This is a genomic window from Salinivibrio kushneri, from assembly GCF_005280275.1.
Classification (GTDB): domain Bacteria; phylum Pseudomonadota; class Gammaproteobacteria; order Enterobacterales; family Vibrionaceae; genus Salinivibrio; species Salinivibrio kushneri.
Genome location: NZ_CP040022.1, coordinates 1 through 57,671 on the forward strand (window position 1 = coordinate 1; position 57,671 = coordinate 57,671).

Here is a 57,671-nt window from a genome sequence, read left to right on the forward strand (position 1 = left end):
ATGACACCAAAACAGCAACATGCGTTTGATAAAAGTGCGTTTAAAATCAGTATGGTTCAACACTTAACCCAGCTAGGTCACGCACCAGATACTGCTCAACTGCGTGACTGGTACCTCGCGCTTGGCCGTGCATTAGCCGAACACACGACGAGTGACTTGGTGGCCACTGAACACGATCAAGCCATTAAACAAGCGAAAAGTGTTAACTATTTATCCCTCGAGTTTTTGATTGGTCGTTTAACCGGGAACAACCTCATTAGCATGGGCTTGTACGATGCTATCGCCGATGCCGTGAGTGAGCTTGGGCTTGGGTTAACGGATTTACTCGAACAAGAGCGTGATCCGTCTCTGGGTAATGGCGGCTTGGGACGTCTGGCGGCCTGTTTTATGGACTCTTTGGCGGCACAGCAGTATCCAGCAGTGGGTTACGGATTACATTATGAATATGGGCTTTTCCGTCAGTCTTTTCATGAAGGGGCGCAGCAAGAGGCACCTGATGCGTGGCGCGAACCGGAAGGCTACCCATGGGAACTGGTACGTCCTGAATTATCCCAAATTATCGGCTTTTATGGCCATGTTGAGGTCGTTGAAGAAGCAGGGCATACCTATCGTCAATGGGTGCCGAGCTTGAAAATCCAGGCAATGCCTTGGGACTTACCCATTGTCGGTTACCAAAGCAACACCGTTTACCCATTGCGTTTGTGGGAAGGTCGAGCACTGACACCGTTCGCGCTTGATGCTTTTAATGCAGGCGACTACACCCATGCGCAGCAAGCTGATATCGATGCGGGTAATTTGACCAAAGTCTTGTACCCGAACGATAACCACGACGCAGGTAAAACGCTGCGCTTGATGCAGCAGTACTTCCACAGTGCCGCCTCGGTCGCAGATATCCTCCGTCGTCACCTAGAGGCTGGTCATGCTCTAGCGGCGTTGCCAGAGTATGAAACCATTCAATTAAACGACACCCACCCCACCATCGCGATTCCTGAGCTGATGCGCGTATTGCTGGATGATTATCGTCTGGGCTGGGATGAGGCGTGGTCAATCGCCAGTCGTACTTTTGCTTACACCAACCACACCTTACTGCCCGAAGCGCTGGAAACCTGGAGTGAGGCGTTGATTGCGCGCTTGCTGCCGCGTCATATGGAGATCATTTTTGAGATTAACCATCGCTTCATGCAAGAGGTAGAAGCGAAGTGGCCCGACGATGTGGCGAAAAAGCAGGTGTTGTCAGTGATTGATGACAAAGGTGAGCGCATGGTGCGTATGGCGAATCTATGTGTGGTTGGCTCTTATGCGGTAAATGGCGTTGCGGCGTTGCACTCTCAGTTAGTTAAGCGTGATTTATTCCCAGAATTTGATGCGCTATATCCGGGCCGCATTCAAAATGTGACCAATGGCATTACACCGCGTCGCTGGTTGAAGTTCTGTAACCCTGACTTGTCCAACTTGATCAGTGAAAAAATAGGTGAGCAGTGGCCAGCGCAATTAGAGCAACTCGAGCAGATTGCTCAATACGCCGATGATACTGCGTTTCAAAAGATATTCATGGATGTCAAAAAGCGCAACAAGCAGCGTTTGGCAGGATGGGTTAAAGAGCACCTCGATATTACCCTCAATACCGATGCGATTTTTGATGTACAAATTAAGCGTCTGCATGAATATAAGCGTCAGCACTTGAATCTATTGCATGTGATTTCGCTCTATCAGCGCTTGCTTAACGAGCCAGACTTTGACATGGCGCCACGAGTGGTCTTTTTTGCCGCGAAAGCCGCGCCTGGCTATGAATTAGCAAAATCGATCATCTATGCGATTAATAAGGTCGCTGAAACCATTAATAATGATCCACGGGTCGGTGACAAGCTCAAGGTCGTCTTCATTCCTGATTATCGTGTCAGCATGGCAGAAATCATTATTCCGGCTGCCGATGTGTCTGAGCAGATTTCTATGGCCGGTAAAGAGGCGTCTGGCACGGGTAACATGAAAATGGCACTCAACGGCGCGCTTACCATCGGCACCATGGATGGCGCTAACGTGGAAATCCGTGAAGAAGTGGGTGACGATAATATCTATATCTTCGGCTTAGATGTTGATGGTGTCTCCGAATTACGCCAAAAAGGCTATCAGCCTGAAGCGGTCTATCACAGCCAGCCCCTATTGAAGGCTGCTTTGGATAGTTTGCTGGATGAGACGTTCACGCCAGGTCAGCCAGGGGCCCTGCGTCCTGTGTTTGACAGCGTGATGGGTAGCGGCGACCCGTACTTGTGTTTGGCTGACTTTGCCGATTACGTGCGCGCACACAATGACATTGACCGTGATTACCGTGACGCGTCGCAATGGGCACGTAAAGCGATTCTGAACACCGCGCTGGTCGGTAAGTTTAGCTCAGACCGCTCAATTCGCGATTACGTTAATAACATTTGGCAGTTAGAAGCGATTAAGCGCTAATTGCAATATAACGGGTTAACAACCTTATCGGTGGCAAGGAATGAGCCTTGCCACCCAACAATAATGACAACAATATTGCCCAATAAAAGAAGGGGGCAGACCCCTCGGAGAAAGCGATGAAAGAATCTGCATTGAAGACAGTCGCACAAATGGCCAACCTCGCTGATCGCTATATCAGTGCATGGGGCTCAGAAGCGGCTGTGCCGGACAGTACCTTACATGACTTACTAACGTCACTTGGCTATGACACACGAAACGACGAGGCGTTATTGGCGTCGGCGGAGAAAAAACACAAAGCGGATGTGCTCGCCCCTGTGCAGGTGGTGCAGGAGAATGAGCCGGTTGAAATTGCGCTTCATTTAGGTACCAGTGCGCGAGAAAGTGACTTTAGTTGGCGTTTGGAAACCGAACAGGGCGAATGCTTTGAAGGTTACTTACAGTCACAAATCGTTCGCGATGAGCGCAGTAATGGTGGCCCATTGGTGTTTAGCCTGCCTTGCTCCCTACCGTGGGGCTATCACCGCCTTTCCGTGATACGTAAACGGCGCAAAGCCCCGTATCAAATGACACTCATCATGGCGCCCACCCAATGTTATAAGCAGCCAGAATTGGATCAACACAAGAAGATGTGGGGGCCGAGTATTCAGCTCTACACATTACGTACCCCTCATAACTGGGGTATCGGTGATTTTGGCGATCTCAAACAATTGGTTAGTGAGCTTGCCTCGCGCGGCGCTGACTTTGTTGGCCTTAACCCTATTCATGCGTTGTTCCCTGCCAATCCAGAAGCCGCGAGCCCGTATAGTCCGTCATCACGCCGCTGGCTTAATCTTTTGTATATTGATGTGAGCAACGTTCGAGAGTTTTGTTTGAGCGCCCGTGCCCAGCAACTCGTGGGCAGTGCCGAATTCCAGCGTCGCCTGCAAGCAGTACGCGACACGCATTGGGTCGATTATAGTGAAGTCGCCGCCTTAAAGATGGCCGTACTACCGCTTTTATTTCAAGAGTTTAAGCAACGCGAACTACTGCAACAGACACGACGTGGCCGTGCGTTTTTAGACTTTATCGAACAAGGGGGAGAGAGCTTAAAACAGCAAGCGACGTTTGATGCGTTGCACCAGTATTTACGGGCCGATGATCCTCACGCCTGGGGTTGGCCGGTGTTTCCTGAAAAATATCGCCGTTATGAAAACGCGGCGACGCAAGCATTTATCGAGCAGCATAGCGATGACATTCAACTGTACATGTATCTACAGTGGATTGCCGAAGGTCAAATGGAAGAGGTACAAGCCATTGCTGAAGAGCAGGGGATGTCGCTGGGCTTGTACCGTGATCTTGCTGTTGGGGTGTCTGATGCGGGAAGCGAAACCTGGTCGGATAATTCACCGTTAGTGTTGGATGCTAGCATTGGTGCACCGCCGGATGTGTTGGGACCGCGGGGACAAAACTGGGGCTTGCCGCCATTTGATCCGCAAGCGCTGCAACACACCGGTTACCATGCCTACATCGAATTGCTACGTGCCAACATGCGTCATTGTGGGGCGTTGCGTATCGATCACGTACTGGGCTTGCTGCGCTTATGGTGGATCCCTAAAGGGAAAAATGCTACCGAGGGCGCTTACTTGTACTATCCCGTTAAAGACATGCTCGCGATTTTAGCGCTTGAGTCGCATCGTCATCAGTGCAGTGTGATTGGTGAAGACTTGGGGACGGTACCCGATGAAATTGGCGCGTTACTTGCGGATGCGGGCGTGCATTCCTACAAGGTATTCTTCTTTGAAACCTCAGAAGAGGACGGTGGCTTTATTTCTCCGGCGCACTATACCGAGCAGGCGATGGCGACGCTTTCCACCCATGATATGCCAACCATTCGTGGCTTTTGGCATTGCGACGATTTAAAGCTGGGGCAAGAGTTAGGCCTATACCCAGATGAAGCGCAACTCCAACAACTGTTTGATGATCGCTTAAAAGCCAAACAAGGCATATTAGATAGTGTAAGTTGGCACGGCATGCTACCGGATGGCGTGGGGGCTGATGCGCGCTATGTGCCGATGGATGGTCACTTGTGCCGCGCATTGCAATTGCATGTTGCCGCCGGCCAATCGGCGCTGTTAAGTGTCCAGTTGGAAGATTGGTTGGAAATGGAGAAACCGGTCAACATCCCAGGCACGGTGGATGAATATCCTAACTGGCGACGTAAACTCTCGGTCAGTTTAGAGGCGCTTTTTAGTCGAGACGACCTCAACCAACTTGCCAGAGATTTATCTCGGGTACGTATGCAAGCGAGCCGCCAAACGGTGTAACCACCATACCATGCTCTAACGCTCTATCCTCAGTGCCAGCCAACACGTACAGGATGGAGCGTTTTTTTTGTATAAGGAGCCTCCAGTGCCAGATTCTTACCATTCGATACAGCCCCAATCTATTCAGCCTGATCACTTTGCAATGGATATGGCTGTTTTATATAACCCGAGCGTTGCACATCAGTATATGGGCGCGCATCCGGTGACGTTACCCGTCGCGGGTAAAGCGGTTGAGGGGGTTCGGTTTGTGGTTTTTGCCCCGCATGCACAATCAGTGAGCGTGATGGGTGATTGGAACCATTGGCAAGCCGACGCCGCCTACATGACGCCGATTGAAGATGGCTTTTGGGTCGGGTTTATTGCTCACCTTGGCATGCAGCAGCGTTATAAATACGCCCTAACGGGGCCTAATGGACAGTGCTTACCGCACAAAGCCGACCCTTACGGGGCGTATGCCGAGCAATATCCGTCCTTTGCCTCTCTGACCTATGATCAACATGCTTATCAATGGCACGACCAGCACTGGCAAGCGCGTCCCGTCACCGAAAAACACACGCAAGCGTTATCGTTTTATGAGCTTCACCTTGGCTCCTGGCAGCGAGATGCATCGGATCAGTGCCTGGGCTATCGTGAGCTTGCTGACCGTCTCGTTCCTTACTTGGTAGAAATGGGTTATACCCATGTGGAGCTAATGCCAGTCAGTGAGCACCCCTTTTATGGTTCTTGGGGTTATCAGCCGGTTGGCCTGTTTGCGCCGACCAGCCGCTATGGCTCGCCAGATGATTTTAAGTATTTTGTCGACCAGTGCCATCAAGCGGGTATTGGTGTGATCCTTGACTGGGTGCCTGGACATTTCCCTACCGATGATCACGGTTTAGCTTTTTTCGATGGCACTCCGCTATATCATGACCCCGACCCACGACGTGGCTGGCACAACGACTGGCATTGTCATCTTTACGATATGAGTAAAGAGCATGTGCGTCGCTTTTTGGTGAATAATGCCTTGTATTGGCTTGACCAGTTTCACATCGATGGCCTGCGTGTTGATGCCGTCGCGTCGATGCTGTATCTCGATTACTCGCGCGAGCAGGATCAATGGGTCCCCAACGTGGATGGCGGCAACGAGAACTATGATGCCATCGCCACCTTAAAGTGGATGAACGAGTCGGTTTATCATTATTTCCCAAATGCGATGACCATTGCCGAGGAATCGACGACATTTCCGGGGGTATCGGCACCTACGTATGCAGGCGGACTTGGGTTTGGGTTCAAATGGAATATGGGCTGGATGCATGACAGCCTCAGTTATATCCGTGAAGAGTCGATGTATCGATGCTATCACCACGACACGCTAACATTTCCATTGGTTTATGCGTTTGGCGAGAATTACGTATTGCCACTGTCGCATGATGAGGTGGTGTATGGAAAAGGTTCGTTGATCGGTAAAATGCCCGGTGACGAGTGGCAGCAAACCGCCAACTTACGTGCCTTTCTTGGGTATATGTATGGTCAGCCAGGTAAAAAGCTTAACTTTATGGGGGCGGAGATCGGTCAGACCGCAGAGTGGAACCATGACAGTCAGCTTGAATGGCATTGGCTACAATACGGTCGCCATCAAGGTATCCAAGCATGGGTGAAAGCGCTGAACCACCTGTATGTCTCAACGCCGGCGCTGCATCGCCTCGACTGCGATCCGGCAGGGTTTGAGTGGCGATTAAAAGACGCTGCAGATCTCAGTGTCATGGCACACGAGCGGCTTGGCGATGACGGCTCGCGGATGCTGGTGGTGAGTAATTTCACCCCGGTACCCCGGGACGGTTTTCAGCTGGGTGTGCCGATGAGTGGTGATTACCAATTGGTATTAAATTCGGATGATGAGGCGTTTTGGGGCAGTGGGTACCCCGTTTACGTAGCGCTTAGCACTGATAAAAGCGCGGCGCACGACCAGCCCCAATCGCTGACACTGAATCTCCCCCCATTAGCCACTGTGTTTTATCGCTGGCAAGGGTGAAAGCAATGACGCCCTTTGGGCGACAAAGTGAAGATTGCGCCAAGTTAATCCTTGGCGTTTTTTCTGTCTGAATCGATACCATAAAAAAGGCCGCGAATGCGGCCTAGTCGTTGTCTCTTACAAGGTGATATTAGGCGGCATCTTCTTCATCAACGAAGGTGACGCCATTTTCACGATGCAGGCGCTTGCACGCTCGACCGTCACTGTGGAACAGATGGCAGCGGTGAGCGGGAATACCAATGGCGTACTTGTCGCCGGGCTCAATCTCAACGGTATCGAGCTGGCGATAGATCACATCGGCGTCTGCGCTTTCAAGGTTGAGATAAATTTGCGTCTCGTTGCCCAGCTTCTCAACAATGGTCGCTTCCCCTTCAATTTGTGCATCACCGTCTTTGGCGGCCACCAAATGCTCAGGACGAATGCCGAGAGACATGCGATCGCCGCGCGTGACGGTTTTGCCATCGACTGGCATCCAGAAACTGGCCCCTTCACTCAGCTGTACTTTGACACGGTTTGGCTCGACATCTTCAATAAAGACACTCATGAAGTTCATTTTGGGCGAGCCGATAAAAGAGGCGACGAAGCGGTTTTGTGGGTAATGGTATAGCTCGAGCGGCTTCCCGACCTGTGCGACTCGGCCTTCATCCAACACCACAATTTTGTCTGCCATGGTCATGGCTTCAATCTGATCGTGGGTGACATAAATCATAGTACAGCCAAGCTGACGTTGTAACTTGGTGATTTGCGCGCGCATCTGCACCCGTAATCCAGCATCGAGGTTGGAAAGTGGCTCATCGAGCAAGAAGACACGAGGCTGAGACACCAGGGTGCGTCCAATCGCAACACGTTGACGTTGTCCGCCAGACAACGACTTAGGTTGTCTGTCGAGTAAGTGACCGAGTTGTAAGATCTCCGCCGCTTGATGGACGCGCTTATCGACTTCCGCTTTGTTCGTTTTGGCCAGTTTTAGGCCAAAAGACATGTTGTCATAAAGATTTAGGTGGGGATACAACGCGTAAGATTGGAATACCATCCCGACGCCACGCTTAGATGGCTCAATATCATTTACTCGCTGATCATCAATGTAAAGGTCGCCCGACGTAATATCTTCCAACCCGGCAACGCAGCGTAATAGGGTGGATTTGCCGCAGCCAGATGGACCGACAAAGACAACAAATTCGCCATCTTTTATCTCTAGGTCAACGTTTTTTGAAATCATTACATCGTCGTCATACGCTTTACAAACGTTTTTAAACGTGACACTTGCCATGTCGCTCGCCCTCAATCGCTTTTCATTAATTCGGCTCAATACGCATTATAGGTGGCTGTGCTATTCAATATCGGCCATTTTCGAGCGTTATCGTTTTTGTTGAACGCTGTTTGGTCACTGACTAAGCACATTGGATAGATTCCACCCGATGCTTTTTTGATGTCAGGCAGTGTCGCGTATCTTTGCAAATGGCGCATCCTCCCGTGGACAATTATTACGGGGGGAGTAGGCGGGGAGGAGGATAATCTCCTCCCCAAATTGATTTGAGGGTGTACATCACAAAATTATGAGCAAATTAGTTGAAGTTGATCACGTACCGTTTATTTTTGTGAACCGCATCATTAGCGACGAGCGATATGGATCACGAATTCGCTCGCATAGAGGCAGGGCGTAGAGGCCAGGATGATGAGGAATGCGCGGGAATTAACCATGATAGACCGTGAAATACAGCTCATCCTCCATGGAATCGTGCTACACCTCAGTAGAAGAAGGATAGAAAGATGAAAAAATCACTTAGCGCTGTTGCTCTCGGTACCCTGATTGCACTGGGTTCATTTGGCGCCAATGCCAATATCGAAGAAGGCCAACTGACGATTTGGATTAACGGAGACAAAGGTTACAACGGCCTTGCCGAAGTGGGTGATCGCTTTGAACAAGACACGGGCATTCCTGTCACCGTCGTTCACCCTGATGGTCTGCAAGACAAGTTCCCTCAGACTGCTTCAACGGGCGATGGTCCAGACATTGTATTTTGGGCGCACGATCGCTTTGGTGGCTATGCAGAATCAGGCTTGCTGGCAGAGATTCGTCCATCTGAGCGTCTTAAAGACGGCATGGTCGACTTTGCTTGGGATGCGGTGAAATACAAAGGTAAATACGTCGGTTATCCGGTGGCCGTGGAATCGCTTTCTCTCATCTACAACAAGGATTTGGTGCCTAACCCACCAGAAACGTGGCAAGACGTGGTTGAGATGGATGCCAAGCTCAAAGAGCAGGGCAAGTCAGCCATCATGTGGAACCTGAAAGAACCGTACTTCACATGGCCACTGATGGCGGCTGATGGCGGTTATGCATTTAAGCAAACGGCAAACGGCTATGATGTGAAAGACGCGGGTATCAATAACCAAGGTGTACATGACGCACTGCATTTCATGAAGCAGATGGTGAAAGATGGCGTGATTTCATCTGATATGGACTACTCGGTCTCTGAGTCTTCTTTCAACCAAGGTGATACAGCGATGACCATCAACGGCCCTTGGTCGTGGGGCAATATCGAAAAGTCGGGTATCAACTATGGTGTCACCACCTTGCCAACCTTCCAAGGTGAAGCCTCTAAACCCTTTGTTGGCGTGTTAAGTGCCGGTATTAGCACCGCGTCGCCAAACAAAGCGCTGGCGGTCGAGTTTTTGGAAAACTATCTGTTGACTAATGACGGCCTATCAACGGTGAATGCTGATAAACCTCTGGGTGCGGTGGCGTTGAATAGTTATCAGGCGGAACTTGCCAAAGATCCGCGTATTGCGGCAACCATGGAAAACGCCAAACATGGCGAAGTGATGCCAAACATTCCACAAATGAATGGGTTCTGGGCAGCGGCCAAAAACGCCATTATTAATGTGGTCGATGGCCGTCAAAGCGTCGAGGAAGCACTCGACGATGCGGAAACGCAAATGGTCAAATAAGCTCTATCTGCAGGGGGGCTTGCCTCCCTGCATTTTTTAAAAACTATGTGAGTAGCGTTCCTTATGCAGTCAGTCCAAGGTTCCCAAGCTATGACAACGTCAGGCTCTTCTTTGCCCAGTAGCACAAAAGCGTTCATAAAATGGGCGTTACTGGCTACTGTGGCCATTATCAATGGCTATGCCACCGTCTTGATGTATTCGCGTGGTGAAACCGCCTTTGCCCTGTTAACTGTGGTATTAACCGCATTAGCGCTGTACATTTTTGGCAGTAAAAAAACATACGCCCATCGCTATATCTATCCAGGTATCGCGGGGATGATCCTTTTCATTATTTTTCCGTTGGTTTATACCGTTGGGCTGTCATTCACCAACTATAGCGCCAAAAATCAACTCTCTTTCGAGCGTGCCCAGTCCGTATTATTAGAGCGAACCTTTCAAAGTGGCGACAGTTATCCTTTCTCATTATATCAAACGGATCAAGGCGTTCGCATTGTGGTGGAGGGCGAGAATACACGCTATGCCACCAAGCCATTTGAATTTGCAACCTTGGCTAATGACAGCTTGTCACTTAGCCCGATTGACAGTGTTGAGGGACAAAAAGCGTCACTACGCGATGTGATTCAAAACCGCGACGCGCTTGGGGAGTTAGACCTAGCATTGTCTGGTGACAAAACCATTCGTATGAGTGGTTTGCGGAAGTTCGCCGCCATTCAATCGCTTTATAGCTTGCAGGACGATGGCCGCACGCTGATCAACAATAAAACGGGTGAGACGCTCAAACCTAACGATGAGGTAGGTTACTACCAACCGGTTAATGCCTCCGGTGAATTTGTGGGCGATACTGTTTCACCCGGTTATGTGGTGCAAATTGGCACGGATAACTTTGAGCGCGTATGGACGGATGATGGGATTAAAGAGCCGTTTATTGGCATCTTTATCTGGACGATTGTCTTTTCCGTACTCACCGTGGTATTCACCCTGTTTATTGGCTTGATATTGGCGAGTTTAGTGCAATGGGAAGAGCTGAAAGGTAAGTCGATCTACCGTTTGTTATTGATCCTTCCTTACGCGGTACCCGCCTTTATTTCAATTTTGATTTTCCGAGGCTTGTTTAACCAGAGTTTTGGCGAAATCAATATGGTCTTGGAAGCGCTGTTTGGCATTAGCCCGAATTGGTTCTCCGACCCATTTTTGGCGAGAAGCATGGTGCTCACCGTTAATACCTGGCTGGGTTTCCCTTATATGATGATCCTCTGCATGGGCTTGCTTAAAGCGATTCCTGATGATCTCTACGAGGCATCCGCGATTGACGGCGCGAATTTCATTCAGAACTTCACCCGTATTACGCTGCCGATGATGATTAAACCACTGACTCCTCTGCTGATTGCGGCCTTTGCCTTTAACTTCAATAACTTTGTGATGATTATGTTGTTAACAGAGGGTGGACCAAACCGTATAGGCACCACGGAGCCGGCTGGTTATACCGATTTGCTGGTTAGCTATACCTATCGCATCGCCTTTGAAGGCAGTGGTGGTCAAGACTTTGGCTTGGCAAGTGCCATCGCCACACTGATCTTCTTGATAGTCGGCGCACTGGCGTTAATCAACCTTCGTATGACGCAGAAAAACGAGCACTGAGGAACCTAAATATGGCAATGGTACAAGGTAAATCCTTAAAATATCGCGTCTGGGCAACCCATATTGGCTTGTGCTTGTTCTTGGCGTTGATCCTATTCCCGCTGTTAATGATTATTGCGATTTCATTCCGCGAAGGGAACTTCGCCACTGGGAGCTTGATCCCGGACAATCCATCACTGGAACACTGGAAATTAGCACTGGGCTTCCCGGTGACTAACTCGGATGGCACGGTCACGCCACCGCCATTTCCCGTTTTATTATGGCTGTGGAATTCGGTAAAAGTGGCCGGGATCACCTCGCTGTTTATCGTGGTGCTCTCAACCACTTCGGCGTATGCCTTTGCGCGTATGCGATTTAAAGGCAAGCAGACCATCTTGAACGCGATGATGATCTTCCAGATGTTCCCAGCGGTGTTGGCATTGGTCGCTATCTACGCCTTGTTTGATAAGTTGGGACAGTACATTCCATTTTTGGGACTCAACACGCACGGTGGCTTGATCTTTGCGTACTTAGGCGGGATTGCATTACACGTTTGGACCATTAAAGGCTACTTCGAGAGCATTGATGGTTCATTGGAAGAAGCCGCAGCATTGGATGGCGCCACCCCGTGGCAGGCGTTTAGGCTGGTGCTGCTTCCGCTCTCCGTGCCTATCTTGGCTGTGGTCTTTATTCTGTCGTTTATCATGGCGGTAGGTGAGGTGCCAGTTGCTTCGATTCTGTTGTCGGATGTTGATTCGTATACCTTGGCGGTCGGCATGCAGCAGTACTTGTATCCGCAAAACTATCTGTGGGGCGACTTTGCGGCGGCAGCCGTACTGTCAGCGGTACCGATTACCGGGGTTTTCTTACTCGCCCAACGTTGGTTAGTGGGTGGTTTGACCGCAGGGGGCGTGAAAGGGTAAAGCCTTACGTCGTCAGGCGAAGCAAGAGCGCGAACGTAAAGGCAGCTAACATTAGCTGCCTTTTTGATGCAGGTAATATTGGGCTACAGCCAGTCACCGTCGATACAGACCAAAAAGCTCTTTGCTGCCAAGCGTTGGCATGACGCTAGTGGAGCGACGGTTGTCTCACCGGTCGCGGTGTCACAGACAATGCGCCACTGATGATTTGGTGGAAGCCGTAGGTCGTGCGCGGTGTCGCTGCTGTTAATGGCTATAAGTATTGATTGACCCGCGTCAGGGTGATGCGCGCCGAGCGTGATCTGACAGCTGAGCGCTTGCAGCTTTGACCATTGATGATCGTGAATCGGATCGCCATTCGGGTGCCGCCACGTAATCTGATTGCAATGGCGCTGTGTGCCACTTAACGCATCGATAAAGCGTGGTACGATGGCATTGCGGCGTGCAATCATAGTGGCTAGCCAGTTTGACCAATCGTGATCCTGCGTTTGCCAGTTTAACCAACTGATAGGGTTATCTTGGCAATAGGCATTGTTATTCCCTTGTTGCGAGTGGCCTAACACATCGGCCATTAGAATGTGTGGCGTCCCCAGCGAGAAGAGGATGCTTGCCATCATATTCCGTTTTTGCCGCCTCCTTACCTCAATAATGTCAGGATTGTTTGTCGGCCCCTCGACACCATAATTGGCGGAGCGATTGTCACCATGACCATCCCGGTTATTCTCGCCATTGGCATGGTTATGCCGCTTGGCATAACTGACCACATCCTGCAGGGTAAAACCATCATGGTAGGTTACATAGTTAATCGGTAAATGATCGGGCCAATGCGCTGCGCTGAAAACGTCGCGCGAACCCATCAATCGCGTGGCGAAATCTTGCAGTATGCCTGGATCTCCTCGCCATAAACTGCGCGTGGTATCGCGGATTTTATCGTTACATTCAGCCCAGTTAATGGGAAATTGTCCTAGCTGATACCCATCGGGGCCTATATCCCAGGGTTCCGCAATCAACTTGACCTTAGAAAGGATCGGATCCTGGGCAATGGCGAGGAAAAACGCATTTTGGGGGTTAAAGGTATCGCCATTTCGCCCCTGGGTCGCGGCGAGATCGAACCTAAACCCATCCACGTGATAGTCGGTGACCCACATGCATAAGGTGTCGAGCACCTGCTTTAGTGCAGCAGGATGGCGTATATCAAGGGTATTACCACAGCCGGTATAATTGCGCAGTTGTTGGCCATCATGTAAGTACATGGCATGATCAAACGCTTTATAATGAAGAATCGGCCCACCTTCTCCGCCTTCTGCCGTGTGATTAAATACCACATCCAAAATGACTTCGATATCGTGGCGGTGTAGTTCGCGTATTGCCGTCTTTAGCTCGTTAACCGCACTTTTCTCCGCGTAGCGTGGATCCGGTGCCATCCAAACATATGGGTTGTAGCCCCAGTAGTTGGTTTTTTGCTGGCTGAGTAAATGCGGCTCAGGTAAGCAAGACGTAATCGGAAGCAGTTGCAGGCAATTAATCTGATGTTGTTGATAAAACGCCAACATCGTTGGTGAGACTAAACCCAAATAACGTCCTTGCTGCACTGGGGCGACATCTGGATGCTGCTGCGTCAGCCCTTTAACATGGGTTTCGAAAATCACAGTGTCTTGTATGGCGCGCTGAGGCGATGACACGCCTTGCCAATCAAAAGACTCATGATCGACGACTTGGCAGCGCGCCAGCAATGTGCTTTGCGATGGTGAATAAGGAGGCTGATAGCGTAAGGGACCAGTCACCGCTTGCGCATACGGATCGGCCAAGTACCATGTTTGACCATCCTGTAAGACCTCAAAACTGTATTCTTGCCCCGCAACCACATCAGCGACATCTCGTGTCCAGTAGCCACGCTTGTATTCGCGCATGGCGAGCCGCTGAGGCTGGTGCCCTTGATGCCACAACAGTAAATGCACGCAGTCCTGATCGGGTGCATACAGCGTAAACCGACAGCCTGATGGGTGTAGTTGCGCCCCTAATACATAAGGGGATGGGAAGCAAACCGACATAAATAACACCATTAAATGAGATGAATCGCTATTAGAGCGTTTACCTATAAATAATTCAATCTGACGTCACATTTATGATCATTGTCCCTCATGTAATAAAGTTTCACACCTTTAAGAATAAATCTATTAATAGTGATCGTGTCGACATTTTGTAGGCCTGTTTAGCGAAAAATAATTACCAATTACGCCCTCGTTCAGTGACCCAGCTCGACAAGTTTAGATAATCAGCTCTCACTCCTCCTTTCTCCTCCTCCCCCTGAAATCGCACGGTTGGATGACGCGAATATGACCGCTCAGGGATAGGATAATTCCAGGATAACGAAGAAAGCTAAGCCTTGGACACACTGTCTTTTTCCACTACCCACTGCCGGTGTGAAGAGACACGTAAAAAAGGCGCATTATGGAGTAAGGTATGAGAAAAGTAAGTTTAATTGCGGCGGCTGTTGCAGCTGCTGTCACTGCCACCTCAGCATTTGCTGTAGATTTTAATGGTTATGCTCGTGCGGGTGCTGCGATCGGTGGTGATGGTGCAGGTGATAGTGCTTTTGAAAAGAATAAAGTTGGTCGTTTGGGTAACGAAGACGACAACTATTACGAGTTCGGTTTTTCAGAAGAACTTCAAACGGGTGAGCAATCATGGAAGCTGGAATCGATGATTGCTTCCAGCGATAAAGGCCAAAGTGGTTGGGAAAGTAGCGAAATAAACGTCGCGCAATTTAATGTCCAAGCCAAAGGTTTGATTGCATCCGACCCTGAAGCTGTTATTTGGGCGGGTAAGCGCTATTATCAACGTAAAGATATCCATATTACTGACTTCTATTTCTTGAACACCTCAGGTACCGGTGGTGGTATTGAAAATATTTCACTGGGCGATCAAAAACTTTCTCTAGCATTTCTTCAAGATGGTGGGGACGATGAGGGCGATAACAAGCCTGCTTCTACAGGCTACATTTTTGATGCACGTTTAGCTAATATCGGCTTGTGGGAAGACGCGAGTCTAGAGCTCGCTACTGCCTATAACTTTGCAACAGAGAAGGATGGCCGAACCGAAGCCGCTGATGATGGTATTATGCTTACCGGTATTGTGCATCAAAACATGGACAACGGCTTCAACCAAACAATCTTGCAATATGGCTCTGCAGGATACGGTGATCAGATTGCTGGCTTTGGATCTGGTGCATGGTACAGCCGTGGCTCCGACGATAAAAACGATGCGAAAGGCTACCGTATTATTAACTGGGGTGTGATGAATGTTGGGTCGTCGATGGAACTTGGACATCAGCTTTCTTATCACAACGGGTCGGACTTAACAGATGGTGAGGGTGACTCTGATATGTTCACCGCGGTTGTGCGCCCTGTTTATAAGTGGAACGACACGATGCGCACCATCGGTGAGGTCGGCTTCTTTGATGGAGAAAATCAAGGAACAGACCAAGGAGGTCACAAGTTTACTTTAGCTCAAGCATGGGCAATGGGTGATAGCTTCTGGTCGCGTCCTGAGATTCGCTTCTACGGTACGTATATTACGGATGAAGAAGGAGATACGTTTGGTGACAAAGGTGACTCAGAGTTCGTAACGGGTGTGCAATTGGAAGCTTGGTGGTAAGCCTTTTTTAAACTGTCTTTTTTCATAGCCGACAATTGTCGGCTATTTTTTTAGGTGTTTTATATGAACAAAAAAGTGTTATTTATCTCTGGGTTATTACTGCTTAATGGGTGCTCGACGATCGTTGATAACCAATATCAGATTGCACCGAAAGGAAAGGCAGTGACGCAGATTGAGAAAGCGAAACAACTACCGCTAGAGATGGATAAAGAGATCAAAGTAGCGGTCACCACACAAACACAAGTCCTAGATATCCATAGCATTGATAGCCCTGGCGTTATTTTTGAATTACCGATGGTAAAAAATGGATTGGATATCAATATCGAGGCAGAAATAAACGATAGTGTTTTTGTCCCAAGTGCTAAAGTCATTAACCAGTCTGGCGATATTCGCGCTGAGCTTGATGATCGAGGTTTAGTTTATCTAAAGCCCCGTCTAGCTGATGGAAACCGTTTGCAAGGGAATATTAAAGTCCACCCACAAGTAGGTGACAGTGCGCTCTATTTGGTTATTTTTACTGATAAAGATAAACTTGATGAAACGGTGGCGGTCAGCCACCCAGCGAAATTGGACGCAGAGGGAAGAGGGAATTACTTTCCAGAGGTAGGCGATATTCAAGTGCCGCGCGCGTTGACCGGTACGTTTTCCATCGAAGCGGCAGCATTGGGCGCACGTACCAGCGATCAGTCTATCGTACTGCCAGCACTCTCCGCCACTGAACGTCCGCAACAAGAAAGCGTGACTTTTTACCACCAGGCTATTCGGGCCGCGATTGCAGATAACGATGTCGACAAAGCAATGGGATTACTGCGTGATGCGGAGCAATTGGGTATCACTGACGCTGACCAAGTCTTTCGTGACGCGATGAAAGCACAGTTAGACAAGCAGTAATCTCATCATTTAATCTACATTTTACATCGCGTCTTTAACAAGACGTAACCTCAAAAGGGCAACGTTGGTTGCCCTTTTTTAGTATGAGAGAAAAGGCTGGGGACTAAACGGTAAACGTATCGACCAGTTGGCGAATCGTTTTGGCCTCGTGGTTAAGGGTCTCGTTTGCGCCCTGCGCTTGCTCACTGAGTGACAAGGTTTGTTCAATACGTTGTGAGAGGGCTTGGATATTTTCGGCCACCTGCTGAGAGACGGCACTTTGCTCCTCCGCCGCGCCTGCGGTTTGATAATTGATATCGCCTAGCTGCTGCACCAAATCAACAATCTCGGTTAAGGTCTCCTGCACGGAAACACTCGCTTGATAACCTTCTGCCGCACCACGCTCACCTTGTTGGATGACGGCTTCAATATCGGTCAGTAGTTGGTTGAAGGTCTCAAGCGTCGAGACGATTTGGTCGACAGATTTTTGTGAATGCTGGGCCAAGGCGCGCACCTCGTCAGCGACCACCGCAAATCCTCGACCAGCTTCACCGGCGCGAGCCGACTCAATCGCGGCATTGAGCGCTAATAAATTGGTTTGATCTGAGATACCGCGAATGTCGTCGAGCAACGTGGCAATGTCGCTACCGCTGGTTTTGACTTCGCTAACAAAACTGTTGGCTTTTTGCAGATCCGTGTTGGCGGTTTGGTTGCGTGCCACATTATTAGCAACATTCTCCATGCACTGATTCAGCGATGAGACGACTACGGCGTTTTTCTCTTTGGAGGCTTCAGAGTTGGTTGCCACATCTTTTGAGGTCGCGGTCAGTTGCTCCATTGCGGTCGCGGCTTGGTGTAATGTCTCGGTATTATCAGACAGGGCTTGGTGGGCATCGGTGATGGCGTTATTGGCTGTCGTTGATGTGTCGGATAAGCGCCCACCTGCTTGTTGAATTTGTCCCACCATCGATTGCAGCGCATCCAACATGTGATTGACTGAGTGTTTAATACGATCAATCTCGGTTTGACCATTAACCGGCAAGCGCTGAGTTAAATCACCACCACCTTGGGCTATCGCTTGAATAGATTGTTCCACGCTGGTCAATGGTGCCAACTGACGTTTGATAACGATTTGAATGATCACAAAGGCCAGCAAAAGGACGAGGCCACTCACCCAATATATGGTGTTTTGAATATCGCTTTCGGCGTTAGTCATCATCTGATTCAGTTGTGTGACGGGTGCCATCGCGGCTTGCTTGGGGGTCACAATCATCACTGACCACGTCTGAGACATATTGCCAAACTCGATCGGTTGCGACACATAAAAGTGCGAATCGGTTTGTTTGAATTGGTTTGTTGCGCTCTGGCTTAGAAGGTTAGAAAGTGGTTGGTAAGCAGGAGAGGAAAGTCCCGAGACCGCAGCGCCATGTTGAACGTGCTGATCGGTGCTAGCAACGACTCGTCCATCTTGACTGATAACAAATAGTTCCCCGTTATTATCGGCACGTTTGGCTAAGAGTGATTGGATTTGCGAGGTTTTGAGCGTACTTCCCACCATAGCAACCGTTTTATCAAAGCGAAAAACGGGAGTTGTCACGTCGAACACCGTTTGCGTCTTACCATTAATCTGAGTCGTTCTTGGATCAGTAATACAATCTTTTTGGGTGCTCACTGGGCATTGATACCAAGGATTGGTTTCAGAGAAATTTTGTGCAGCGGTAAGGCGCATTTCCCCGTTTTCATCCACTGACACCGACGGCACATAGCGGCCATCCGCTGCACTGGTTGGATCGCCGTAGTAAAAAGCATCGGCGCCTAAGACGTTTTTTTGCCACTCGGTATAGATGTTGTGCCATTCAGGTTGGCGTTTCAAAATCGAATACATGATCCGAGGAATATCATCTCGGTCGAGGATCCGGGCTGACTTATTCTTTTCCGCTTCAGAGGTATAAATCTGGGCGATAGTTCGCACCGTATCGAGCGGAGAAGCAATGTAAGCATGGATCTCCTCGCTAATCGCAGTCGCGCGATTTTGCATCTTGATCACTTGATCACGCTTTACGTTTTCAGTGACCTGGGATGACATGGCCGACTGGCTGCTATTCAGCGTTGATAAAGAAACCGCACTCACTGCCCCAAGACCGATCAGAACGATGGACGAGGCAGCCAAACTTATCCGTTGACTTATAGAAAGGTTACGCAACTTTTTCATAATCACTATCCGCACAAAGAAAACCGCACAAAGAAATATTCTGAGTCGTCGAGTGGCGAGACAATGGCGTCGTGCGAAATGTGATGTCACAACGTGTAGCGCGCCGACGGAGACGATAATTGACACTAGTGTTACTTAAATAAGAAAAGGGCACATCCTCCTTATTTAACGGCATGAGGGAGGAATGCAATCTCTCGCTGACTTGCGAATGTCCTATGATCTGTCTCATATTTTTATGGGAACAGCGGAGAGCAAATAGGGCTGAGATCTCAATTCTTATAACTGAAGCGGGGACTATAAAGCCGTAGTTCACATTTCTTCTATGTGTTGTTTGGGGCGTAGGTAAAAGGCGTAGGTTTAAAAATAGCGATGAGGAAGGCGTGACGTTTTACAGTGTAAACTGTGCGGAGGCGTGATTAACGCGGCGCCGCCAGGACGCCGCGTTGGTGTATCAAGACAGTCCACCCATTTACTTACGGCGGCAGAACTCCGCAATCACAAACAGGGTTTGGCCGTTGACTTTGCCCTGTACATGGGTCGGATCGTCGGTCAAATTGATGCCGCGGATCACGGTGCCTTGTTTGATCACTTGGCTTGAGCCTTTAACGGGCAAATCTTTAATCACGGTCACGTCGTCGCCTTTTTGCAGTGCGACGCCGTTAGCGTCCAATACTTTGACTTCTTCGATATCTTGTCCCGTTTCTGCCCACTTACGGACATCGTCTTCCATGTACATCATGTCGAGATTATCTTGCGCCCAGCTTTCGCTAGAAAGGCGCGAAAGTTGGCGATAGGCAACGACTTGAACCGCAGGCTCTTGGCTCCACATGCTCTCGCTTAGACAACGCCAGTGGTTCACATCGATATTGTCTGGATGTTGAAGCTGATCGTGACACGTGCCACAAACCAATACGCAACTGTTTGCTGTGGTGTCGGGCGAGTAAGGGACGTCATACACAGATAAGTTGTCTTGGCTGGTGCATAGTTCACATTGGCCGCCACTGCGCGCCTGAAGCGTTTGTTCAATACTCATGTTTTATCTCACAACGGGCAGGAATGTCCCTGCATTAACAATGAGGCAGAGTGTAATCGCTGACATAAATTCTTACAAGTTATAAGGGATTGAATCAGCGAATAGAGTGGCTATATATGTCGAGTAACGCAAAAACAAAAATGCCACGCAAACGCGTGGCATTATCTCAACCAAGGTCGTGTAACGTTAGGCGTTAGCCGTGTCTTGCTTTACCACTTCATGGTGATCGAAAACACTTTTATCTTGGCCACCGGTTAAACGCGAGGTAAGGGTACCGGCTGTCATTGAGCCGCTCACGTTTATGGCAGTGCGGCCCATATCAATCAAAGGCTCGATAGAAATGAGCAAGCCGGCAAGCGCAACAGGCATATCCAATGCTGAGAGCACGATCAGTGCCGCAAAGGTGGCGCCGCCACCGACGCCAGCAATACCGAATGAGCTTACGGTGACAATCGCAACCAAGGTGGCGATAAAACCCGGATCGAGTGGGCTGATACCAATGGTGGGCGCAATCATCACCGCCAGCATGGCAGGATACAGACCGGCACAGCCATTTTGACCCATGGTGGCACCAAATGAGGCAGAGAAATTGGCGCTGGCCGGGTCGTTACCCAAGTTCTTCATTTGTGAATCGATATTGAGCGGAATCGTGGCCGCGCTTGAGCGAGAAGTAAAGGCGAATGTCAGCACCGGGAGCACTTTTTTCAGATATTGAATTGGGCTCATACCAACAAGGCCAATCAATATCAGATGCATTACTAGAATGGCACCTAAGCCCACATAGGAAGCGGCGACAAAATTGGCCAGCTCAAGAATTTCACTGACGTTTGAGCCAGCCACCACTTTGGTCATCAAGGCCAAAACACCGTAGGGGGTGAGGCCGATGATCATACGTACGAGCGTGCGCACTAACTCCTGAGCCACATCCATAAAGCGTTCAAAACGCTCGCCAAGTTCAGGCTGAGTGCGTGAAAGCGCTACACCGGCTATACCCACTAGCGCAGAGAAAATCACTACAGCGATGGTCGAGGTTGGACGGCTACCGGCCAAATCCGCAAATGGATTTTGTGGGAAGAAAGAGATAATCATATCAGCCAAAGATAAGTCTTCGACTGAGCCCAAGCGTTGCTCTAGAGCGGCCCCACGTGCCATCTCTCGTGCACCTTGCACGATATCTTGCGCAGACAATCCAAATAGACTGCTGACGAACACGCCAATGAGCGCGGAAGCAGCGGTGGTGGCAAGTAAAATGCCGATGTTTAAGCTAGAGATTTTGCCTAGAGAACCTGAGTCTTTCACTTTCAAAATCGCGCCAATAATCGACACGGTGATCAACGGCATGATGATCATTTTAAGCAGGCTGACATAACCGGAGCCGACGATATTGATGTAGTTAATGGTTTCGCGCGTGATAGCGCCGTCAGCACCGTATAACGCTTGCAGCGCAGCACCGAACGCAACCCCCATGCCGAGGCCGGTAAACACGCGTGTGGATAAGGATTTTTGTTGCTTGTGCAATTTGACAAGCATCGCCAGCAGCAGCGCAAAAGCAATCAGGTTTAAAAGGATAACTGTCATAATCGGCGTTCCAACCTAGAGAATTATAATGATTTGAGTGCCTAACCCCGTTTAAACGTATTAAAGAGTTAGTGATTGGTTGGCATCATATGCCGGAAGGTGCATGCAATGAAGACCTATGTCACATTATTACTAGATAAAAAAAGCACTTGTTAAAACTAAAAAGAATATGGAATGTGGTTTCAGCAATTTTTGTCGATAAATTGCGCAACCTCATGAAAATGCGCTTTCTTACACACCTTACGGTGGTGGAGAAGGCAAACAAATCCACATATCGACTGGATAAAAACGAACGTTCGTACTATTAATGGATAGACGGTTGCGGTAAGGTAATAAACGTTGACTGCCAAGGTGTCCTGGCGTAGTCATTTGGTTTTTAGCAATCCGTTTTTTGAAGGTTTAATGAGATGGGCGTATCTAGTGAACCGACGTACTCGCTCTCGAAACGTGAGCAAACCAGGTTGCGTATTCTCGAAGCCGCGTTTGAGTCAGCCAGCGTGTATGGATTGGAAAGCTTGACGATTGGTAGCTTGGCGCGCGACGTAAAAATGTCAAAAAGCGGGCTATTTGCCCATTTCAACTCGCGTGAAAACTTACAAATCGCGGTGGTGCATTTTGCCGGTGAGCGTTTTATCGAGCGGGTGATTAGCCCGAGTCGTGAAGCTGACCATGCGAGTATTGAGGCCAAATTGCAACATTTGCTGCGTAATTGGATGGGTTGGCATCAGCACTTTCAGGGTCAGTGCTTATTTTTAGATGCGTGGCATGAGCAGCGTGCGAGTAATGATCCCATCCATCAGGCGTTGCAGCGCGTCACCCGTCAATGGCTTGACTACCTAGCCGCACAGTTTGAAAAGGGCAAGCAAGCCGGTGAATTTCGCGCCGACCTTGATACCTGGCAAGCTGTCTATCAGTTGTATGGGCACTATTTGAGTAGCCAGTTATTTCTGCGTTTGTCACTCGAATCGCCGGAAGGGACACGCTTTTGGCATGGTGTCGAGCAGTTGCTCGCGCAAAGCCGCCGCGAATGTTCCCGATAAGAATGAACATTATGTCGGTATCGAACCAACGATATTTTTCAGTATAAAAACGAACACTCGTTCGATTTTAAGGATTCAATGACCATGAGTAAAAAAGTGTATTTTTCAACGCCGGGCCGCTTTAGCGCCAAACGTTCTCTCGTGGGGGCGGTGAGCCGGTGTCATCACCGCTTGGCACCTCGCCATGCTAAAAAAGTCGCACGAAAACTCTTTCTCACCCCAACACGCAGTCCTATGGTGAACGCAGAGCCTGAAGGCGTGGTGCGCTCTCGAGTGCAAAGCCAAGAAGGAGAGCTACAAATGTATAGCCTTGGCGCTGGGCCAACCTGGTTGCTGACGCATGGTTGGTCGGGATCCGCCAGTCAGTTCTTTCCACTCATGGCACATATCGCGTCACTAGGCTTTCGTACGGTCGCATTTGATCATCCAGCACACGGTCAAAGTGGCGGGGAAGAAAGCCACATTCCCGGCTTTGTGCAGGCGATCAATGATGTATTAGATCAAGTTGATAATGTGTCTGGGGTGATTGCGCATAGTATGGGCGCTGCCGCGGTGTTGGAAAGCGAGCACCCTCAGGTGGATGATTTACCGCTCTTTTTGGTCGCGCCTGTGCTGAATTATCGCGAGAATTTATATGCCACAGTCCGAAAATCGGGGTATTCACTGAAGCTGTTTGATGAAATTGTCCAAGAAGTGGGTGAGCAGCACGGTTATCCAATCGAGACCATTGAGCCGCTAGAAAAATTGTCGCGCCGCCGCCATCCGGTGGTGATTGCCCACGACAAAAATGATCGTTTTGCCTCCTTTGCCGTCACCGAAAAAGCCACTGACTACCCGCATGTGACTGTGCTAGCCACCGAAGGGTTAGGGCATGGGCGTATTCTGACCAGTGACGTCGCCATGCAGGCATTTACCGACTTAGCGGCGAAGATGAACCCCGCGGTACAAAGTGTTGAAGCACAAACTGAGAATAAAAAGGCATCGGCCTAAGCCGATGCCTTTGCAGGGTTCGCCATTACTCGCCGGCGATGGATAAGCGGGCAAAGCGGATGCGTGGCGCGAAGAAGGCGCCATCATAGTTGGGTAACACGGTATTGCCGATAGCATCTATCTCATTGAGCATGGTATAGAAATTACCAGCCACCGTTATCCCGCGAACAGGACGAACGCGTTTTCCCTCTCGGCAAACAAACCCGCTTGCACCGAAAGAAAAGTCGCCACTGATGGCATTCGCGCCTGAATGCACACCTTGCAGTGACACTAACTCAAGGTATTCACCGGCATGCACGTCCGCATCACTGTGTTGACCTGCGGCAATCACATCATGACGAGACGTAACATCCAAACCGCCTTTGGGGCTGCGGCCTGCGTTAGCCGTATGGGGAACACCAAAATGCTGCGCCGTGGCACTGTTGTGTAAAAAGCCGACTAAGACGCCGTCTTCAATCAAAGGCGTATCGGCGGTGGCAAAGCCTTCGCTATCAAACGCTTTAATACGCATCCCGCCATCAAGCCTTGCCACATCGGTGATAGTGAGCGCCGTATCCGCAACGGGCTTGCCGACTTTTTCACGCCACGGGTTGGTGCCGCGCTTGGCGGCATCGCCGGAGAAGCAGCTGCCAAAGGCGCCCAGCAATTCGCTGAGGCAGTCATGCTCAAAAATCACCGAATACGAACCCGTTTTCACTGGGCCACCCTCGAGCAAGGCGTCAGCGGTTTGGTAGGCCAGTTGGGTCGCATGGGCGAGATCTAGGTCAGCAAAGCGGCGTGATACTGACGCGCCCAGATGCATCGCTTGCTTACCGTCGTGATTGAGCAGTGCTGCGGTGTAGCAACTAAAGCGACGCTCACTGTGATAGCAGCGTGTGCCTAGGGTATTAGCAAGCAACTGAAATTGGGTTTGCTCACTGTACCCATTGTAGGGCGCCCCCGTTGCGCGGGGTTGACTGATTACATCTTGCTCAAGGGCAAGCGCTAACGCGATCTTGTCTTCAATCGGCGTGTTATCTGCTTGCAGTAAGCTAGGATCTTGCTGATCAATGTGCTGCCCCTCAGCGCGAATTTGCTGATCGGGATCTGCTTTGGTAAAGCTTGCGTTAGTCAGTGCGGCGTTCACCATGCTGGCTAAACTGTCGCTATCTAGCGATTCTGAATAGCTGGTGGCAACTTGATCCCCTTTGATGACACGTACGCCAATCACTTGACCGGCGGTGACTTTGTGCTCAGAGAGATCGCCTTGGTCGGCTTTGAGTGACAAGCTTTCGCTGGCATTGGCAATCACGTCTGCTTGCGCACCTTGCTGTTTCACCAAGCTGAGGACCTGATCGACGGCATCGCTTAGGGTTGCTTTAATGGTTGGCTCACTCATGCGTTACCGCCTCCTACTAGGATGTTATCGACTTTCAATGCAGGTTGACCCACGGTGGTGGGGACGGCGCCGCTCACCGAACCACACATGCCGGCGGCAAGAGCAAGATCTTTGCCGACCATGCTGATTTCTTTAAGCACCTTAGGCCCCGTACTGATTAAGGTGGCAGATTTGAGTGGCGCGGTGATTTGGCCATCTTCTACCAAATAGGCTTCTTGCACCGCAAAGTTAAACTCGCCGGTGCCGGGCTGTACTGAGCCACCCCCCATTTTCTTGGCATAGATGCCACGCTCCATCGAGCCAATCATGGCGTCTAAGCTGTCGTTACCGGGCTCAATAAAGGTGTTTCGCATCCGCGAGGTCGGTGCGAATTTATAAGACTCACGTCGGCCAGAGCCGGTGCGCGCATAACCGGTTTTCAGGCTACCCATATGATCGACCATAAACGAGGTGAGCTTACCGTCTTTGATCAACTGGGTATGCTGGGTTTCCATGCCTTCATCATCGATGTTGATTGAGCCCCACGCATTCGCCAAGGTGCCATCGTCCACCGCACTCACCACTGGGCTGGCAATCATTTCGCCCATTTGGTCATGGAAGACGGAGGCCTGTTTCGCCACCGAGGTGGTTTCTAACAAGTGGCCACAGGCTTCGTGGAAAATCACGCCACCAAAACCGTTGCCAATCACCACCGGCATTTCGCCCGATGGACAGGCTTGGGCCCCAAGCTTAACCAGCGCCTGTCGTGCGACACGCTCGCCCATCTCAACCGGATCGATATCTTGGTGGAATTCCCAGCCTGTGAGCGCACCGGGAGCATCAAAGCCCGTTGACTGCTCTTCACCGTTCGTGGCGACCGCTGTAGCGGCAATACGGGTGTAGTGGCGGGTATCTGTGACATGGAGGCCATGAGAGTTAAAAATTTCGACCTGTTGCTCACGTTGGCCGACACGACCAATAATTTGGGCAATTTTATCGCTCTCGGCACGAATGCGCGTATCTACTTGGCGTAAGAATGCCACCTTATCGGCCACATGTTGATCCGACGATAACGGCTCAGACACGGGGTGCTTGTCATTTAAATGGGATAAATTGAGCGGCCCAGCGGTGGCAATTTGATCGCGCTTGTCGCGCGCGCACAGCAAGCTGGTGACTTTTTTCAATTGTTCTTCATCGCGGCTGTTGGTATAGCCATAAAGCACTTTATGACCGAAGAACAACCGGATACCAATACCAAAATCAATCCCTGAGCTCACTTTATCCACCTCACCAGACAACAGCTCCACGTTGCCTGAGTGATGGCGTTCGACAAAGAGTTCGGCGAAATCCGCGCCTAAAAACAGAGCATGGTCAATCACCGACTTTGCCGTTGATGGATTCAGCATACTTCCTCCTAAGAAGTGTGTTAGCGAACCTCTTATTCTACCAAGCTTTTATTGGTAATGATCACCACTTGCAGTGAGTGCATGATATTTCATCATTTTTTGTGCCATTCACTGAGCTGCACATGGACACGTTCCATGTGCGTGACCAAAAGGCGACGCGTGTGGCGCAATCCGTTACACTACGCCGATACAAGTAACGAGCGGATAGAATCATGAGTCAGATCGCAGCCAACATTATCACTGGGTTTCTTGGCGTGGGGAAAACCACGGCGATTCGTCATTTACTGGCGAATAAACCCGAACATGAACGTTGGGCTATCTTGGTGAACGAATTTGGTGAGGTGGGTGTCGATGGCGCTATCCTCTCTGAACAAGGCGCGCTGGTAAAGGAAGTGCCGGGCGGATGCATGTGTTGTGTGGCTGGCTTACCCATGACGGTGGGGCTCAATACCTTGCTCGCCGAGCAGCCGGATCGGATTTTGATTGAGCCGACGGGACTGGGTCATCCTAAAGACATTATCGGTAAGCTGACTCAGCCGCCTTTCGATACCACCTTGTCGCTGGGCGCGACCATTACTTTGGTGGATCCGCGTTGTATTGATGATGTGCGCTATCGTGAAAATCAAAACTTTCATGATCAAATCGCGCTCGCGGATGTGGTGGTGGCCAACAAGCTTGACCAGTGTAGTGAGGCGCAAATCGCCACCTTTTATGATTATGTCGCCGCGTTTGATGGCGAGAAAAGCTTGGTCACCGGCGTCGAACAGGGCGCGCTCGAGACCACGTGGCTTGCGTTACCGCGTCACGCTCGTCAAGCGCACTATCATCACCATCACAATGATGCCGAGCCCATGACCACGTTAGCACTGGGTCCGGACGATACCTATACCCGCAAAGAGAACCAAGGGCAGGGCTATGTCAGCTGCGGCTGGTTGTTTGCCGCGCACTGTTGCTTTCCGTTTGATGCTTTATACGGACTATTGAGCAACATCAACGCCCAACGGATTAAAGCAGTGGTCAATACTGACGAGGGTTTTTACGCGTTTAACGTCGCCAATCAGGTGGTTACTGTGACGCCTATGTCGATTGAATACGCCGAGTCGCGCATCGAAGTGATCGATACCGACGCCTTACTGTGGGATGAGCTGGAGTCGATCCTGCTTTCTTTCCTGACCTCGTCCCACTAAAGGGCATAAACAGATCTTGTCAGCGGCACGTCCGTGCCAGCTAAAAAAACCGGCCCAAGTGGCCGGTTTGATGTGTGTCGCGTGCTCGTCGCGTCTAGCTAGCATATTTGGCGGTAAGCACCTGCCAGCTGCGTTTTTGTTGCTGAAAACGCACCTTTAAATCTTGGTATTGCTGGGTTAGCTCGGCGTTTTCGACTTTTTCGCGCAGCTTGTCGCGCTCGAGCGCTAACAGCTGTTTTTTCAGTGTGTAGTAGTCCGCCATTTTGGCGACCAAGGCATCATACTCTTGTTGCAAGATTTGCAGACGATGCGACGCGTGTGGCTTGTCACTAAGCTGTTGCGTGATGCGCTGCAATTGCATGGTCGCACGCGCTTTTTCAATCTTCTCTTCGGGGGTCACGCGCAGCTTTTCCGCGAGACCCAGCCAAGACGCGGTTTTGATCAGCCATTTGGTAGGATCAAACTGCCACCAGCGAATGCCATTGCGGTAGTCGTTCTCAAAGATGTGGTGAAAATTGTGGTAGCCCTCACCAAAAGTCATCAAGGCAAGCACACCATTATCCCGCGCAGTGTTTTTATCGGTATAAGGCTGGCTACCCCACACATGCGCCAGCGAGTTAATGAAAAAGGTGGTGTGATGGCTAAGCACTAGCCGAGTAAAGCCGACCAGTAAAATCGCGCCCCAAACATCGCCATGGAGCAAACCAAACGCAATAGGGAAGCCAAAGTTGGTTGCTAGTGTTAGCGCAAGGTAGTGCTTGTGTTGCCACATCACGATCTTGTCTTTTTGCAGATCGCGGCAGTTGCTGTAATCGCCGTAACGGTTGGGGTGGTATTCACGCAGCATCCAGCCAAGGTGTGAGAACCAAAAGCCGCGCTTAGCGGAATAGGGGTCAACGTCGTTGTCGTCGACATGACGGTGATGAATGCGGTGATCCGACGACCAATGAAGCGCACTGTTTTGCAGCGCAAATGCCCCACCAATGGCGAAGATAAAGCGCAGCACCGGATGGGCTTGATAGGTTTTGTGGGCCCACAACCGGTGATAGCCGGCGGTGATCGACAGGCCACAAAAGCTAAACGCAACAATCAGCGCGGTAATTTGCACCCAATCAAAGCCGTGATGCCACGCCCACAATGGTGTTCCTATCACTGCAATCAAAAACGTGAGGGTAAACACGCTAATGTTTAACCAGATTAAGCGTGGTTTCTGAGGGGGAGAGGTTGAAGCCTTGGTATCCATAACTCGTCATCTTCATTTAAGCGTACACTTGTACGCTAGAATAGATGCGTGCGATCGCTTGGTCAAGCATCCACCGTCGCCTTTGTGGGCAAAAGTGTTTCAGGGTTTGTCCCGGCTTGCCAAGTCAATGGAAGCGCTCTACTTTTTAACATCACCCAAAGGGGTCATGTCTTTAATGGCCGACGCTTCCGAACGGTATAGTTTTCCGCTCTGATGTCGATACCATAATAGATGCCTGAGCACGTATTGATATCTGTGAACGATTAACACAAGGTTAGGAAACGATGATGTCCTATCCGGCTATTCCGCATTTTGTCAAAGCGATGGGCCACCGCGTGGTGAGCTACATCCTGAATGTGACAGAAGCGGAAGGCCGCTTAATTTTGATGCAAAAACTGGGTTTGAGCCGGATTCAGCGCGACACACTCAATCAATATATTGAGCTTTGTCGCCACTTACGTGTGTCTGCAGTGGAGCAAGGAGAAAGTGAACAGTCCTTCTTCTATCGGTTGCCGCACGTGATGCAAAATGGACGCCACGTCTTAAACGTCTGGCGTGCGCAGCAGGGTGGTGAGCTGGCGACGCGAATTAATAGTTCGGACCCTTTAACCAGTGCGTTTTGCCAACTGGCGGGTGAACTTTATCCTTTATTTTTGATTAAAGCGGGACAGCGGCCGCACCTTTTTTACCGAGGGGCTGGTTATCTCACCGCGGCGATTGAGCAGTTCCCGGTCAGTAAGCAGGTTCAAAAACGTATGGCCGCTGACCCTGCTCTGTCTCGCTTATTCACAACGTCTGGGAAAGAGCCGCAGCAAACCTGCGGCGACTACAAAGATGCCAGTGGCCACCGCGGCGTGGTTAGTTTGGCCAGTTTACCCGTGTCGATTCTGGTTAATAGCTATGACTTGATGCGCATTCGCGGGGTTGTTAGCCCTGATACGTTCGTGGAAACCGTGCAAGAAATGCTGGAGATGGCACGTAGCTTAGCTGATGGCGAAGTTGCTCATATTCCGATGTTTGTGGGCTTTCGCAATGCGGCACTCACCAATTTGGCTGAATTGGATACGAAATGGGGCAGTGTGCGCCGCTATACCCCTGGGATTGCGGAATATGTTCTACAGGCGGCGCGTCTAATGGCCAAACGTCGCGATAACGGGTTCATGCTCGAGTCGGGTTATGCGTTTGCGATTAACTTTGGTGATTTTTTAGAGGACGATGATTGGCCTGAAGAGGTATTAGATGCCGAGACGGAACAACAAACCACTGAGCTGAATATTGTTTTGTGTATGGCGCTTTGCTATCTCGGGGAGCATAAGGCTTTCGTTGCCCCCGAATGGGTGTGGCGTATCGATCCTTTCTCGCTTGATAATCGGCGCCAAGACTTTGGTTCGGTAGCAGAAACGGACGACCCGGTGGCGATCAGTGAGACAGACTTAGTTGATATTGAACGCTGGAGTATGCTGGTGGATGACACCGACTCGCGTGGTATTCGCTTGGCTATGTCTCGTCTTTATAACGCGGCGAAAAAGCCAGATACACAAGACGCATTGGTGGATGTGATTATTGCGCTGAGAAATATTTTTGCCGCGAGTGAAGATATCACCCCGATAAAAAAGGCCTTGAGCCATATCCTTGCGCCAGAGAGAGACATTACTATGGTCGATAGGTTTGCCGAGGATTGGCAAGCGTTAATCACGGGTGAATTTGACGACTCGCCTGAGATCATCAGCGAAAAAGTGTACCAATGCGTCCAGCTTTGTTTGACATGTTTGCATTATTTTTACTTGCATGCCCCCAACCTGATCAGTCGCTCAGATCGCCTTACTCATTTATGCCAGAGATAAAAGTAGCCTCCTGATATCAAAAGAATCATCGCATTTTGACTGGTTTGCCCTCATTCCTCGCTATCTTGGTTTATGCTTACAGTGTTAACCCAGCCACACTCTCAGCAAAGAAGTCGGAAAGGAGAGGCTTTTGACCACACAAATACTGATCACTGACGATTCTGCGCTTGCGCGCAAGCAGCTAGCGCGAACACTCCCCGATGATTTGGACGCCGATGTACATTTTGCCGAAAATGGTAACGTGGCGTTGGACGTCTTAAGTAGTCAGCCGATCGACATCATGTTTCTTGATTTGACGATGCCGGAACTTGATGGATACCAAACGCTCGAAGCAATGCAAGAAGCCGGGATGACGGTGCCTGTCGTGGTGGTCTCAGGCGACATTCAGCCGCTTGCTCAGCAGCAAGTGCTGGAGCGGGGCGCGAAAGACTTTGTTAAAAAGCCCATCAGTCGTGAGCGCGTCGACGCATTAATCAAAGCGTATTTATCCACTGCCTCTGCGTCAGAGACCAAGCGTTCACACGCGCCAACAGAAAAACTCAGTCGCCGAGATATTTACATGGAAGTGGTGAATATTGCCATGGGGCAGGCAGCAGATAAACTTGCCCGACATTGTGGGGTGTTCGTCCACATGCCACTGCCACAGGTGAACGTGTTTGAAGTGACTGAGCTGACCATGACCATTCGTCACTTGGCACAATCAAATACTATGAACGGTGTGTGTCAGGGCTTTAGTGGGGAAGGGATCGCTGGCGAAGCACTGATGCTGATCAGTGATTCCAGTATTACCGAGATGGTGAAATTGCTGGACTATCCCGAGGATGGGTCGGTCGACAACGAGCTCGAATTGCTGGTAGATATTAGCAATATTCTGATTAGTGCCTTTTTAAAGGGCTTAGGCGATCAAGGCGCGTTAGAGTTTTCGCAAAGCTATCCGGCGCTCTTGGGTCAGCACGCTGAAGTGGATCAGTTGATAGCGGCGATGAAAGGGTCTTGGAAACGCACAGTAACCATTGAGGTGAGCTATCAGATAGACGGAACAGATATAAAATGCGATTTGTTACTATTGCTACTGGATGAGTCTTTGCCGCTGCTCGATGCGAAGTTGGCCTACCTAATGGATGAGGAGTAATGCGATGAGCACAGAAGATTTTGACCAATTCCATTGGATGCTCGACATGGTGCAGCACATCGACATGGGATTGATTGTGTTAGACAGAGACTTCCACATCCAAATGTGGAACGGCTTTATGGTCCACCATAGCGGTAAACACGCCAAAGACGTGCAAAATCGCTCGTTATTCGAGGTGTTTCCGGAAATCAATGAGCCTTGGTTTCGTGCCAAGTCGCAACCCGTGTTCGATCTCCGTTGTCGCAGTTTTATTGTCTGGCAGCAACGCCCGTACTTGTTCCGTTGTCGTCATGTTCGCCCGATCACCGGTCAGCTCCCCTTTATGTATCAAAACGTCACCATGCACCCAATGGCGAATACGCGGGGTGAGGTCAATCACATGTTTATCTCCATCCAGGATGTGACCAATGAGGCGTTGGCGAGCCAAACGCCGCGTGCCACAGCACCATCACAACAAGCCGCGCAAAAATAAGCATCTCAAAATAGCCAACCGTGAGTGTCTAGAGTGATTGTTTCCCGCGGTTGTTGCTCGTGGTTGCATGATTATCAGGGTCACAGACGGCATAAGTGCCGCCTTTTAGCGACTTCTTCGCATAATACATGGCGGCGTCGGAGCAATTAAGAAGTTGCTCAACCGACTCGCCGTGTTCCGGGTAGCACGCTATACCAATACTGGCTGATAGATGCGCCTGTTGCTGCTCATCCACCTTAAACGGCTGATTGAGGCAAGCGATGATTTTCTTGGCGACGCGAGCGGCATCTGTTGAGTGGCTGGTGTACTCTAAAATCACCGCGAATTCGTCGCCGCCCAGGCGAGCGAGGGTATCCGAATTACGGATACTCTGTCCCATCCGCTCGGCGGTTTCAATGAGCACACTGTCACCGGCATCATGGCCGTGGGTATCGTTTATTTTCTTAAAGCCATCGAGATCGATAAACAGTAGGGCAAAATGTGCGCCCTGTTGGCGTGCTTGCGCCAGCACAATATCCGCGCGCTGCTTAAACGCAACGCGGTTGAGGGCACCTGTCAGGGTGTCGGTATGCGCCATGTGCTCAAATTGCAGATAAAGACGCTTGGTTTCGTTGATATCTTGGTGGGTGCCCGCCATGCGAATCGGGTTGTGGTCGCGATCCCACTCCATGATTTTGCCTTTTGCCAAAATCCAGACCCAAAACCCCTCTTTATGTAGCATACGAAATTCGCACTCATAAAAAGGGTTAGTGTCGCTGAAGGCGGCATCAAGCTCGTTAGACGCGCGCGCGAAGTCGTCGCTATGACAAAGCTTTTCCCAGGTTTCAAAGGAAGCGGGCATTAGCTCGTGCTGTTGATAACCCAAAATTTCTGCCCAGCGCTCGTTAATGACCAGTTCTCCGCTAGGGATATGCCACTCCCAAGTGCCCACATGGGTGCCGCGGATTATTTCATCTAAGCGCTTACGCTCCAATTGCCGCTCATACTCGGTGCGTCGTGACTTAGTGAGCACAAACCACATTGTCGCAAGCCCTGCGCCGAGTACAACGATAATCAAGGATGTAAAAATCAGTTGGTCATTTTTTTGCTTGGCAATTTGCTCGGTCTGTTGTGCCACCATTTGCTCGAGTCGATTTTGATAGTGCCACAATGACTCTTGGGTGGCACGATAATCGCTGATATCGGTGATAATTGAAAAAAGGGTTGGCTCATCGTGGTAGACAATAGGTATCGACGACACCTTCACTGTTTTGGTTGTGCCGTCCGATAGCGTATGACTAAAAATGAAATAGCTTCGATCCTCTAATGCCGCCAGCTTACGTTCTTCAGCGATCGCTTCGGGGGACAGCGCATTAATGCTGGCAATATTCATTTGGCTCAGCGTCTGCTGTGAATACCCGTAAAACTCGCTGGCGGCTGGATTAGCCGCTTTTATCTTCCCCGTATCAGGATCAAGGAGCAGCATGACTAATGCATGCTTCTCAAACAGCTGCTCAAAAAGATCGTTTGTCTCTTGTGCCGTTGCGAAGGCAAACGGCACCTGCAACATCAAAAAAAACAAGATGAAAAGCGGCTTCATCACGCGTGTCGTCACTCGTCCTCTAATAAAACTTAAGCGTAACATATAGGTTATTTTTTTGTGTGACGACGACGGGCTGTTCTCACGCTATGACGCGCAGCCCGCGTTTGTATGCAGGCTTTGTGATGACGTTCACTTTGTTAAGGAAATGTTTGTTTTTATTGCGTTGATGGCGGTCGCTGACAGTTTGCAGTTAAGCGATGAGGGACATTGGGCAATTGGCTGACGCCTGTTTGTAACGCGTTAATACGGGTATCAGGTGATGGGTGAGTTGAGAGCAACTCCGGAGGTGCGCCCTTGGACGCTTTTGCCATATTTTGCCACAGGGTAACGCTCGCACTTGGATCGAACCCTGCTTGATGCATTAATTGTAGGCCAATTTTATCTGACTCTGATTCTTGGGCGCGATTATAGGGCAGCAAAATACCGACTTGCACGCCAAGCCCTAAACCTGCCATTGCCATGGCGGCATGAGGGCTATCTGATAAAGACATACCAGTAACCGTTAGCCCCAGTGCGGCAAGTTGAGAGCGAGAAAGACGTTCATTACTGTGGTCGGCTAAAACATGACCAATTTCATGACCGATCACCGCGGCTAATTGATCCGGGGTTTGTGCTACATCGAGCAGTCCGGTGTAAACGCCGATTTTGCCGCCGGGAAGGGCAAAGGCGTTGACTTGATCGCTGTCCAATACCACCACTTCCCATTCCGAGAAGTTGGTTTGCGGTGGTACGACTTTTAAGATGGCGTTGGTGACGCATTGCACGTAGGCGTTGATGGCTTGGTCGTCACTGATAGGTTGCGACTTTTTCATCTCCTCAAACGAACGCTGTCCTAGGTTCGCCATGTCATCACCGGAAAAGAGCAATAACTGGTTTCGTCCTGTTGGTGAGTGAGAGCAAGATGAAAGCACGACCATCAGGCATAGAGATAACATGACGGTTTTGGCAGTGCGTAGCATGATCATTTCCTGTATCGTTTTGCGCCACAGTCGCAGTGATTATTAGCAAAGCTATCAGAGTGCTAATGTACTGGCTTCTTGGCTTAACGTCTACTGATGCGCGCAGGCAGCGTTGGGCGCAGCTTGGTAGTCCGCGTTTCGCGCAGCGATTTCGTTTCCATCGGGACAAATGGCAATGGGTGAAAGTATTGTGAGTATTTGGAAAAAAGACATGTCATTAGTGGGGTTAAATGCCTCTTCAGCCAATACATTGGTCGCGCATTTGGGTATTGAATACACCGCATTTGACGATAACAGCTTAACGGGCACCATGCCGGTGGCCCCGTACACGCATCAGCCGCTGGGTATGCTCCATGGCGGGGCGTCTGTCGTGCTCGCGGAAACATTGGGCTCCTTGGCGGCGAACATGTGTGTGCCGGAAGGAAAGTACTGCGTCGGGTTGGACATCAATGCGAATCATCTGCGTGCGATGCGAGAAGGCACGGTGACTGGCGTGGCGACCCCTGTGCATCTCGGCGCAACTACGCAGGTGTGGAATATCACCATCCAGGATGAACGAGGCCGAGATGTGTGCGTGAGCCGGCTTACGATGGCGGTGCTTAGCGATAAACGCGCCGATAAGCCTTTGGAGGAACGCGCTAATGGTGGTTGATATCGAGCAAGGTAAGTTGATCGTGACCGCCCATGAGGTGGTGATCAAATTGCCCGCAATGAAATTGAGCATGCAGGTGCAATCCGACTCGCTACAGATTATCGCCGACGCCAATGTGCTGGTGGCCGATGCCGGTGATGTCCGTTGGTCACTGCCGTTAAGTGCACAACATATTGCGTTAATTTCAGATATGACGGGCATCCAACCTCAGTAGTCGCCTCACCAACACCGTGCAAGTGGTCACGACCACTGGCACGGTTTGTTTGATGCGCCGTTAGCTGTGCGAGGCGGTCACTTCGTAGCTGGTAAACTTGCGCACGTTGATCACGCCCGTATCAAATATCAGATACTGACCTTTAATGCCTTGCAACACTCCACCCACTTCCGGATTTTTATCAAAATTGTGTGAGTTTATCTTGGTAGGGTGTTCAGTGACAGGGTAACTAAAGCTTAGGGCATCTAGCTCGGCGGGCAGCACGGCATCGCTACCATATTGCAGGCGAATATCAGCGAGATCTGACTCAATGGCTTGGGTCAGACGCGTTGCTTCGGCATGGAGATCAAGCTGAGCATTATCGCCTTTTAAAAGAGCACGCCAATTGGTTTTATCCGCCACATGTTGCGCCATCGCGACTTCAACTAGCCCGGAAATCTGGCGCGTTTTCACCTGAAACAGAGGGAGCGCTTGCGTGGCACCTTGATCATGCCAACGTGTGGGCATTTGGTTGGCGCGGGTAATACCCACCTTCAATCCCGAGGTGTTGGCAAGATAGACAATATGATCGGTCATACAAAATTGCTCGCCCCACTCGGGTTCGCGACAGGTACCTTGTGCATAGTGACAGGTTTCCGGTTTCATAATACACATGTCGCAGCGGGCGAGTTTTTTCATACAGGGGTAGCAGTGACCTTGCGAATAGCTTTTCTTGGTTTTTCGCCCACAGGCATCGCAAAAGATATTGCCAGTGTGGGTCAGGGTTAGTGTTTGTCCAAGGAGAGGGTTGAGATGCAGTTCTTCGTCACCGACACGCAGAAAGTACTGTACCTCTGTGCCGGCTTCTGTGCGCATCTTATCTAAGGTTCCAATCACGACATTGCTCATTCTAGTTTTAGTAAGAGCGGCAAGTTTAGCAAATGGGAGAGAGCGGAGTAAGGCAGAGAGGAAAACAGGCAAGCGGCAACCTGCCTGTCTCGAAAACGGATTAGCCGAGGCGAGCTTCTAGGCTTTTTTGCGTGTCTGTGGTGTGCTCACGATAAAGCGTAACCGAGACCACTAAGAGATCTTTCTTGGTATCTTCACTAACCTGTTCGATCACGAAATAATCTGCTTCTTCTTTTTCCACCCCGCGTTCGGCCAGGCGTAAGACATCTTCTTGAATATTGCCTTGTATCTCTACGTTGGCCGTTTCTTCAAAGTCGCCAAAATCGAGTGTGGATTTGGCGATAAGTTCAGGTGCAGCAGAGGCGTGGAATGATAAAAAAGAAAGAAAAAAGAGCGCGATAGAAAGACGTTTTTTCATAGTGCATCAGGTATGTGGGTGAATGTACTAACAACCTACTACGGCGCGAGAGTGTGGTTGTCAGCGTGATGTTAGAAACGCAACATCGATGCCTATCGTGTTGCGTCCTCGATGTCGTCGCTAAATACGTCGTTGTCACTGCGCGCATCTTGGCCGTGAAGCACGCCAATATCACCGAGATAATCGGCTAATAAATCGTCATCGGTCGGGATGACTTGATGTTGTAAGCTATCCATTTTTTCTCCTTGGGTGACTTCAACAGTCCATATGAAGGGAGGCTAACGACCCTTTATGTCATCACCATGACAATGTGCTAGCCTCTCGCAATCTTTTGGGGAGGTCAATCGCTTTTAGCGCTCATTGGCTTTAAACGTCGCCACCACCGGGCAGTGATCGCTAAGTCGATAGTTCATCACCTTGTGATAGGCAAAATGATGCTGAAAGCTGTATTGCCACCGAGAAGCCAGTGATTCAGACACCAAAATATGATCGACCAAACGGCTATACATCACTTGATTCCATGTTTGGGTGCGCCAGTTGTAGCGTCTCGCTTTGCACCGTGCACGCACGCTTTGGGTGACATTAACAATATCGGGTGGGGCGGAGGTATTTTCAAGGAGGGCTTGGCGAAATTGTTGCCAATAGGGATCCTGTTTATCACTGATATAGCGATTGAAGTCGCCAGCAATGAGAATGTTTTTATCACCATGTTCAAGCACCCAATCGGCTAACACACTGAATTGCTTGCGCAGTTTGTTGCAACTTCGTGAGGCTTGGGTTTGTTTGAAACACCCAGATTTCAGGTGTATCGATAGAATATGTATTGGTGCTTGATTAGGCGGCGTAACTACTAAATAGGTGCCATATCGCAGTGATGGGACGCCAAAAAAACCCGGCAGCGCGATTTGACGCAGATCGTTAGGATCCTCCACCTTCCAACCTTTGCGCACGGCAATCCCGGTGAGCTGCTGGCTTTGGGATCGTGCTTTAAGTTCTGCATAGCGGTCGGAAAAATAGACAGTATAATCCTCCGCGGGAACGACGCGTGCCAGCGCCTCAGGACTATCAACCTCCTGAAAAGCCAACACATCGGGAGCGAGTTGAACAAAGATCGACGACAGCTGTTGATAATCATCTTGATGACGGATGCCTGCCCGCTGATCGTCCTTTAAGGTCAGCCACTCAAAATTCCATGTTGCCACTGTCAGCCCATAGCTAGGGGCTGAAAATATTCCGACAAGCACGAGCAGGCCTAAAACTCGAAGTACGATGGTGGATACCTCATTATTACGCGTTTCTCTGTGATCCTACTGGAAATGTTGGGCATGCACTGGCGCATTGTAGCACTTTGCGGAGAACCTTTGATTTTAACTGATAACTATCATAACGAAGATCAGTGAGATTGCGGCACAGATAGGCATTTAGTTCGCCTGACGAAGGTTATTCGAGACTTCGATGATCTGTGTCAACACAATGAATCCCCTAATTGCTATCTAATGCCACATCTTGTGTTTTTATTTTATTGTATATCCTATATATGGTGTGGAGGGCATATGCCAGCGGTAATTAAACGCGATGGAACGCGCGTCCCATTTGATGCAGTTCGAATCGTCCAGGCGGTGACTTGTGCACGCGAGTCAGCGCAGTCGATGCGTGATGCTGAGCAATGTCAACTGAGCGACGATGAGATCCGACGGTTAGCCGATACGATTGCGACGCAGTTTGCTGGCGATGCCGAAGTGGATATCGATCATATCCAATATGCCGTTGAAGATGTGCTGATGGCTGGGCCGCACAAAGCGGTGGCGCGCGCCTATATTGAGTACCGTCATGATAGAGATATCGCCCGTGAGCGCCGTGGCCGTTTGAATCATGAAGTACAAGGGCTGGTAGGGCAAACTAACACTGAATTGCTGCACGAAAACGCTAACAAAGACAGTAAAGTGATCCCGACGCAACGCGACTTGCTTGCGGGAATTGTGGCCAAACACTACGCCAAACAACATATGCTGCCCAGTGCCGTAGTAAGAGCCCATGAGTCAGGTGAAATTCACTATCACGATTTGGACTATTCGCCTTTCTTCCCGATGTTCAACTGCATGCTCATTGACTTGGCTGGCATGCTGCAAAAAGGCTTTAAGATGGGCAATGCGGAAATTGCGCCGCCCAAATCTATCGCCACCGCCACCGCGGTGACCGCCCAAATCATCGCGCAAGTCGCCAGCCATATATACGGTGGCACCACCATTAACCGCATTGATGAAGTGCTGGCACCCTATGTGGAAGCCAGTTATCAAAAGCACTTACTGGTCGCGCGTGAGTGGGCAATTAAGGAGCCTGAAGCGTATGCACGTGCGCGCGCCGACAAAGAGTGTTTTGATGCCTTTCAATCGTTGGAGTATGAGGTTAACACCTTACATACCGCCAACGGACAGACTCCCTTTGTGACCTTTGGCTTGGGGCTCGGTGAATCCTGGGCGGCGCGTGCGGTGCAACGTGCGATTTTAGCCAATCGCATTGCGGGTCTGGGGGAGAATCGCAAAACAGCGGTATTCCCGAAACTCGTGTTCTGTATCCGAGAGGGCTTAAACCGTCGGGCCGATGATCCCAATTACGATATCAAGCAATTGGCGCTCGAGTGTGCGTCTAAACGCATGTATCCCGATATTCTTAACTATGACCAAGTGGTATCCGTCACCGGATCCTTTAAAACCCCAATGGGGTGTCGCAGCTTTTTAAGTGCTTATGAACAAGACGGTGTACTGGTGCATGAAGGCCGAAACAATTTAGGGGTTGTGAGTGTAAACCTGCCGCGTTTGGCCATTGAAGCGGAAGGAGATGAGGAAGAGTTCTATGCCCGCCTAGATGCGACACTAAACCTTGCGCGCCAAGCACTCGATACCCGGATTGCTCGCTTTAAAGGCGTGAAAGCGCGGGTGGCACCGATTTTATATATGGAAGGTGCATGTGGTATCCGCTTGAACCCAGACGATGATGTCAGCGAGATTTTTAAACACGGACGTGCGTCCATTTCGCTCGGCTACATTGGCCTGCACGAGACCATCAATGCGCTGTACGGTAGCGCGCCGCACATCTACGACAGCGTGGTGAAACAAAAGAAAGCCAAGGCGATTGTGGCTTATCTTCACGATGCCACTGAGCGTTGGAAAGCCGAAACAGGCTATGGGTTTAGTTTGTACAGCACCCCAAGTGAAAACTTGTGCAGTCGTTTTTGTCAGCTCGATACCCAGGCGTTTGGCGTGATTGAGGGCGTGACAGATAAAGGCTATTACACCAACAGTTTCCATTTGGATGTGGAAAAGCAGGTGACGCCTTACGATAAAATCGATTTTGAGATGGATTACCCACGCTTAGCCAATGGCGGCTTTATTTGCTACGGGGAATACCCCAACATTCAACACAACTTAGAAGCGTTAGAGAACGTTTGGGACTACAGCTACGATCGCGTGCCTTATTATGGGACCAACACGCCTATAGACGAGTGCTACGAGTGCGGGTTTACCGGTGAATTTGATTGTACGAGCAAAGGCTTTACCTGTCCTGCGTGTGGCAATCACGATCCGGCACGTGTGTCAGTGACACGACGTGTGTGCGGCTATTTAGGCAGCCCTGATACGCGACCTTTTAATCCGGGCAAACAACAAGAAGTGATTCGCCGTGTGAAACACATGTAGGGGGAAGACGTGAATTATCACCAATACCTTCCGGTTGATGTGGTTAACGGGCCTGGCACACGTTGTACCTTGTTTGTGTCGGGGTGCGAACATCAATGTCGTGGTTGTTACAACAAAGCCACCTGGCCGCTGAACAGCGGCCATCCTTTCACTGACCTGATGCAAGAGCAGATTGTTCAAGATTTACTCGATTCACGGATCCCGCGCCGAGGATTATCATTAAGTGGCGGTGATCCGCTTCATCCTGCCAATATCGACAGTGTAAAAGAATTGTTACAAGAGGTGGTCAGCCGCGCGCCGAGCAAAGACATTTGGCTGTGGACAGGCTATACATTGGCAGAATTGTCATCAAAACAGCGAGATGTTGTGGATCTGGTTGATGTATTAATTGACGGCAAGTTTATCCAAGATGAGGCTGATCCTCATTTGGTGTGGCGGGGAAGTGCCAATCAATGCGTACACTTTCTGTCCGAGCGAGCCCGAAAAGGGTAAGAGAATCATGGTTAAGAGGTTGCCAATTTCCCCGCATGGGGTAGGGTATAGCGTATCTTGAGCATCCAAGCTTAAAAGGACGTAATACTATGTTAGATCTGCTCTCGCCTGCTCAGCAGGATCCGATTCTCTCCTTATCATTGGCGTATCGTGACGATCCACGCGAGCATAAAATGGACTTGGGCATTGGCGTTTATCGTGACAGTCACGGTCAAACGCCGATCATGCAAGCGGTTAAAGCGGCGCAACAATCACTGGCACAAAGCCAACAAACCAAAGCCTATGTTGGGCTGGCAGGTAATGAAAATTTCAACCAAGCCATGGTTGATCTTCTGCTCAAAGGGACAGATGCTTATGATCGCTGCGCTGCGGTACAAACACCAGGCGCAAGTGGTGCGCTGCGTATGCTGGCCGATTTGATGAACTTGGCTAAGCCGGTGACCACGGTATGGCTGACTGATCCTAGCTATGTGAATCACAAACCTGTCATGGAAGCGGCGGGCCTGACGGTAAAATTCTATCCCTATTTTAATCGCGACACCAAAATGGTGGATACCGATGCCATGCTTAACGCCTTGTCACAGGCCGGTGCGGACGATGTGGTCTTGTTACACGGTTGCTGCCATAACCCCACGGGGGCTGATATCAGCTTGAAAGAATGGGAAGCGATTACCGAGCTTGCAAACCGTAATGGCTTTACACCGTTTGTTGATATTGCCTACCAGGGCTTTGGCGATGGAGTAGAGGAAGATGCGCGTGGTTTGCGTATTCTCGCCGATAACGTTGAGGAAATGTTGATTGCTACCTCGTGCTCTAAGAGCTTTGGCTTGTATCGAGAACGCACTGGCGCGGCGATTGTGGTGGGTAAATCCGCCAAAGAAGCCCAAAACGCCAAAGGGCGTATTTTGCAGCTGGCGCGAAGCACCTACACCATGCCACCCGATCACGGCGCCGCGATTGTTGAAACCATCCTCACCGACGACGCTCTCACCAAACAGTGGCGTGATGAAATTGAGGCAATGAATACTCGGATTAACGCATTGCGTGAAGGGCTGACAGCAGCACTGCGCGACCGCACGGGCGATGGTTATTTTGATTTTATTCAGCACCACCGTGGCATGTTCTCCGTCTTGGGGTTAACAGGAGAGCAAGTCGCTACGTTGCGCGACAAACACGGCGTGTATGCAGTCGGTGATAGCCGGATTAACATTGCCGGCCTAGCAGAACGACACATTGATAGGCTGGCCGATGCGCTGGTGGATGTGACTCGTTAGGTCATTGGTCAGGTAGAAGTATTCTCATAGGCTCGTCATACTTTGGTAAGACGGGCTTTTTTTATAACTGTGCACACATAATGTGATGTTCCCCCACGCTTTTTTTACAACATTAGAGTTTGGTGTCTTATACTCGTGTCCCGAAGCTGGAGACAAATAGGGAATGTTCATGCAGACTACTCGATCACCGGTTGCCACCATACAAGGCCGATACAGTATCGGATTGATCGTATTTATACTGATTGCGACGATCCTGACGATATTTAGCATTCAGACATGGATTGCTCCAACGCTAAAAAAAGAGGGAGAAGAAAGGCTTAAGCTGAGCCTGAATGAAGTTGGGCGTGATATTACCTTTGCACTGCGTGAGGTCAAAGCGCAGCAACGGGCTATTACGCAACTAATTCCAACGTTAACCAGCGCCCAAATCGATACCCAGTTACCGCACCTGATTGATCAGTACGGCAACCCTTTGGTATTCGGGGGCGGTATATGGCCGCTGCCTAACAAACGTCTCGCAGGCGTTGATCGCGCCTCCACCTTTTATCATCGTGATGAAAGTGGGCAACTGGTTGAGAATACCTACTGGAATAGTGACGAGGCCCCGAATTATTACACCCAACCTTGGCACCGTGCGGGCCAAAATGCCCCTCAGGGAGAATGTGTTTGGGCTAATGCGTACAAAGATGGAGCGAGTGCGCAGCCTCGTACTAACTGCGCCATGGGAATTTATCAACAAGGTGACTTATACGGTGTGGCCACCATTGATGTCACGCTTGGCTTTTTTAATCAATTGGTCGCCGAGAAGCAAAAGGCATTAGATGCCAAGATTGCTATTGTGGAATCTGATGGAAAGATCCTTAGCCAAAGCCGCGGGGGCTTCACGCGTGATGATGTACTTAAATCGGTGTCAGGTTTTAACACGCCTTTTGCCAAAGCCATTGAGACAGCCTTGAATCAACAAACGCAACGTGTGACTTTTCAAGGTAAAAGCCAAGAGCAAACCTTATTGTTGTCGCCAGTCCCTGGTACGCCCTGGACGCTCGTCGTGGCTAAACCAACCTCGGCACTCACGGCGCTGAGCGATAAAATGCTCACTACCCTTGCTTGGATCCAGTTACCCTTGATTGGCCTATTGCTCGTGATCATGCTCATTGCCTTTAAGCGACTTCATAGCCGCTTTGAGACGTTTAAGCACAACGTGGATAGTTTATCTTCAGGCGATGCGGATCTCACACTACGCTTGCCAATTAAAGGTAATGATGAGCTTGATAATATTTCTCACTCAGTGAATGATTTCATCGCGTACTTGCAAGATTTAGTACAGAAAGTGATGAGCGCAAATCAAACCTGCTCCAACTATGTTGAGCAAATTGCTCATGACGCCAGCCAAACACTATCGACGTTAGAGGCTCATGTGCGAGAAACCGAAGGCGTGGCTACCGCGATTAATCAGCTGAGTGCCTCTGCCTCTGATGTGGCGGAAAACGTGAATCAAAGCCATGATGTCACGCGTCAGATGCAATCAGAAGCGCAGCAAGCACGTGAAGAGACACAGGCATCGACACGCAGTGTTATAGCACTCGTCGATAACGTTGAAACCAGTGAGGAAAAAGTCGCGCAAATGCGAGAGCATGCTACCGCGATTGAATCCATTCTCGGTGTGATTGGTGATATTGCTGAACAGACTAACTTGCTTGCCTTGAATGCGGCGATTGAAGCGGCTCGGGCGGGTGAGCAAGGGCGTGGTTTTGCGGTCGTTGCGGATGAGGTAAGAAACTTAGCCTCGCGGACACAACAGAGCACGGGTGAAGTTGATAAGATGTTGGCACAGGTAAGCGAGGCTGTGACACAGGCTAGTCAATCCATGCAAAATACTCGAGAGCAGTGCGTCTCATCCTCAGAGCGGAGCCAACAGGTTGAACAGAGGATCGACACCATGACCCAATCGGTGACGCAGGTTGACGAACTCAGTACGCAAATCGCCACGGCGGCCACCGAGCAAAGCCAAGTCACTGAGGATATCAGCCAAACCATGACGTCTATCCGTGATATCGTTGCCAAACTGCATCAACACGGACAAACCACCGAGCAACGAGCACACGATTTACAAGCTGCAAATACGGCGCTGCAACAACTAGTGGGGCAATTTAAAGTCTAGTATATCTTTGCCAAAGGGGACGAATGCCCCTTTGGCATATGACGTGTTGTCATGTCACGAGTTGTATTAACGTTTGTTTTTGAGGTAACGCTTACGACGGGCCTCTTTTTTAGCGGCTTTTTCTTGTTCTCGGCGGGCGTTGTCTTCTTCAACCTGTACCAGCTCGGTTTCAATCATATCCGGTTTCTCTAAAGTGAGGCCACCTAGCGCACCGGTGCGTAAGTCGTGCAAAAGCACTTCTGAGGCTTTATGGAGGTCAACCCGTCCACCCGCGCGCAAACAACCGCGTTTGGCACCAATCGCTTCCATTAACTCAATGTCTGTTTCGGGTAATGCATCAAGCTGATAGCGTTCTTTAAGCCGCTCGGGATAGGCGCTCGCCAAGTATTCCACGGTATAAAAGGCGACTTCGTCATAATCCATTGCCGTGTCTTTAACGGCACCGGTTGCCGCGAGACGAAAACCGCTGTGTGGGTTCTCAACCTTTGGCCACAAAATCCCCGGCGTATCAGAGAGCACGACGCCGTTTTGCAGGTTGATCCGCTGTTGTTGGCGCGTCACCGCCGGTTGGTTGCCGGTTTTTGCTATCACTCGGCCAGCAAGGCTATTAATGATGGTGGACTTGCCGACGTTGGGGATCCCCATGATCATTGAGCGAATGTTTTTTCCCATGGTTTCCCGATGCGGTGCCAGTGCGCGGCAGCGATCCATAATCTGGTTCACTTCATGCGGGTGCGAGGTAGTAATTGCCATCGCTGACACACCCTGTTCTTGCTCTAGGTGCGCCATCCACATTTCGGTCATCGCCGGATCGGCTAGATCGCGTTTATTCAGTACCTTGATCACTGGCTTTTCACCACGAAGCGTGCGGATCAGGGGATTTTCGCTACTAAACGGAATGCGCGCGTCGAGCACCTCGATGATTACGTCGATCTTAGGGACGACCTCTTCGATCTCCTTGCGAGCTTTATGCATATGCCCAGGAAACCACTGGATTTTGTTGTTAACCATGTTTGTACAACCTTGCTGATGCCAGTGCGCCAACACGATACCAGTCAGTGGCGCAAGAATGGCGCGCATCATACCACTTAATCAGAGGGATGAGAAAAGCGAGGGGTCCTGGATTATCGATGACAACGCGCGGTATCGAAATAGCCACTCTCACCTAATACCGCCATTTCGCACCTAATTACCCATTAAATTATGTGACTCCTATCACGTTTATAGTGACTGGGTCATTCAATGGTGGCTACCCAACGTGGTTTCTGATGGCCGTACTCGATTAAACTATCTCTCACTACTATCAGGAGGTTAAACGTGACTCGTCATCAAAAATCACATGCCTTTCTGCTAGTGCCTCAAAGGCAGCAAGATTTTTCAATTATCATGAACGTGTCGGCATCTTCGGCGAAATAAATTCTAAAAATAGCTGCGGAATCTCGGCTACAACAAAATCAAAAGGGAGGGGGCCGTGGCCCTACGTCGCAACGAAGAACCATTTAATTATTCACATGACTATCCTAAGAAGTGGTTTCGTATTATTAAGCTTTGGTTCCATTTGAAGGCAGTTTGGCGATGGTTTCGCGTACAAAAGCCGATGACTAAACTGATAGGATATCAATATAAAGTTGCAGATGATCTCATAGAGATCGATATCACCTACCAGTGTAACTTGAAATGCAACAACTGTAACCGCTCTTCAGCACAAGCCCCAGATAAAACACATATAGGGCTAGATGATATATCTCAGTTTGTTGAGGATAGTTTGAATCAAGGTAAACGCTGGAGGAAGATACGCGTGTTAGGTGGAGAGCCAACACTACATCCTCAGTTCAGCGAGATTCTTTCGGAGTTGTATCGCCTAAAGCTAGCTCATCCTTCTATGACTATTCAGCTTGTGACTAACGGCTATGGCCGTCGCGTTAATAAAGTGATATCAATGCTTCCAGAATGGTTGAGTATTGAAAACTCAGAGAAAACGGATTCTGTTCAACCAGACTTTGGTCCATTTAACTTAGCTCCAGTTGATAGTTGGTATCATAAGTATAGTGAATTCTCAAATGGCTGTGATATCGCACAGACTTGTGGCGCAGGCCTTACGCCTCAAGGTTATTATCCATGTGCGGTTGCTGGTGGCATTGACCGAGTGTTAAACCAAAAGAATGGGCGACAGCGTTTGCCTGCAAGCGATGATGAAATGCGTGATCTCATGAAGCATGCTTGCGGCCTATGTGGCCGATTCCGAGATGGGCATTACGTTCCGCCCAAACTACGGCCTCAAATACTAGAGCAGCGCACGTCAATTTCATGGAAGAAGATTTATCAAGAGTGGGAAAGTGAAAAAAACCGTTAGAAATACTATCAATAGGTAGCAAAAGTGGATGAGTGGCATATTGTTGGTAATGGCCCCGGTGACTTAGTACTCAAGAAGGATGAGAAAGTTATCCGATTTAATCAACCTTTGACCATCGCTTCAAGCGCTGACTTGTTGATTACCAATAGTAAGTTGGCAGGCATCGAGACAGGCGTTCTTGTCCAAGGCGAAGTACCAAGCAAACTATTTTGTAAAAAGCTAGAAGCAAATGAGAAGGAATTGGAGAGCCTATTGGGGTGTAAACCTTCAATTGGTCTGCTCACTCTCAAGACAATGCTGGAATTTGGTGTCACGATAAATGTTAGTAGGATGACTTTGCTGCCTTCACTAGAGAGGCCCCTAGATTATAATAAACGGAAAGCGCTACCGGCGGCATACCATAATTGGCTGGGAGAACGGCGTCTCGCATCTGGTTGGATGGACAAATTAAATTGGCCAGGCTTTGAAATGAAGCTAGCGCGTCATGACAAAGTGAATGGCGCAACAATCATTCGACACTGCTTCAAGCTTCAGTCGTTGCCAAGCTTACCAAAAGAAGAAGCGACTCAATTATTGAAAGGCCTATCTGAGGTTAAGCCTATGACATGGTTGGAGCACATTGATTCTTCGACCTTAAAGACCTTAGAGTCACTATTTTTTGTTTTAAGGGGGAGTTGCATCTCCCCAAACTGGTGGCTTTACGATAACGAATTGTCTACTGTGGTAAACCGTCTTCAAAAAAATCTGGCTTTGGCTCAACAAGCTCTACTCTTCTCCGAGAAAGTGAAGGCATAGATATAATTTCTTGAACCATTTGGTTATTGCGCTCTTTTTCATCCCGGTCCTGCTTTCTGCGCATGTGCCAATAGGTGTAGCCTGTATCTAAGTAAATAGGGGCTTTTGCGAGTTCGGCCATAGGTAACATGGTTAAATAATCTGTAGCCGAATCGAACCACTCAGAGCTGTCTTTATGTTTGTAATATTCCTCAGGGACTTGATCAAACAATGCTTTGGTGAAGACTCTTAGGTGGCTCCATACATTCGCACCGGCAGCAAGCCTAGGACTAGTATAATCCGGCTGGTATAAATGCAGTGGTTTATTAGGGCGGAACATAGGCATCTGAATTAAGTCTGCCCCCTGTTTCTTAGCAGCATACAAAGCATCAACAACATTGGGTTGCATTAAGCAGTCATCTTGGTCTAACACTGCAACTAGTGTGCTAGGATCTTGGCAGATTTCTTTTATTGCCAATATGAAATTTGGCATTCTCCCAGTATTAGAGCTATGCCTTACTAAGGTGGTTTTAGCTTGTAGTTCATCCAACAACATTGGATAACACCAGTTATGAGCGGCGCCACTTGCATCGTCAATAAGGACAATACCAAAATTTTGATTTGTCTGACTCCGCAAAGACTCTAGGCAGCGTCTTAGCAGGGCATGGTCTGTGTACCTACCTTTCAACAAAAAAACGACTTTTTCGCGCCTTTGCTCATATTGCCAATGATTGCCGGGTACCCAATCAAACTCCTCATGTTGCTTTGTTGGCTCTTTTCCCTGGGCAATTAGATCTCTCGCTAATGAAAGTTCAGAAAAGTGTTTGTGCTCGTTTCTAGGATGAACGTAGTAACTTCGTGGATCGCCACCACGTACAGCACGAAGTCCTTTATATTTCATTGCTTGTTGTAGTGCACGATGCCAGGTGAGAGTAAACTTGCCTTCGTCCAAAGGATTATCAATTGGTAGTTGATTGCGAATCTTAGCAAGATCTAAGAGTCCGAAACGGACTTCGGGAGCAAATTCGCCTGGTTCCCCTTTATAAGGATTGAAACTAGAGCTGCTTTTTGGAATATTGAAGCCAACGGTAAGCACATCCTCAGGCTCACAGGCGTAAATCATGTCGGCGATATAATCATGGCTCCAATTTCGGCGACCAATAAGCACGTCTAAATCGCATTGCAGTACATATCGAGTCGTAACTTGGTCAAATCCCCAGAGCTGAGGGAATAAGGGAGCATTTTGAATGGTATGTGTTTCTCCGCAATCAGATTGCGCAAACCATTTTTCATATGTTGTATTTATGGTTGTTGCGCTTTTAGGGGAAACTAGCACTGAGTCAATTAGTCCATCGTCTCTCAGATTTTCGGCTTGTTCAATAACGGAGGCTAGGTTTGGGTTTGAATACTGGCGTAAAAATTGTCCCTCGTGAGGATCAATCAGAAGAATTTTTTTAGCGAAATTAACTGGGTAGCGCAGCTGCGTCACGATATGCAGTACTTGGTCAGTAAGTACTTCTGCATCTTGTGCGCAGGCTTTAATCATTAGAGTTACTGCATCGATCTTAAATGAGGCCATCGGGGTTAGTGCTTGGCAAGGTTCGACGCATTGTGGATGAAGCTCTGTGATCAACTTTTGGTAAAACTGCTCGAATCCGGGAAGGCTTATTAAAGCATCATCTTGTCTTCGCCAACTTCGTCGACGCACGAGTTCTTCGTCAGCATTGGCGAGTATTCCAATAGAATAGAGGCGGGCGCACATATCCCGAAAGTGTGAAGAGGTTAGAGGCTGTATATCCTTTCCGATATCAATATATTCCAAGTCTCCTTGTGGAGTGATAATTAAGTTATCTCGCTTGATGTTGAGAGTGCAAAATCCAGCGCGATAGAGTTTTTTTAGGTAATCTACAATGGATTTTTCGGAAAGCTTCTCATTAGTTAATGTATTACTTTGGAAGAAGGTGGTGTACTGCCAAAGTCCATCACACTTTCTCCAAGTCACCGTCGGAATAGGAACGTCTTTTTCAGCCAGTAAGGTTCTCAGGCTTCGGACTTCGGTATCAGAAATAGCCCATGGGTAAAACTCCTTAACTACTTGATTATGCTGTAGCCAAACCGCCCCTTCCATACCAACACCAAGCAGATGACGATTGGTCGACAATAGAGTGCTCCATTTTCTTGCAACATAGGCAAGCCTTTTTCTCTGCTCTCGCCAAACTTCGTTAGACTTATTTTTCTTTGTATCTTCTCCATCAATAGAGTAAATGGCATAAATAGGATAAGAACAAACGGCTACCTTGGAAGGATTTAGCATTAATAGTTTAGTGACCAACCAGTGGTCTTCTGCGCTTCTGATGTTTGGGTACCTGATACCCAGGTTGGTCTTCAGTAATAGGTTGCATGAAGGGAGCTCGCGTTGTTGCTTGGCAGAAGCAAAATCATCGATAAATCTCGCCAAACTTAAATGATTACAGAGCTCGTTTGGATTTGCGATATTGTTATTTTGGAGAATCACACCTTCTTTTCTCAGCTTATTGCTTCCCAGAGCCGCTACTTTATCTGTATTGCAAACAGCGTCCCAAAGCCCTTGTAGGCTATCTTTAGCAAATAGTTCATCGTCAGCGTCCAATCTTGCAACCCATTGTACACATGCTTGTGTATCTGCCCAGTCTAAGAGAAGGTTGCGTGCCCTAGCTGGTGAACCGCACTCCGCTTGCAAGAGGGTAACAGCTGGATGGTGAAGTAAAGCACTTACTTCTGATCGCCAACTTATATCTGAGCTATCGTCCAGTACAACGATGCGCGCAACCTGCTTTTGAGTGAGACGCTGATTTATAGCGCTATTAAGTGCTCGAATGAGATCTTGTGGTTGGTTTTTGTGGGCAATGGCGATTACTACTTCAGCACAATCAAATTCTGTTGAGGAAGTGTGTACAACTTGCAAATTACGATCGCATAAGATCTTAGTGTATTTAATGGGAGCACGTGGGTGAAAGTTAGCCATTGATACTCTCCAGAAGTTTTATTTCGTCTAATATATCGTTCTTGGAAAGTGCAAACAGCTCTGTAGCGCGTTCGAAATAAATATCCATCTCACTTTGTGACATTTTCCCTCCATGAAGTTTTAGAAACTGCGCACAGCCGTGCAGTTTCTGTTTGGAGCCAGGGGCTGATAGCGCTTCGTGTGATTGATTGCACATCCAATCAACGGTCGCCAAATTGGTATAGCGAATGATGGCCAAGCCTGACTCCAAAACTCGAATCGCAAAATCCTTATCATTTCCACTGATTAAGCCGTCAGTGAAACCACCAATTTTGGTAGCAAGCCCAGTCTTAATAAAGGTATTTGAGCCTTGCCATCCTGGGTTACCAACTAGAAAGTCACTGGCCTCAAGATCTTTGGGAATATTAGTAGCGACCGTTTTGTTATTAATCTTCACATTGATACCAGACAGAACGATATCTGCCGTTCCTTCTTCGCTGCTAAGTAGACAAGAAGATAGATGCTCTGGCTGCCAAACATCATCATCATCGATGATAGCGATATAGCTGTTTGGAAAGTTATCAGAGATATAGTTGATACCGGTATTCCAACTGCCAGCGGCGCCGGACGCACGTGAATTGACCAACACATGCAGCGGAATACTTTTGAGTTCAGAGCGAAGGTTCTCTACTTCATGCCGATCTAGTGAGCGTGTATCTGATACGAGCACAACAGCTTTAGGTTGGCATGTTTGACTGGTGACAGAACGAAGCGCATGCGCAGAAACAAGTGAAAGCCTGGGCGTTGTAGCGATAAGCACAATGACATTGTTCATTATTGGGACTTTGATTGATGATTGACCTGATTATAATAAACAAGCTGATGAATAATGCCTCGGTCAACAGCTGGTAATTCATGGTAACCCATGTTTTGATTTTGGCGATGTGAAACACTGAGGAATCCCCGGGCGGGCGCATGAGTGTTCATTTTTCAACCATCGCCGGTATGCCTGCGGCTAAAACCTTCTCTAAGAAGCTGGGATTCATGAGACAGCGCTTCTGTTTGGCCACCAAGCTGATCTTGGTCGGCTCAGCCCGTACCATGTTTGAGGCCATGTGTCGCAGACAGGCAACATTCGCTGCGCCATTGTCTTTATAAATTTGGCAGGCGTCTTCACCCATGTTGACATCTAACACCCAGTGCATGGATTCAATGCCCCAATGCGAGCGGATGGCACGGCTTGCCTCATCGGCAGTCAGTGATTTTGAGCTGATATAGTAACGATACTCCAGCGACATCGGACGCTCTTTTTCAACACGCAAAGACTCAACCATGACAAGGCTTTGTAGTGATGGCCAACGAGTAAAGTCGCCTGATAAACATTCTTTATCAATTATATAGCACTGGAGCGACTCAGTACGACCGTGGCCATGCTCAAACACAACATCGTCATTGAAGGTTCGGCGCTGCTCACTGAATGCCGCAGTGATCGCGTTCGCTAACTTGCCTTGATTTTGTTTCACCGCTAATAAGTAATCGCCACCCTGCTCAAGAATCGTCTTGGCAATCGTTGTTTGGCAGGCCATGGCATCGATGGTGACCAGCGCACCACGTAAGTCGAGCAGACGGATTAACTCAGGAATAGCACTGATTTCATTGCTCTTTTCGTCGGTCTTGAGTTGACCTAGCACCAGATGGTTTTCACTGGCATACGCACTGACCATATGGATCGTACTGCTTCTATCTTCACGGTTGTACGAGCCTTTTAGGGTTTTGCCGTCGATCGCGACCACCTGACCATCCGTCATTTGGTGGACGGCTTTCATCCAATCGATAAAGCAGGCTTGAAAGACGCTCGGTTCAATCGTGGAAATGGCACGTGCGATAATATCGTCGGCAGGAATACCGTCTTTAAACATACCGTTACGCTTAAACCACTCATGGTGCCCTAGGATGTATTCTCGAATCTCGTACCATCCTTTCGACCCCGCAATCACCGCGCACAATGAAGCAAAAAGCAGGTCGAATAGCGGGTAGGTTATCTTGGCACTCTGGCGATTATCATCAACGGCGCTGAAGTAGTCTTTAAATGTATCGATATCCACGGTATCTATCCCGAACTATTTTAGAATCGGCCTATATGGTCACAGCCAGAGGTGATCGTCAAACCGATCCTTTTTTGGTCAAAAAACGTTCGCGATCTCGCCCTGGGCAATGAGGTGCGTGAATTAATGGCTGAATTCATGAATTTTCCGCCTATTGCTGTTGTTTTCCCTGATGAAGAAGATGGACCGACGAGTTCAACGGTCAGCTGGGTGGATGAAGCGCAGTTGAGAGAAAAGCTGAGCGATTCGTTGCCGGTTGACAATCTTATGATATGGCTGAGGGAACACTATCCGCATTTACCGAACGCAGCGTTATTAAGACTTTACCATGAACTTGTGCAAGAGCCTCAATGGGAAAGCACGTTAGGGCCACACTCGAATACTACAGCGTTAAACACCGTCGTCGTTACTTATTACCCTCATAAAATCAGAGTATTATAAACATATACTTTTAGGTATAAAATTAACTAGAGCGAGCGCATGAGTTAGCGGAATTTTGATTTTAACGTTCTGACAATTCGATGTACTTACCAATAAATAAGTAACCGCGCAATAATAAAAAATCTACCAGCAATGATTAATTAAAGCAGGCCGTTATTCATGTGGTATTAATACTTAATTATAACTTAAAAAGCAACTCACGCGCTCGCTCTATCAAATTAACTCTATTAAAACCTACTGCGAGGTAGCGTCATCTTTGATACTAAACGAGAAAAGCGCTTTAGCTGTACGTATTTTGTAATCGATGCTTCCCTCGTAACGCACAGAAACGGTAACAATGTAATCGCCAGAGCCTTCAATGGCATCATCGCTGTTCATACCAACACGCATTTTCCCGTCCATTACATAAGCAACAAGACCTGTTCTTTTATCGTTCTTATCAAGTACGACGTAGTTTGAATCAGTATTAGATACCTCTATGCCATTAAGTAACGTGATCGGATTATCAGCGTTGTCTATGAATAGATCAGTTAAGTCTGCTTCGAAGAAAGTAACCGGACTGATAACTCTGTGACCGTTTGTGAGATTTAATGCATTAAACTTTCCTTGTATTGATTCAAAAACGTCGGAGTTGACAGAGGGGTCTGATGAGTCTGGAAGTTTATCCTCCGTAACTGTTTCACCGTCTACGGTCATGCGATAGTTCGGATCGGATATTTTATCATCAGAAATCTTTTCAACGGCGTTTTTTGCGTCCAATACGAAGTCACGTGGATTTGATTGATATTTGTCTGGGCTTTTAGCTTTAGAGTCTGCCAAGATTTGAGCTGTCTTATGAAGCTTATTATCTCCGTTATCAATAAAGTCAACGTATAAATCTGAATCCGAAGGAAGACTTAGCGCTCCCTGAATCGAATCAATTGCTGTATCTACATCCGTCTTGTCATTCTCCATCTTTAATACTATAAGATCCGTCAATGGCGATATCACTGCCGCACCTTCAGTTGTATGAAGTGTATATTCGTTATCGAGTGGCATTGAAGGACGATCTGAGTCGGTTGTGTAAACCGTTTCATATTTTCTATCCATACCTGCAAGCACTTTTTGTGCAGGCTCTCCAAGAACTAAAGTTTGTAGAGACAGTTTTTCAGAAGGTGTGTTGTCGAGCGTCAATGTACCAGATTCATCGGTTAAACCCATAAACTCAGAGGGATCACTAAATCCACTTTTGTTATCCTTTTCGATGTAAACAACCGCATTTTGCAGATATCCATCAAAGCCAGTTACTGTATAACCTGATGACGAAGTGTTTGACGACGAGCTATCGCTATCTAAGTCACAACCGGTTAAAAATGCAATCACTGATATAGCTAATACTGTTTTTTTCATAATAAAAAATTCCATTAATGATAAGGCGTGACAGCTTGATATATGACAGAGCTATGATCAAATATGTTGCTCAGCTTTCTCAGGCTTTTCATGCTTATTTCTCTCCGTTTCGCGAATACCGTCACGGAATTTTACTCCTTTGATGCCGTCCACGAGTTGTTTAAATTCTTTCAGTTTTCGCTAACTGGCTTCGGTTGTTCTCATCAGTTGGCAGGCGACTGAGAGCGTGGTTTTCGGATGTCCTACTGTTCTTATGTGATGACAATGCACACCTTGATGAAGAATTGGTCAAGGTAAACGCGATGAACAAAGTCATAAGACTCGATATGCCTGTTAGTCACATAGAGGTAAGTGGTGGGATAATTTTCACGGAATTAGAGCGGTAGGTGATTGATTTGACCAATAATGCCTCGGTCAACTGTTAGTTATTCATGGTAATCACGTTTTGATTTGGCGATGTGAAGCATATGACTAACAGGAGTTGACCTTCTCTCATTCGTTTGATCATGATTGTTGCACTTATTATCTACATTCAGGTAGTAGCCAATGATATGTCTTACTAAATAATAACTACGTATCTTTCTTTCTTGGGCTTAATTGCTTATCACACCATTTTTCAATAGAGGGTGCGGATAAGGTGAACAGGCCAACGATCATGGCGATGGCGCAGATTACATAGATAGCTGTCATTGCAACCCTCCTTATTGGTTAACTTTAGTATACTCCTTGTTTCGCCTTTCCTCGGCCTCAAGTGCCGAGGATTGCCGTATTTTTAGGTTAGGTCGATGAAGATGGTTTGGTATCCGTATCAAACTGCTTGATCAGGACCGAGGTGTCGCAACGGCCATAGCCGCGCGCTTGTAACTTGTTGTACTGTTGATCCACCTGCTCGGTTAAGGGAAGGTTCACGCCTAATTTGGCGGCTTCTTCTAAACAGAAGCCCAAGTCTTTACGCATCCAATCAATCGCAAAGCCAAAATCAAAACTGTCTTCCGCCATGGTCAAAGCACGGTTTTCCATCTGCCAAGAGCCTGCGGCTCCATGCTTAATGGCATTGAGCATCTTTTCGATATCGAGATCAGCGGATTGCGCGAAGGTGAGTGCCTCGGATAAGCCTTGTAAGACGCCGGCAATACATATTTGGTTGGCCATTTTACAGCGCTGGCCACTGCCATACGAGCCTATATGCTGGATGGCACTGGCATAGACGTTCATGACGGGTTCAACGTTACTGAACACAGTCGGGTTGCCACCGACCATAATGGTGAGTGCGCCTTTTTCCGCACCGGCTTGGCCGCCTGAGACGGGGGCATCGAGAAAGCTCAGGCCTTGACGCTCGCATACTTGTGCCAACTCAAGGGCTAGCTCGGCAGAGGTGGTGGTGTGATCGACCAGCGTACTGCCTTTTTTCATATTGGCTAACACACCAATATCGCCATACACCACACTGCGTACGTCATCATCGTTTCCCACGCACATAAAGACGATGTCAGCATCAGCCACGGCTTCGGCTGGCGTTATTCCATATGTGCCTGAATAGGTGTCGCACCAAGCTTCGGCTTTGCCGGTGGTGCGGTTATAGACGCAAGTTGGGTAGCCGTGGCGCTGAAGGTGCCCAGCCATTGGAAAGCCCATCACGCCTAGGCCAATAAAGGCCACCTTGATATTGTTAACTTGCATGGTCATCTTGCTTCCTTGTCGTTAATTTGGGGTTAATTTATCAGAAACTTAACCTTTGTTGTATTTGTCGATGATAAGCTTGTATCATCTTCTTTTGTGTTGTGGCACGGATAATTATGACAGCACGACAACCTTTCTCGTTAACGATCGCGCATATTAACGACACCCACTCTCACTTTGAGTCCACTCCTGTCTCACTGAACCTGGATGACAAGGCGACACCGGTTTATGCCAATAGCGGCGGGTTCGCACGCATTGCATCTGCGGTATCACATTTTCGCGAGCAGGCTAAGCAGGATGATCATGCCTTCCTTTTTTTACATGCTGGGGATTGCTTTCAAGGGACTCTGTATTACTCATTATTCAAAGGTAAAGCGAATGCAGATTTGCTGAATCGACTCGGCATTGATGCGATGGCGATCGGGAATCACGAGCTAGATCAGGGCAATGGCCCGGTGGCTGATTTTCTTGATGATATTCAATTCCCTTTACTTGCGGGGAATTGGCATGTGGTGGATGAGTCAAAAGACAAGGATAAGCGTGTCAGTGACAAATCCGCTTTATTGCCATATATCGCTCCGGAGGAGCGCGCGAGTACACTCATCAAAACCTATGCCGGGCACAAAGTGGGCATCTTCAGTTTAGCGGTTGAGCAAATGGCGGCATTGGCACACCCTGATCATGATACTCCTTTCTTGCCTGCAACACGCATCGCTGAAAACACCGTGGCTTTTTTGCGTCAACAAGGCGTGAACACCATTATTCTATTGAGCCACTTGGGTTATGACAAAGACAAGGAACTAGCGGCTGCGGTTAATGGGATTGATGTGATTGTGGGAGGACATACCCATGTGCTGCAGGGAGACTTTCAAAACCTTGGTTTGGCGAAAGAAGATCCCTACGGCTATAAAGTCAATGATACCTGGATTGTGCAAGCGGGTTGCCATGCGCAAGCCATCGGTCGCTTTACGTTATCTATCGATGAAAACGGTCGGCCAGTTGCCTTTGATGGTCAAAATTACTTGTTGCTCGGGCGCAGTCTCGCGATGGATGCCTCGCGGGAACAGCAATTGACTGAAGGCTCATATCAAGCAGTAAGAAGCTATCTTAACCGACAAGACAATGTACTGATATTACCCAGTGATCTCGCGTTGAAACAGTATCTACAGCGCACCTACCGTCCCCATGTGGCGCAACTAGAAAGTGACATTGTCACACATGTGCCGCAACGACTCCGTCATGTGCGTGTGCCTGACAGCGAGGGGGGCAGTGAAGTGGCCCCATTGGTGACAGAAAGCTTTCTGTGGGCCGCGCGTGAGCAAGGGATTGAAGCCGA

44 protein-coding genes (1 of these 44 running past the window's edge) are annotated in these 57,671 nt (G+C 49.0%); 24 read left to right on the top strand and 20 right to left on the bottom strand.

Going from position 1 to position 57,671, the window contains the following annotated elements; all coding sequences use genetic code 11:
* The 3 genes from FCN78_RS13125 to glgB all read left to right on the top strand — a co-directional run bounded on the left by FCN78_RS13125 (position 1) and on the right by glgB (position 6,765).
* Positions 1-2,451, top strand: coding sequence for a glycogen/starch/alpha-glucan phosphorylase (locus FCN78_RS13125; protein ID WP_077659204.1), 2,451 nt, complete (start codon positions 1-3; stop codon positions 2,449-2,451).
* 116 nt (positions 2,452-2,567) lie between these two features.
* A complete protein-coding gene (malQ, locus tag FCN78_RS13130; RefSeq protein WP_069362928.1) occupies positions 2,568-4,754 on the top strand; it encodes a 4-alpha-glucanotransferase in 2,187 nt (728 codons plus the stop codon).
* Between the two features lie 142 nt (positions 4,755-4,896).
* On the top strand, positions 4,897-6,765 hold the full coding sequence (glgB, locus tag FCN78_RS13135) for a 1,4-alpha-glucan branching protein GlgB (RefSeq protein ID WP_077659261.1): 1,869 nt from the start codon (positions 4,897-4,899) through the stop codon (positions 6,763-6,765).
* Between the two features lie 130 nt (positions 6,766-6,895).
* Here the strand turns inward: glgB and malK are convergent, their stop codons facing one another.
* Positions 6,896-8,035: a maltose/maltodextrin ABC transporter ATP-binding protein MalK gene (malK, locus tag FCN78_RS13140; protein WP_077486547.1), complete on the bottom strand. Its 1,140-nt coding sequence runs from the start codon at positions 8,033-8,035 to the stop codon at positions 6,896-6,898.
* A 500-nt stretch (positions 8,036-8,535) separates the two neighbouring features.
* On the opposite strand from malK, the gene malE reads away from it, so the two are divergent.
* The 3 genes from malE (at position 8,536) to malG (ending at position 12,257) form a co-directional block, all read left to right on the top strand.
* Positions 8,536-9,717: a maltose/maltodextrin ABC transporter substrate-binding protein MalE gene (gene malE, locus FCN78_RS13145; RefSeq protein ID WP_069362930.1), complete on the top strand. Its 1,182-nt coding sequence runs from the start codon at positions 8,536-8,538 to the stop codon at positions 9,715-9,717.
* Between the two features lie 63 nt (positions 9,718-9,780).
* Positions 9,781-11,355, top strand: coding sequence for a maltose ABC transporter permease MalF (gene malF / locus FCN78_RS13150; protein WP_069362931.1), 1,575 nt, complete (start codon positions 9,781-9,783; stop codon positions 11,353-11,355).
* A gap of 11 nt (positions 11,356-11,366) precedes the next feature.
* A complete protein-coding gene (gene malG / locus FCN78_RS13155) occupies positions 11,367-12,257 on the top strand; it encodes a maltose ABC transporter permease MalG (RefSeq protein ID WP_069362932.1) in 891 nt (296 codons plus the stop codon).
* 83 nt (positions 12,258-12,340) lie between these two features.
* On the opposite strand, the gene FCN78_RS13160 is transcribed toward malG, so the two are convergent.
* The gene (locus FCN78_RS13160; protein ID WP_162274068.1) at positions 12,341-14,305 is read right to left on the bottom strand and encodes a glycogen debranching protein; all 1,965 of its coding nucleotides are present in this window, start codon (positions 14,303-14,305) and stop codon (positions 12,341-12,343) included.
* A gap of 412 nt (positions 14,306-14,717) precedes the next feature.
* Here FCN78_RS13160 and lamB point away from each other — a divergent pair, with 412 nt between their 5' ends.
* Both lamB and FCN78_RS13170 read left to right on the top strand, forming a co-directional pair.
* A complete protein-coding gene (gene lamB / locus FCN78_RS13165; protein WP_077659206.1) occupies positions 14,718-15,911 on the top strand; it encodes a maltoporin LamB in 1,194 nt (397 codons plus the stop codon).
* A 63-nt stretch (positions 15,912-15,974) separates the two neighbouring features.
* Positions 15,975-16,802: a MalM family protein gene (locus FCN78_RS13170; RefSeq protein ID WP_077659207.1), complete on the top strand. Its 828-nt coding sequence runs from the start codon at positions 15,975-15,977 to the stop codon at positions 16,800-16,802.
* 103 nt (positions 16,803-16,905) lie between these two features.
* Here FCN78_RS13170 and FCN78_RS13175 read toward each other — a convergent pair whose 3' ends face one another.
* The 3 genes from FCN78_RS13175 to FCN78_RS13185 form a co-directional block, all read right to left on the bottom strand.
* Positions 16,906-18,993, bottom strand: coding sequence for a methyl-accepting chemotaxis protein (locus FCN78_RS13175; protein WP_077659208.1), 2,088 nt, complete (start codon positions 18,991-18,993; stop codon positions 16,906-16,908).
* Between the two features lie 469 nt (positions 18,994-19,462).
* Entirely contained in the window at positions 19,463-20,026 is a 564-nt protein-coding gene (locus FCN78_RS13180; protein WP_077458869.1) for a PhnA domain-containing protein, read from the bottom strand.
* A 186-nt stretch (positions 20,027-20,212) separates the two neighbouring features.
* Positions 20,213-21,604 carry an L-cystine transporter gene (locus FCN78_RS13185; RefSeq protein WP_077659209.1) on the bottom strand — a complete coding sequence of 464 codons (1,392 nt, stop codon included), beginning with the start codon at positions 21,602-21,604 and terminating at the stop codon, positions 20,213-20,215.
* Between the two features lie 407 nt (positions 21,605-22,011).
* Here FCN78_RS13185 and FCN78_RS13190 point away from each other — a divergent pair, with 407 nt between their 5' ends.
* Positions 22,012-22,644: a TetR/AcrR family transcriptional regulator gene (locus tag FCN78_RS13190; RefSeq protein ID WP_077649518.1), complete on the top strand. Its 633-nt coding sequence runs from the start codon at positions 22,012-22,014 to the stop codon at positions 22,642-22,644.
* Positions 22,645-22,728: 84 nt separating this feature from the next.
* Positions 22,729-23,634 (top strand): alpha/beta hydrolase, encoded by a 906-nt coding sequence (locus FCN78_RS13195; RefSeq protein WP_077458896.1) that lies wholly within the window; start codon positions 22,729-22,731, stop codon positions 23,632-23,634.
* Positions 23,635-23,659: 25 nt separating this feature from the next.
* Here FCN78_RS13195 and FCN78_RS13200 read toward each other — a convergent pair whose 3' ends face one another.
* On the bottom strand, positions 23,660-25,012 hold the full coding sequence (locus FCN78_RS13200) for a TldD/PmbA family protein (protein WP_077659210.1): 1,353 nt from the start codon (positions 25,010-25,012) through the stop codon (positions 23,660-23,662).
* On the bottom strand, positions 25,009-26,397 hold the full coding sequence (locus tag FCN78_RS13205) for a TldD/PmbA family protein (RefSeq protein WP_069362941.1): 1,389 nt from the start codon (positions 26,395-26,397) through the stop codon (positions 25,009-25,011). Before FCN78_RS13205 ends, FCN78_RS13200 begins: the two co-directional genes overlap by 4 nt.
* A gap of 212 nt (positions 26,398-26,609) precedes the next feature.
* Between FCN78_RS13205 and FCN78_RS13210 the strand changes: the two genes are divergently transcribed.
* The gene (locus tag FCN78_RS13210) at positions 26,610-27,584 is read left to right on the top strand and encodes a CobW family GTP-binding protein (protein WP_077659211.1); all 975 of its coding nucleotides are present in this window, start codon (positions 26,610-26,612) and stop codon (positions 27,582-27,584) included.
* A gap of 94 nt (positions 27,585-27,678) precedes the next feature.
* Here the strand turns inward: FCN78_RS13210 and FCN78_RS13215 are convergent, their stop codons facing one another.
* Positions 27,679-28,827, bottom strand: a complete 1,149-nt coding sequence (locus tag FCN78_RS13215; RefSeq protein WP_077523139.1) for an acyl-CoA desaturase — start codon at positions 28,825-28,827, stop codon at positions 27,679-27,681.
* A gap of 284 nt (positions 28,828-29,111) precedes the next feature.
* Here FCN78_RS13215 and FCN78_RS13220 point away from each other — a divergent pair, with 284 nt between their 5' ends.
* The 3 genes from FCN78_RS13220 (at position 29,112) to FCN78_RS13230 (ending at position 32,275) form a co-directional block, all read left to right on the top strand.
* Positions 29,112-30,671, top strand: a complete 1,560-nt coding sequence (locus FCN78_RS13220; RefSeq protein ID WP_077659212.1) for a hypothetical protein — start codon at positions 29,112-29,114, stop codon at positions 30,669-30,671.
* Between the two features lie 130 nt (positions 30,672-30,801).
* Positions 30,802-31,803, top strand: coding sequence for a response regulator (locus tag FCN78_RS13225; RefSeq protein ID WP_077523141.1), 1,002 nt, complete (start codon positions 30,802-30,804; stop codon positions 31,801-31,803).
* 4 nt (positions 31,804-31,807) lie between these two features.
* Positions 31,808-32,275, top strand: a complete 468-nt coding sequence (locus FCN78_RS13230; RefSeq protein WP_069362946.1) for a PAS domain-containing protein — start codon at positions 31,808-31,810, stop codon at positions 32,273-32,275.
* A gap of 28 nt (positions 32,276-32,303) precedes the next feature.
* Here FCN78_RS13230 and FCN78_RS13235 read toward each other — a convergent pair whose 3' ends face one another.
* Positions 32,304-33,869 carry a sensor domain-containing diguanylate cyclase gene (locus FCN78_RS13235; protein WP_162274069.1) on the bottom strand — a complete coding sequence of 522 codons (1,566 nt, stop codon included), beginning with the start codon at positions 33,867-33,869 and terminating at the stop codon, positions 32,304-32,306.
* A gap of 143 nt (positions 33,870-34,012) precedes the next feature.
* On the bottom strand, positions 34,013-34,816 hold the full coding sequence (locus FCN78_RS13240; RefSeq protein WP_077659262.1) for a M48 family metallopeptidase: 804 nt from the start codon (positions 34,814-34,816) through the stop codon (positions 34,013-34,015).
* Positions 34,817-35,006: 190 nt separating this feature from the next.
* Between FCN78_RS13240 and FCN78_RS13245 the strand changes: the two genes are divergently transcribed.
* Both FCN78_RS13245 and FCN78_RS13250 read left to right on the top strand, forming a co-directional pair.
* Positions 35,007-35,468, top strand: a complete 462-nt coding sequence (locus FCN78_RS13245) for a hotdog fold thioesterase (RefSeq protein WP_077659263.1) — start codon at positions 35,007-35,009, stop codon at positions 35,466-35,468.
* Entirely contained in the window at positions 35,458-35,682 is a 225-nt protein-coding gene (locus FCN78_RS13250; protein WP_069362948.1) for a DUF3389 family protein, read from the top strand. Before FCN78_RS13245 ends, FCN78_RS13250 begins: the two co-directional genes overlap by 11 nt.
* 60 nt (positions 35,683-35,742) lie before the next feature.
* Here FCN78_RS13250 and FCN78_RS13255 read toward each other — a convergent pair whose 3' ends face one another.
* The 4 genes from FCN78_RS13255 to FCN78_RS13265 form a co-directional block, all read right to left on the bottom strand.
* A complete protein-coding gene (locus tag FCN78_RS13255; protein ID WP_077659214.1) occupies positions 35,743-36,570 on the bottom strand; it encodes a DUF2797 domain-containing protein in 828 nt (275 codons plus the stop codon).
* A gap of 100 nt (positions 36,571-36,670) precedes the next feature.
* Entirely contained in the window at positions 36,671-36,988 is a 318-nt protein-coding gene (locus FCN78_RS13260) for a hypothetical protein (protein ID WP_077458880.1), read from the bottom strand.
* Positions 36,989-37,080: 92 nt separating this feature from the next.
* Positions 37,081-37,224 (bottom strand): hypothetical protein, encoded by a 144-nt coding sequence (locus tag FCN78_RS15885; RefSeq protein WP_155522534.1) that lies wholly within the window; start codon positions 37,222-37,224, stop codon positions 37,081-37,083.
* Positions 37,225-37,338: 114 nt separating this feature from the next.
* Entirely contained in the window at positions 37,339-38,190 is an 852-nt protein-coding gene (locus tag FCN78_RS13265; protein WP_158014699.1) for an endonuclease/exonuclease/phosphatase family protein, read from the bottom strand.
* A 351-nt stretch (positions 38,191-38,541) separates the two neighbouring features.
* Between FCN78_RS13265 and nrdD the strand changes: the two genes are divergently transcribed.
* The 4 genes from nrdD (at position 38,542) to FCN78_RS13285 (ending at position 44,610) form a co-directional block, all read left to right on the top strand.
* Positions 38,542-40,683, top strand: a complete 2,142-nt coding sequence (gene nrdD, locus FCN78_RS13270; protein WP_077650795.1) for an anaerobic ribonucleoside-triphosphate reductase — start codon at positions 38,542-38,544, stop codon at positions 40,681-40,683.
* Between the two features lie 9 nt (positions 40,684-40,692).
* A complete protein-coding gene (gene nrdG, locus FCN78_RS13275; RefSeq protein ID WP_069362953.1) occupies positions 40,693-41,175 on the top strand; it encodes an anaerobic ribonucleoside-triphosphate reductase-activating protein in 483 nt (160 codons plus the stop codon).
* A gap of 89 nt (positions 41,176-41,264) precedes the next feature.
* The gene (locus FCN78_RS13280) at positions 41,265-42,449 is read left to right on the top strand and encodes an amino acid aminotransferase (protein WP_069362954.1); all 1,185 of its coding nucleotides are present in this window, start codon (positions 41,265-41,267) and stop codon (positions 42,447-42,449) included.
* A gap of 169 nt (positions 42,450-42,618) precedes the next feature.
* Positions 42,619-44,610, top strand: a complete 1,992-nt coding sequence (locus FCN78_RS13285) for a methyl-accepting chemotaxis protein (protein WP_077659216.1) — start codon at positions 42,619-42,621, stop codon at positions 44,608-44,610.
* 66 nt (positions 44,611-44,676) lie between these two features.
* On the opposite strand, the gene ylqF is transcribed toward FCN78_RS13285, so the two are convergent.
* Positions 44,677-45,621: a ribosome biogenesis GTPase YlqF gene (ylqF, locus tag FCN78_RS13290; RefSeq protein ID WP_069363153.1), complete on the bottom strand. Its 945-nt coding sequence runs from the start codon at positions 45,619-45,621 to the stop codon at positions 44,677-44,679.
* Between the two features lie 460 nt (positions 45,622-46,081).
* On the opposite strand from ylqF, the gene FCN78_RS13295 reads away from it, so the two are divergent.
* Positions 46,082-46,963 (top strand): radical SAM protein, encoded by an 882-nt coding sequence (locus FCN78_RS13295; RefSeq protein ID WP_077659217.1) that lies wholly within the window; start codon positions 46,082-46,084, stop codon positions 46,961-46,963.
* A gap of 24 nt (positions 46,964-46,987) precedes the next feature.
* Positions 46,988-47,758, top strand: coding sequence for a hypothetical protein (locus tag FCN78_RS13300; protein ID WP_077659218.1), 771 nt, complete (start codon positions 46,988-46,990; stop codon positions 47,756-47,758).
* On the opposite strand, the gene FCN78_RS13305 is transcribed toward FCN78_RS13300, so the two are convergent.
* From FCN78_RS13305 to FCN78_RS13315, 3 genes are all read right to left on the bottom strand, one after another.
* Positions 47,679-50,741, bottom strand: coding sequence for a glycosyltransferase family 2 protein (locus tag FCN78_RS13305; protein ID WP_077659219.1), 3,063 nt, complete (start codon positions 50,739-50,741; stop codon positions 47,679-47,681). The two genes, FCN78_RS13300 and FCN78_RS13305, sit on opposite strands and share 80 nt — an antisense overlap.
* The gene (locus FCN78_RS13310; RefSeq protein ID WP_077659220.1) at positions 50,734-51,555 is read right to left on the bottom strand and encodes a glycosyltransferase family 2 protein; all 822 of its coding nucleotides are present in this window, start codon (positions 51,553-51,555) and stop codon (positions 50,734-50,736) included. The genes FCN78_RS13305 and FCN78_RS13310 overlap by 8 nt, the downstream gene beginning before the upstream one ends.
* A gap of 148 nt (positions 51,556-51,703) precedes the next feature.
* Positions 51,704-52,825, bottom strand: a complete 1,122-nt coding sequence (locus FCN78_RS13315; RefSeq protein WP_077659221.1) for an ISAs1 family transposase — start codon at positions 52,823-52,825, stop codon at positions 51,704-51,706.
* Positions 52,826-52,876: 51 nt separating this feature from the next.
* Between FCN78_RS13315 and FCN78_RS13320 the strand changes: the two genes are divergently transcribed.
* Positions 52,877-53,266, top strand: coding sequence for a hypothetical protein (locus tag FCN78_RS13320; RefSeq protein ID WP_131825568.1), 390 nt, complete (start codon positions 52,877-52,879; stop codon positions 53,264-53,266).
* Positions 53,267-53,500: 234 nt separating this feature from the next.
* Here the strand turns inward: FCN78_RS13320 and FCN78_RS13325 are convergent, their stop codons facing one another.
* Both FCN78_RS13325 and FCN78_RS13330 read right to left on the bottom strand, forming a co-directional pair.
* A complete protein-coding gene (locus FCN78_RS13325) occupies positions 53,501-54,655 on the bottom strand; it encodes a hypothetical protein (RefSeq protein WP_077659223.1) in 1,155 nt (384 codons plus the stop codon).
* 777 nt (positions 54,656-55,432) lie between these two features.
* Positions 55,433-56,341 carry an NAD(P)-dependent oxidoreductase gene (locus FCN78_RS13330; protein ID WP_412458341.1) on the bottom strand — a complete coding sequence of 303 codons (909 nt, stop codon included), beginning with the start codon at positions 56,339-56,341 and terminating at the stop codon, positions 55,433-55,435.
* Positions 56,342-56,451: 110 nt separating this feature from the next.
* On the opposite strand from FCN78_RS13330, the gene FCN78_RS13335 reads away from it, so the two are divergent.
* Positions 56,452-57,671: the 5' portion of a bifunctional metallophosphatase/5'-nucleotidase gene (locus tag FCN78_RS13335; RefSeq protein WP_077659224.1), read on the top strand. The gene runs 529 nt beyond the window's last position; the window shows 1,220 of its 1,749 coding nt (coding positions 1-1,220); it begins with the start codon at positions 56,452-56,454; its stop codon lies off the right edge, out of view.

Coding starts and splice junctions, on each gene's coding strand:
- FCN78_RS13125 (WP_077659204.1), top strand. CDS start 1: ATGACACCAAAACAGCAACATGCGTTTGATAAAAGTGCGTTTAAAATC.
- malQ (WP_069362928.1), top strand. CDS start 2,568: ATGAAAGAATCTGCATTGAAGACAGTCGCACAAATGGCCAACCTCGCT.
- glgB (WP_077659261.1), top strand. CDS start 4,897: ATGGATATGGCTGTTTTATATAACCCGAGCGTTGCACATCAGTATATG.
- malK (WP_077486547.1), bottom strand. CDS start 8,035: ATGGCAAGTGTCACGTTTAAAAACGTTTGTAAAGCGTATGACGACGAT.
- malE (WP_069362930.1), top strand. CDS start 8,536: ATGAAAAAATCACTTAGCGCTGTTGCTCTCGGTACCCTGATTGCACTG.
- malF (WP_069362931.1), top strand. CDS start 9,781: ATGCAGTCAGTCCAAGGTTCCCAAGCTATGACAACGTCAGGCTCTTCT.
- malG (WP_069362932.1), top strand. CDS start 11,367: ATGGCAATGGTACAAGGTAAATCCTTAAAATATCGCGTCTGGGCAACC.
- FCN78_RS13160 (WP_162274068.1), bottom strand. CDS start 14,305: ATGTCGGTTTGCTTCCCATCCCCTTATGTATTAGGGGCGCAACTACAC.
- lamB (WP_077659206.1), top strand. CDS start 14,718: ATGAGAAAAGTAAGTTTAATTGCGGCGGCTGTTGCAGCTGCTGTCACT.
- FCN78_RS13170 (WP_077659207.1), top strand. CDS start 15,975: ATGAACAAAAAAGTGTTATTTATCTCTGGGTTATTACTGCTTAATGGG.
- FCN78_RS13175 (WP_077659208.1), bottom strand. CDS start 18,993: ATGAAAAAGTTGCGTAACCTTTCTATAAGTCAACGGATAAGTTTGGCT.
- FCN78_RS13180 (WP_077458869.1), bottom strand. CDS start 20,026: ATGAGTATTGAACAAACGCTTCAGGCGCGCAGTGGCGGCCAATGTGAA.
- FCN78_RS13185 (WP_077659209.1), bottom strand. CDS start 21,604: ATGACAGTTATCCTTTTAAACCTGATTGCTTTTGCGCTGCTGCTGGCG.
- FCN78_RS13190 (WP_077649518.1), top strand. CDS start 22,012: ATGGGCGTATCTAGTGAACCGACGTACTCGCTCTCGAAACGTGAGCAA.
- FCN78_RS13195 (WP_077458896.1), top strand. CDS start 22,729: ATGAGTAAAAAAGTGTATTTTTCAACGCCGGGCCGCTTTAGCGCCAAA.
- FCN78_RS13200 (WP_077659210.1), bottom strand. CDS start 25,012: ATGAGTGAGCCAACCATTAAAGCAACCCTAAGCGATGCCGTCGATCAG.
- FCN78_RS13205 (WP_069362941.1), bottom strand. CDS start 26,397: ATGCTGAATCCATCAACGGCAAAGTCGGTGATTGACCATGCTCTGTTT.
- FCN78_RS13210 (WP_077659211.1), top strand. CDS start 26,610: ATGAGTCAGATCGCAGCCAACATTATCACTGGGTTTCTTGGCGTGGGG.
- FCN78_RS13215 (WP_077523139.1), bottom strand. CDS start 28,827: ATGGATACCAAGGCTTCAACCTCTCCCCCTCAGAAACCACGCTTAATC.
- FCN78_RS13220 (WP_077659212.1), top strand. CDS start 29,112: ATGATGTCCTATCCGGCTATTCCGCATTTTGTCAAAGCGATGGGCCAC.
- FCN78_RS13230 (WP_069362946.1), top strand. CDS start 31,808: ATGAGCACAGAAGATTTTGACCAATTCCATTGGATGCTCGACATGGTG.
- FCN78_RS13240 (WP_077659262.1), bottom strand. CDS start 34,816: ATGCTACGCACTGCCAAAACCGTCATGTTATCTCTATGCCTGATGGTC.
- FCN78_RS13250 (WP_069362948.1), top strand. CDS start 35,458: ATGGTGGTTGATATCGAGCAAGGTAAGTTGATCGTGACCGCCCATGAG.
- FCN78_RS13255 (WP_077659214.1), bottom strand. CDS start 36,570: ATGAGCAATGTCGTGATTGGAACCTTAGATAAGATGCGCACAGAAGCC.
- FCN78_RS13260 (WP_077458880.1), bottom strand. CDS start 36,988: ATGAAAAAACGTCTTTCTATCGCGCTCTTTTTTCTTTCTTTTTTATCA.
- FCN78_RS15885 (WP_155522534.1), bottom strand. CDS start 37,224: ATGGATAGCTTACAACATCAAGTCATCCCGACCGATGACGATTTATTA.
- nrdD (WP_077650795.1), top strand. CDS start 38,542: ATGCCAGCGGTAATTAAACGCGATGGAACGCGCGTCCCATTTGATGCA.
- FCN78_RS13280 (WP_069362954.1), top strand. CDS start 41,265: ATGTTAGATCTGCTCTCGCCTGCTCAGCAGGATCCGATTCTCTCCTTA.
- FCN78_RS13285 (WP_077659216.1), top strand. CDS start 42,619: ATGCAGACTACTCGATCACCGGTTGCCACCATACAAGGCCGATACAGT.
- ylqF (WP_069363153.1), bottom strand. CDS start 45,621: ATGGTTAACAACAAAATCCAGTGGTTTCCTGGGCATATGCATAAAGCT.
- FCN78_RS13305 (WP_077659219.1), bottom strand. CDS start 50,741: ATGGCTAACTTTCACCCACGTGCTCCCATTAAATACACTAAGATCTTA.
- FCN78_RS13310 (WP_077659220.1), bottom strand. CDS start 51,555: ATGAACAATGTCATTGTGCTTATCGCTACAACGCCCAGGCTTTCACTT.
- FCN78_RS13325 (WP_077659223.1), bottom strand. CDS start 54,655: ATGAAAAAAACAGTATTAGCTATATCAGTGATTGCATTTTTAACCGGT.
- FCN78_RS13330 (WP_412458341.1), bottom strand. CDS start 56,341: ATGACCATGCAAGTTAACAATATCAAGGTGGCCTTTATTGGCCTAGGC.